The sequence below is a fragment of the uncultured Winogradskyella sp. genome, assembly GCF_947498005.1.
GTDB lineage: Bacteria > Bacteroidota > Bacteroidia > Flavobacteriales > Flavobacteriaceae > Winogradskyella.
Genome location: NZ_CANMIW010000006.1, coordinates 1 through 57,671, shown reverse-complemented (window position 1 = coordinate 57,671; position 57,671 = coordinate 1). Strand labels below are relative to the sequence as shown.

Sequence of the window (57,671 nt, the reverse complement as noted above, 5' to 3'; positions counted from 1 at the left end):
CAGAACATATAACCCGTTCGAGTGAGAACTCTTCCCCTTTGGGGAAGGTGGATGGGGCTCTTTTGTCAATTCTGGAAAAAGTGTCTGATCCTGAAATTCCAGTATTATCTATCATGGATATGGGAGTTGTACGTTCTGCTGTTATCGAAAATAACATCGTAAAAATTGAAATTACACCAACCTATAGTGGTTGTCCAGCAATGGATGTTATTGGAGACGATATAAAAGCAGCATTAAAAATAGCAGGATATGATTCTGAAATCGAATTAATTTTAGCACCAGCTTGGACAACCGATTGGATTACACCAAGAGGAAGAAAAGCCTTAGAAGATTACGGTATAGCAGCACCTTTAAACGCAGAAGCAGATAAAGACGTGTTGCTAAATGGAAAACGATTAGTAAAATGTACTAATTGCGGTTCCAAAAATACAAGATTAGTAAGTCAGTTTGGTTCTACAGCATGCAAAGCACAATTTCAGTGCGACGATTGCCAGGAACCTTTTGATTATTTTAAATGTCTTAAGTAGACAAACAAGAAAATAAGTATGAGTAAAAGCATTCTTTTAAAAATAGAAAATAAAATAGCGTACATCACGCTAAATAGACCAGAAGTATTCAATAGCATTAACAGGGAAATGGCATTTCTGTTTCAAGATACTTTAGATGCTTGCGAAACAAATACAGATGTTAGGGCCATTGTAATTACAGGAGCAGGAAAAGCATTTGGTGCTGGTCAAGATTTAAAAGAAGTTACAGATCCAAATTTAAATCCTGGCTTCAAAAAAATATTAGACGAGCATTACAACCCAATAATTACAAAAATCCGAGCGATTAAAAAACCAATTATCGCAGCAGTAAATGGTGTTGCAGCAGGTGCAGCAGCCAATATAGCTTTGGCTTGTGATATAGTTGTAGCACATGAAAAAGTGAATTTTATTCAAGCATTTAGTTTAATAGGCTTAATTCCAGATAGTGCAGGAACGTATTTTTTACCAAGATTAATTGGATTTCAAAAAGCACAAGCATTAGCCATGTTAGGGGATAAAATTGGAGCTGAAGAAGCAGAGAAAATGGGAATGATTTATAAAATGATTCCTTTAGAAGACTTTGAAGAAGCGGTAAACAAGCTCGCTTTAAAATTAGCAAACATGCCAACTTTAGCATTAGGTAAAATTAAAGAAGCATTCAATGCGTCATTAACCAATACTTTAGAACAACAACTGGCTTTAGAATCTAAATTACAGATAGAAGCAGCAAGTACTAATGATTATGCCGAAGGCGTTGCAGCATTTATAGAGAAAAGAAAACCAAATTTCAAAGGCAACTAAAGTTTTGTCATTCCTGCGTCAGCAGGAATCTATTTTAAAATGAATAAACAAACTCTCATACAATCCCACAACAGAATAAAACCCTTTATTCACAAGACACCTGTCTTAAGTTCAAGCTTAATAAATGAAATGGTAGGTGCTACTATTGTGTTTAAATGTGAAAACTTTCAAAAAATGGGAGCGTTTAAAATGCGAGGCGCAGCAAATGCAATTTTATCATTAACTGAAGAAGAAAGAGCACGAGGCGTAGTAACACATTCTTCAGGAAACTTTGCACAAGCGGTATCTTTAGCAGCGTTAAAATTAGGCGTGAAAGCTTATATCGTAATGCCTGAAAACGCGCCACAAGTCAAAAAAAATGCAGTTAAAACCTATGGTGGAGAAATCATAGAATGCGAATCCACACCACAAGCTAGAGAGGCTACTGCGAATAAAATAAAGGAAGAAAAAGGAGCTTCATTTTTGCATCCATCTAATCAAGATGAGGTCATTTATGGTAATAGCACAGCAGCTATGGAATTACTCGAGGAATATCCAGATTTAGATGTAATTTTAACACCAGTTGGTGGAGGCGGACTCATTGCAGGGACGGCTTTGGCTGCGCATCATTTTTCAAACAATTGCAAAGTAATTGGTGGAGAACCCATGGAAGCTGATGATGCATATCGTTCATTAATTTCAGGTAAAATAGAAACAAACGATAGTTTCCATACAGTGGCAGATGGCTTAAGAACACATTTGGGAGACCGAAATTTCCCGATTATTCAAAAACACGTTGATAAGATAATCCGCGTTGAAGAAGATGAAATTGTAAACGCGATGAAGTTGATTTGGGAGCGCATGAAGATTATTATAGAACCATCGTGTGCGGTGCCTTTTGCAGCAGTTTTAAAAAATAAAGAAGAATTTGCAACTAAAAACGTCGGCATTATCTTGTCTGGTGGAAATGTAGATGTAACAAATCTACCATTTTAGGTTTGTCATCCTGAACTCGTTTCAGGATCTCATAAAAAATAAACAGTTTTGTCATTCCTGCGTAGGCAGGAATCCACAATAAAAGTAAAAAATATGAACATAGGAATAATAGGTTCTGGAACCATGGGAAGTGGTATTGCGCAAGTAGCTGCAACTTCTGGTTGTAAAGTAAAGTTATACGACACCAATCAAGTAGCTTTAGATAAAGCTAAAGCGAGTTTGGAGAAAATACTAAATCGTTTAATCGAAAAAGAAAGAATAGATTTTGAAGAAAAAAATAGAATACAATCTAACATTTCTTATGTCAAAAGTTTAAAAGATTTAGCAGATTCTAATCTAACTATCGAAGCAATTATTGAAAACCTTAACATCAAGAAAAAAGTGTTTTCAGAGCTAGAAAGCTATGTGGCTGAAGATTGCATCATAGCATCAAACACATCAAGTTTATCTATTGCTTCTATCGCAGCTTCATTACAAAAACCAGAGCGTTGCGTCGGAATTCATTTTTTCAATCCTGCACCTTTAATGAAATTGGTGGAAGTTATTCCAGCCATTCAAACCTCAAAAGAAGTTCTTGAGAAATCAATACAAACCATTAAAGACTGGAAAAAAGTAGTGGCTGTTGCCAAAGACACACCAGGGTTTATTGTAAACAGAGTCGCAAGACCTTTTTATGGCGAAGCACTAAGAATTTATGAAGAAGGTATTGCAGATTTTGCAACCATAGACTATAGTTTAAAAAGTTTAGGTGGTTTCAGAATGGGACCATTCGAACTTATGGATTTCATAGGAAACGATGTTAATTACACCGTAACCGAAACCGTTTTTACCGCTTTTTATTTCGACCCAAGATACAAACCAAGCTTTACACAGAAACGATTAAGTGAAGCAGGATATTTAGGGAGAAAATCGGGAAAAGGTTTTTACGATTATGATGAAAACGGTAAACCTGTCATTTCGAACGATAGTGAGAAATCGCATAAAAAAGAGCTCGCAGAAACCATTTTCGACAGAGTATTAGTTATGCTAATAAACGAAGCTGCAGATGCACTATTTTTAAACATCGCATCCGCAGAAGACATAGATAATGCCATGACCAAAGGAGTTAATTATCCAAAAGGATTACTGGCTTGGTCAGACGAAAAAGGAATCGATTGGTGCGTTTCTAAATTAGACGAATTATATAGCGAGTACCACGAAGATAGATATCGTTGTAGTCCTCTATTACGTAAAATGAATAAAGAAAATAAATCGTTTTTTTAATATAACGTCAGTTCGAGTGAAATTGCTTTTTTGCAATTTTGTATCGAGAACAATTAAATATGAAACCAGAACAAATTCCTCATAAAATGCTATCTCAAGATGCCTACAGCACTTGGCTAGGAATAGAAATTCTAGAATGCGAAATAGGTCGCTGTAAAGTAGCAATGACAGTAAGAAAAGAGATGCTAAACAGTATGGGTAAAGCACATGGTGGTATTAGCTATTCTTTAGCAGATACAGCTTTTGGGTTTGCAGCAAATACACATGGTAAATATGCAGTATCAATAGAAACAAGTATTAACCATATTGAGGCTTTAGAAGAAGGTGATTATTTAACCGCAGAATCTGTTATAGAAAACGTAAAAAATAAATTAGGCTTCAATATTATTGAAGTAAAAAGAGGAGATGAATTAGTAGCGCTTTTTAAAGGTGTAGTTTATAGGACAAGTAAATCTTGGGAAGAATAAAATAGAAACGGTTTGTCATTCCGCACTTGATGCGGAATCCATAAAATAATAATTATGAAAAACGCATACATAATAGACGGAATTAGAACACCAATAGGAAACTACAAAGGAACCTTGTCTGCGGTTCGTACAGACGATTTAGGGGCATTAGTAATCTCAGAAGTTGTAAAACGTAATCTAAACATCCCAAAAGAAGCATACGACGATGTTATTATGGGTTGTGCAAATCAAGCAGGAGAAGACAACCGTAATGTAGCTCGTATGTCTTCACTTTTAGCAGGATTACCATTTACCGTTCCTGGAGAAACCGTAAACCGATTGTGTAGTTCAGGTTTATCAGCAATTATTCACGCAAATAGAGCAATAAAAGCAGGCGATGGCGACGTATTTATTTCTGGTGGTGTGGAAAACATGACACGCGGACCCTACGTTATGGCAAAACCTTCATCCGCATTTGGAGGCGATTCTAAACTATACGATTCTACTTTCGGATGGCGATTTATAAATCCGAAAATGCAGAAATTATATGGAACAGACGGTATGGGAATGACTGCCGAAAACCTAGTAGAGAAATATAATATCTCTCGTGAAGACCAAGATAAATTCGCACTTTGGAGTCAGCAAAAGGCAAGCAAAGCACAAGAAAACGGAAGACTAGCAAAAGAAATTGTAACAGTCGAAATTCCACAACGTAAAAAAGACCCTATCCAATTTTTAAAAGATGAGTTTATAAAACCAAGCTCTTCTTTAGAAGTTTTAGGAAAACTAAGAGCAGCCTTTAAAAAAGAAGGTGGAAGCGTAACCGCAGGAAATTCTTCTGGATTAAACGATGGAGCAGCAGCAACCATTATCGCATCCGAAGATGCAGTAAAAAAATACAATCTTAATCCATTGGCAAGAATAGTAAGTTCTGCAGTGGTTGGTGTCGAGCCAAGAATTATGGGGATTGGTCCTGTGCAAGCCTCTAATAAAGCATTAGAAAAAGCTGGTTTAACTATGGATGATATGGATGTCATCGAGTTAAACGAAGCCTTTGCAGCACAAGCTTTGGCGTGCATTCGCGCTTGGGGATTAGCAGATAACGACCCAAGAATTAATCCAAACGGAGGAGCTATTGCTATTGGTCATCCGCTTGGTGTAACAGGTGCAAGAGTTGCCTATTCGGCAGCTTTAGAACTGCAGGAGAAAAATATAAAATATGCTTTAATTACCATGTGTATTGGCGTTGGTCAAGGTTATGCAGCAATAATTGAAAATGTAAATGTGTAATATAGTTTGGGCGTTACCACAAGGGTCGCGCTTTCACTACTCGCTCTTTTTGAGAAAAACAAAAAGGAGCTCAAACAAACCGTTCAATCGCTAACGCAGCAATCCGCTGAGGTTAGTGATTTATTAAAGTTTTGTCATTCCTGCGAATGCAAGAATCTCTTAGTAAAAAGGAAATAAATTTTGGCTAAGAAAGAACATAGCAAGTAAGTGCGTTAGGGATAGAGGCATTTGTTGAAGCTCTTTTTTGTTTTTCACAAAAAAAGCGACTCCCGAAAGCCCGACCTATAGGTAACGCAATAAAAGAATAGAAGTCTAATTTAATAGATACCCACTTTCGTGGGCATTAAGATGAATAAAATACAACACTACGTTCAAGGTTCTTGGACCACAGGAAAAGAAGAAGGAGTGCCAATCTTAGATGCAGTAACTGGTGAAGCATTCACTAGCGTTGCAATCGAAGGATTAGATGTTCCAGAAATTCTAAACTACGGAAGAACCAAAGGAGGAGAAGTTCTAAGAAAAATGACCTTCCAAGAGCGTGGAAATATGCTTAAAAAATTAGCATTATATCTAACTAAAAGAAAAGATGCTTTTTACGATTTAAGCTATAGAACAGGAGCAACTAAAGTAGATAGTTGGATAGATATTGAAGGTGGTTTTGGTAACCTGTTTGCTAATGCATCGTTACGTAAATTATTTCCAAATCAACCCTATCACGTAGAAGGAGATGCTATCGATTTATCTCGTGGCGGACGCTTTATGGCGCATCATATTATGGTGCCTAAAAAAGGCGTTGCTGTACATATTAACGCTTTTAACTTCCCAGTTTGGGGAATGTTAGAAAAATGTGCGGTCAATTGGATGGCAGGAGTTCCTGCTGTGGTGTTACCTGCACCTTCCTCTTCGTATTTAGCAGAAGCCGTTGCAAGAACTATTATTGATTCCGGAATTTTACCAGAAGGTGCTTTGCAAATCATTAACGGAACGGTTAAAAATATTCTAGATACTGTAGAATCTCAAGATGTAGTCACGTTTACAGGTTCTGCACAAACCGGACGATTATTAAAAGCGCATCCAAGATTAATTCAAGAATCGGTACCTTTTACTATGGAAGCCGATTCTTTAAATGCGTCTATTTTAGGAGAAGATGCGGTTCCAGGAACGGCAGAATTCGACTTGTTCATCAAAGAAGTTAGAAAGGAAATGACCGTTAAAGCTGGTCAAAAATGTACAGCCATTAGACGAATTATTGTTCCAGAAAAATTAGTTGACGATGTACAAGCTGCATTAGCAAAACAATTGGATAAAGTAACTATTGGAGACCCAAGATTAAAAGAGGTTAGAATGGGTTCTTTAGTCAGTCATCAACAAGTACAAGCAGTTCGAGATTCGGTAAATGATTTGTCAAAAGAAGCACAAATTGTGTATGGTAATTTAGACGACATAAATACCATTGGAGCAGATGCCAAAAAAGGCGCATTTATTAGTCCGATACTATTACGAGCAGATAACCCATTTCAAAATACAGTCATTCACGAACGTGAAGCATTTGGACCAGTAAGTACCATAATGCCTTATAAAAATTTAGACGAAGCCATTACTTTGGCGCAAATGGGAAAAGGGTCACTAGTGTCTTCCATCGCAACCAACGATGATAAAATTGCGAAAGACTATGTTATAAATGCAGCATCGCATCATGGTAGGATTTTAGTTCTAAATAGAGAAAGTGCGAAGCAAAGTACAGGACATGGTTCGCCATTACCATATTTAGTCCATGGTGGTCCAGGACGTGCTGGTGGAGGTGAGGAAATGGGAGGCATGCGTGGTATTAAGCATTATTTACAACGTACAGCCATTCAAGGTTCGCCAACAACCATTACCGAAATTACAAGAGTTTACCAACAAAATGCAAAATATAAGGAAGCTGAACAGCATCCGTTTCAATACCATTGGGAAGATATTCAACCAGGAATGTCCTTAAAAACCCACAAGCGTACCTTAACAGATACTGATATTCAGAATTTTGCCAATTTAACTTGGGACCACTTCTATGCACATACCGATATTACATCTTTAGACGGAAGTATTTTTGAAAAAAGAACAGCACATGGTTATTTCATTATTTCTGCAGCAGCAGGATTATTTGTGTATCCAAATAAAGGGCCTGTAGCAGCCAATTATGGCTTAGATAGTATCCGATTTTTAAGACCATTATATCATAACGATACTATTTATGTGCGTTTAACGTGTAAAGAAAAAGTAGATCGTGATGTTGCTTCTGCAGAACATCCTAGCGGCATTGTAAAATGGCATGTGGAGGTTTTTGATGCTAATTTTGAAAACCGACCAGAAAGTCAGAAAACAGAAAAAGATAGTCCGTTAGTTGCTGTTGCAACCATTTTAACGATGGTAGAGAAAAAGCAAGAAACTTTTGTGGAAATGACAGAAGAAAAAATTGATGCATGTCTTTCTACATTACAAGAAAATGCAAAACCAAAATGGGGAATCATGACGCCTCAGCATATGATTGAGCATCTAGAATATACCTATAAAATTGCTTCCGGAGAGATTCAAGATTTTGAGATTGCAACACCGGAAAAAGTCTTAGAAAAAGTACATCACAGTTTATATAACTACGATAAATTTCCGAAGAATTCTCAATTTCCGCGGTTAGAGAAAGATACATTCGAGCCTTTAAAGCATACCGATTTAGAAACAGCAATTGAAAAATTTAAAGAGCAACGCAAGAAGTATCTAGAATTTTATAAAGAAAATCCAGAGGCTAAATTGAAAAATTTGGTTTTCGGAGAATTGAATAAATATGAAGCGTATTTATTAGAAAGAAAACACCTTAACCATCATTTTGAACAATTTGAATTAATATAATTTGTCATTCCTGCGAATGCAGGAATCCACAATAGAAGAATAATTTAAAAAATAGATTCCTGCCTTCGCAGGAATGACGGTAAAAAACAAAAATATGAGTGAACCTTATGTTAAGTTAGAAATAATAAACGAAGTAGGATACATAGAGTTTTTCCATCCTGCACACAACTCGTTACCAGGAAATGTATTAGCAAAACTAGCGCAAACCATTACTGATGCAGGAACTAACGACGCAATTAAAGTTGTCGTTCTTAAAAGTGGAGGAGATAGAACCTTTTGCGCAGGAGCAAGTTTTAATGAACTTATCAATATTAATGACGAAGCCACAGGAAAAGTATTCTTTTCTGGATTTGCAAACGTAATTAATGCGATGCGTAAATGTCCAAAATTCATCATTGGTCGCGTACAAGGAAAAACCGTTGGAGGAGGTGTCGGTTTAGCAGCTGCAACCGATTATTGTATGGCGACTAAATTTGCAGCTATTAAGTTAAGTGAGCTTAATATTGGTATTGGGCCATTTGTAGTTGGACCAGCCATTGAACGTAAAATGGGATTAAGCGCCATGTCGCAAATTGCAATAGATGCGAATACATTCTATGCACCAGAATTTGCGAAAGAAAAAGGACTTTTTACACATGTTTTCGATAAAACAGAAGAACTAGATGAAGCTGTGAAAAATACAGCAGAACATTTATGTACTTATAATACTGATGCTATGCTTGAAATGAAAAAAGTCTTTTGGCAAGGTACAGATCATTGGGATGCTTTATTGGCAGAACGCGCAGCGACTAGTGGAAGATTGGTGTTGAGCGATTTTACAAAAGAAAAATTGAAGACTTATAAATAACCAAATCTTGCAAGGTTTCAAAAACCTTGTAGTTGTAATTAGAAAAATATGGCAATTTATTCTTTTAAAGGATACACACCAGTCGTTCACGAATCAAGTTTCGTGCATCCTTTAGCTGCTGTAACAGGAAACGTAATTATCGGTAAAAACTGTTATATAGGTCCAGGAGGAGCTATTCGTGGAGATTGGGGACAAATTATTTTAGAAGATGGAGTTAACGTGCAAGAAAACTGTACAGTGCATATGTTTCCAGGCAAATCAATCACTTTAAAAGAAAGTGCGCATGTTGGACATGGAGCCATAATCCATGGCGCAAATTTAGGACGTAATTGCCTTATTGGTATGAACACGGTAATAATGGATGACGTCGAAGTTGGAGATGAATGTGTCATTGGAGCCATGTCATTCGTCAAAGCTGAAACTAAAATTCCATACAGAAGTTTGGTTGTTGGTAATCCAGCTAAAATCATCCGTGGAGTTACCGATGAAATGATAGCATGGAAAACAAAAGGCACACAATTATATCAGCAATTACCAGCAGATTGCCATGAATCATTAAAAGCAGTAGAACCACTTCGAGGAATTCCTGAAAACATGAAAGTTCAAGATGAGGTATATAAAACGCTTCGGGAAACGTTTAAGAAGTAAATAGTTTAAAACCTGTCAGGTCTTCTGAGAATCACAACACCCGACTCAAATCTATCTCATTAGTTTCTTTACTAGTAGAAAGTGCGATTAAACTCTGAACATTACCCAAATAAGGCAACAATGTCAATTTAGAAATAATAAAAGATTCATAAGCTTCAATGTCTTCCACCACCAATTTTAGCAAGTAGTCAAAATTTCCACTGACTCTATGGCATTCTATTACTTCAGGAAAGTTGTTAATTTCCTTTACAAATTTTTCTAAATAACTTCTGGTGTGACCTTGTAAAGTAATACCAATAAATACGGTCAATTTCAAACCAATTTTTTTGTTATTTAAAACCGCAACATATTTCTCAATATAACCTTCTTTTTCAAGCTTCTTAATTCGTTCAAAAATAGGAGAAGTCGTCATTCCAAGTTCTTCAGCAATACTTTTTGTTGTTCTGTTACTATTTTTCTGAAGAATAGAGAGCAGTTGCGTGTCAATTTTATCGAGCGTATGTGGCATAAGAAAAATTATTTTTTTAGTGTGTCAAATATATCAATTAATAGATGAATATTCTTTTTATTAAAAATTATAAAGAAAATTTTGCTGAATAAATTTATATCTTAAGATTTTAACAACTGAAAATATTCATATTAATTATCTTTATTTCTTTAAAATTGAAAGTTTTGACAGAGTTTGAATTAAAAATGCCTAAAATGGGCGAAAGTATAACTGAAGGCACCATTATAAATTGGTTAATTTCCGAAGGAGATACTTTCCAAGAAGGAGACATCATCCTAGAAGTTGCCACAGATAAAGTAGATAATGAAGTACCTGCACCAGCATCTGGAACATTAGTTAAAACCTTATTTCAAGCTAAAGATGTGGTTCCTGTTGGAGAGGTTATGGCAATTCTTGTAATTTCAGAGGAAATTAAGTCTTCAAATAAGAAGCCTGTCATTTCGAACGAAAGTGAGAAATCTCATAAGCCGAAGACAGCGGTAAAACGACCAAAACCTGTTCCGCAAACTTCAACGTCTTTTTCAACATCAAATACAAATGCCTTCTTTTCGCCATTAGTATTTGAAATAGCAAAAGAACAGCATATCAGTTTTGAAGAATTAGCCAGAATACCTGCAACAGGTCACGAAGGCAGACTACGCAAAAGCGATGTGTTCAACTATATAGAAGACGGCAGACCGTATAAATTCGCGCAACCAGTATCGGAAAAAGATCCAACTGCATATCGTATTCCACAATTACAATTCGATAAAGGCAAAGGTAAAGTCATCGAGATGGACCGTATGCGTCAAATGATTGCCGACCATATGGTGTATTCTAAACACACCTCGCCTCATGTTACCGCTTATGTTGAAGCAGATTTAACTAATATGGTAAACTGGCGAAATGCAAACAAAGTCGCTTTTCAAGAAAAACATGGCGAACGCTTAACCTTTACGCCATTATTTGTAGAAGCAGTAGCAAAAGCAGTAAAAGATTTTCCAAATATTAATGCTTCGGTAGATGGTAATAATATTATTGTAAAAGAAGATATAAATATTGGTATGGCAACTGCATTACCAAGCGGAAACTTAATAGTTCCTGTGGTAAAAAATGCAGATACTAAAAATTTAAAAACTATCGCTAGCAATGTAAATGAATTAGCAGGAAAAGCAAGAGAAAACAAATTAGCTGGAGACGATATTAAAGGCAGCACATTCACGATTTCTAATGTAGGAACCTTTGGTAGTGTTATGGGAACACCAATTATTAACCAACCAGAAGTTGCCATTTTAGCATTAGGGATTATAAAGAAAAGACCAGAAGTTATCGAAACCGAAAATGGAGATGAAATCGCTATTCGTAGCATGATGTATTTATCTTTATCATTCGATCATCGCGTTGTAGATGGCTTTTTAGGAGGGAGTTTTGTTCGCAGAGTAGCCGACTATTTTGAGCAATTTGATGTCAATAGAATAATATAACCCGTTTTGTCATTCCTGCGCAGGCAGGAATCCGCAAAAACCAAATAATTAAAATAGATTCCTGCCTTCGCAGGAATGACAAAGATTATGAAACACAAAATATCAATCACTAAAGTAGAAAAATCAAAAGTCAAAAATATAGACTTTAATAACATTCCACTAGGTACAACATTCACAGACCACATGTTTATATGTGATTATAATAATGGCGTTTGGGAAAACCCAAGAATAGAACCGATGGGAATGATTCCTACGCATCCAGCAGCCATGGCATTACACTATGGACAAGCCATATTCGAAGGCATGAAAGCAACAGTAGATGCAGATGGAAATCCAATGCTCTTCAGACCATCCAAAAATGCTCAAAGATTAAACTTTAGTGCAGATAGAATGGGAATGCCTTCATTTCCAGAAGAATTATTCGAGGAAGGTTTAAAAAAATTAGTTGATATAGAGCGAAATTGGATTCCACCAATGGACGGAAGTGCACTCTATTTAAGACCATTTATGTATGCAGACGAAGCTTTTATTGGAATGCGTGCAGCAACACATTTTAAATTTATCATTATGGCATCACCGGCAGGACCATTTTTTACAAAACGCATAAAATTGTGGGCAGAAAACAAGTATATACGCGCAGCATCAGGTGGAACTGGAGAAGCTAAAGCTGCAGGAAATTACGCAGCAGCCATTCGTCCAACCGAATATGCAAAAGCCAAAGGTTATGATCAAGTACTGTGGTTAGATGCTGTAGAACATAACTATATTCAGGAAGTTGGAACTATGAATATCTTCTTCAAAGTCGATGGAAAATTCATCACACCAAAACGCGATGGTTCAATCCTAGATGGTATTACAAGAATGAGTGTTATTGATATTTTACGAGATAAAGGTTACGAAGTAATAGAAAGAGCAATTACTATTCAAGAAATTCGTGATGCTGCGATTGATGGTAGTTTAGAAGAAGCCTTTGGAACTGGGACAGCAGTAGGTATTGCTTACATTCAAGAAATTGCTATGGGAGAAAAAACTATTCATGTGTCCGACGAAAGTCCAGTTGGTTTAGAAGTGAATAATACGTTAAATGACATTAAAACCGGAAAAACAGAAGATAAATTTGGTTGGATGCTTAAAGTTGAAAAGCAGTTAGCGTAATATGATTTGGGCGTTACCACAAGGGTCGCGCTTTCCGTTATATCTTTTTTGCTTTTAATGGCAAAAAAGGATGCCACATCAATCGCTAACACGGAAGTAACGGTCCAATAGTACATAACGTCACTTCGAGTGATTCCGATTTTTTCATCGGAATTGTATCAAGAAGCTCATCAAAACGTTCTCGATACAAAATTGCAGAAAAAGCAATATCACTTGAACTGACGAGAGATTGTCATTCCTGCGAAGGCAGGAATCCAAAATAAAAAGAACAAAATAGATTCCTGCCTGCGCAGGAATGACAAAATGCAACCGCTTTTGTGGTCATAGATACTGAAATAAATTCAGCATAAAATGAAAAAAGAAACACTAAAAAAAGGATTTTCCAAACTCTGCACAGCGCAAGCTATGGCAGAATTATATGAGGCTAATTTTAAACAGGTTTCAAAATATGTACACGCAACGTCTAGAGGTCATGAAGCTATCCAGATTGCTTTAGGTATGCAGTTATTGCCGCAAGATTATGCATTTCCATATTACAGAGACGATGCGATGTTGTTATCATTTGGTTTAGAACCTTATGATTTAATGTTGCAATTATTAGCAAAAAAAGACGATCCGTTTTCGGCTGGAAGAACCTATTACTCGCATCCAAGTTTAAAGGACGACGATAAACCAAAAATTCCACATCAATCTTCGGCTACAGGAATGCAAGCTATTCCTGCAACTGGAGTTGCAATGGGAATGCAGTATAAAGAATTACAAGGTTTAGCGGATTATAGTTTACAGTCAGATCCTGTTAATTCAAACACAGTGGATACGGCTTTAAAACCAATCACAGTTTGTAGTTTAGGGGATGCTTCAGTAACCGAAGGAGAAATAGCCGAAGCTTTCCAAATGGCAGCATTAAAGCAAATGCCAATCCTATATTTAGTGCAAGATAATGGTTGGGATATTTCGGCAAATGCGGCTGAAACCAGAGCACAGAACGCAGCAGAATATGCAGCAGGTTTTCACGGTTTGGAGGCTATTTCAATTGATGGAGCCAACTTTACAGAAAGTTACGAAGCCTTAGAGAAAGTAATAGAAACTATCCGAACTGAGCGTAGACCATTTTTAGTGCATGCCAAAGTACCATTATTAAATCATCATACGTCTGGTGTAAGAATGGAGTGGTATCGAGACGATTTAGACGAAGCGCGTTCTCGCGATCCTTATCCAGTTATCAAACAACAATTATTAGATGTCGGTTTTTCAGAAAAAGAAATTGGAGACATAGAAAATTCTGCAAAAGCGAAAGTGCAATTAGACTTTGAAAAAGCATTACAAGCTGAAGATCCAAAGCCTGAAGATTTATATACTAACGATTTTGTACCAACACCAATAACCGAAGAAAAAGGAACGCGCTCACCAGAAGGCGCAGATAAAGTTGTAATGGTAGATTGCGCACTATTCGCAGTTGAAGAACTGATGAAAAAGCATAAAGAATGTTTGCTTTACGGACAAGATGTTGGAGGTAGATTAGGTGGTGTTTTTAGAGAAGCAGCTACTTTAGCTCAAAAATTTGGGGACGACAGAGTCTTTAACACACCAATTCAAGAAGCCTTTATTGTAGGTTCAACTGTTGGTATGAGTGCTGCTGGATTAAAACCCATTGTTGAGGTTCAGTTTGCCGATTATATTTGGCCTGGATTAAATCAATTATTTACAGAAGTTAGTAGAAGTTGTTATTTATCTAACGGAAAATGGCCAGTTAGTATGATACTTCGTGTACCAATTGGAGCATATGGAAGTGGTGGTCCTTATCATTCATCTTCAGTTGAAAGTGTGGTTACCAATATCAGAGGCATTAAAATAGCCTATCCAAGTAATGGAGCCGATTTAAAAGGTTTGATGAAAGCTGCGTATTATGATCCAAATCCTGTAGTTATTTTAGAGCATAAAGGTTTGTATTGGTCTAAAGTTCCAGGAACACAAGGCGCAACATCTGTGGAGCCAAGCGAAGATTATGTATTACCTTTTGGTAAAGCTTGGGTTTTACAAGAAATCTGGAAACAAGAAAATGTAGAAACAATAACCATTGTTACGTATGGAATGGGAGTGCATTGGGCTATGAATGCTAGTGAAGAACTAGGTATGCAAGACCAAATTGAAGTGATTGATTTACGAACTTTATTTCCTTTAGATGAAGACACAATTATGAAATCGGTTAGGAAAACAGGTAAGTGTTTAGTGGTAACTGAAGAACCTTCAAATAATAGTTTTGCACGCGCATTATCTGGGAAGATTCAAGAAGAGTGTTTTAAGTTTTTGGATGCTCCAGTTATGACGATTGGTAGTGAAAATATGCCTGCAATTCCTTTAAATTCTACCTTAGAGCATACTATGATTCCTTCAACTGAAAAAGTAAAAGCTAAGATTGAAAAGTTATTCAATTATTAAACTAAAAAAGCCTATCCAAAAGATAGGCTTTATTCTTAAAAAGATTGTAAGGTATATAATTATATAACTTTTACATTAACTGCATTTAATCCCTTTTTTCCTTCGGTTAAATCGAATTCTACATTATCTCCTTCTCTTACTTCATCAACTAAACCAGAAATGTGTACAAAATGCTCTTTGCCGCTTCCTTCTTCTGTTATGAATCCAAAACCTTTAGAGTCATTAAAAAATTTTACTGTACCAGTACTCATATTATAATATATTAAATTAAGTGGTAAATGTAGTCTAATTAATTGATATTCAATTATTTTGAGTCTTAAAATTTATAAAATAAGGTAAGTGCCTAAGCCTTAGTCTATAGAATATTAAATAAGGCATATTTAATGTTTATATATCGTATTCAAAAAGTGATTTTGTAAATTTTTCTGGGTTTTCAGCTAAATGATATCTTGGATCATCAATGGCTTCAACTATTACGTCTTTAAATTTTGGACTCGCTTTGTAAAGCAAAACTTTACAGTCTTGACTTAAATGTTTTAATTTAATGGTCTTGCCAGCAGCTTGATATTTTTCAACTAAAATAAAAATAGCTTCGATAGCAGAGTGGTCTGATATTCGAGCTTCAACAAAATCAATTTCAACTATATCTGGATCATTTTTTATATCAAATTTTTCATTAAAAGAAGTAATACTTCCAAAGAAAAGTGGTCCCCAAATTTCATAAGTTTTTGTACCATCTTCTTTAAATCGTTTTCTGGCTCTAATTTTCTTAGCGTTCTCCCATGCAAATGATAATGCAGATATTATAACACCTACAAATACTGCGATAGCTAAATCAAAGACTACAGTTACAACAGAAACTATTATTAGTACAACGGCATCAGACATTGGTATTTTTTTCATGATACGAAAACTAGACCAGGCAAATGTTTCTATTACCATCATAAACATTACACCTACTAAAGCAGCAATAGGCACTTGTTCAATATATTTATCAGCGAAGAGTATAAAGGTTAATAATGTAATGGCCATCATTACACCAGACAACCTGCCTCGTCCTCCTGCATTAATATTAATTACGGTCTGGCCAATCATTCCGCAACCACCAGTTCCTCCAAACAATCCGCTTAACATGTTACCTGCGCCTTGAGCAACACATTCTTTATTTCCATTACCTCTTGAATCCGTTAATTCATCCACCAGATTCATTGTCATCAATGTTTCAATTAAGCCAACAGATGCTGCTAAAAATGCATAAGGTGCAATGAATTTTAGTGTATCTAAATTAAATGGTAGATGGCTCCAAAGTTCTACGAGGTTTAGTTTACTAGATAATTCATCAAAACCGTTGAGTCCAGCACCTCCACCATCTCTAATAAAATCACCAACATTAATGGATTGCAGTCCTCCAAAAATAGAAATTAGTGTGACAATTAAGATTGCAGTAAGCGCTGCTGGTAGCTTTTTTGTCAATTTAGGTAAGCCCCAAATTATAAACATGGTTAATAAAACAAGACCAATCATGATGTAAAGTTTATTGCCTTGCATAATGGATTTAACGACACCATTATCCTTTACAGAATAAAAACCATTATTTTGAAAGTTGAAAACAACCTTCTTCGTAGTAATATCGTATACTTGGTTATCTGCAATCACAAATACTTCTTTACCAGTATTAATGCTTTTTACCGATTCATTATCTATTGAGAAAATAGCTGTGCCAGAAATTAAATCGTTAACAGTATTGTTTTGTACATTATAGACTAGCTCTTTAGATTCCGTTTTGCGCATGTTTTGCCCAAAAATGTCTTTTGTATTCTCTTTAAACATACCTAGTTGAGCCATGAAGATTACTATGGCTAATCCGTTAACAAAGCCCATCATTACTGGATGAGGAATTAAACGAACAAATTTCCCAAGCTTAAATAAGCCTGCCAATACTTGAATAATTCCCATTAAAACAACAGCAGCTAATAAATAAAAATAACCCATATTTTCTACGGGAGTATCAAATAGGAGGCCTTTGGCGTGGCCTTCTTGTATCATGTGAACAAAAATAACAGCCACAGCGCCTGCTGCTCCAGAAATTAAACCTGGTCTACCTCCAAATAAAGCAGAAATTATACCAATGATAAATGCTCCAAAAAGTGCAACAATAGGACTAATTTGAGCTACGAATGCAAAAGCAACAACTTCTGGGATCATTGCTAATGACACTGTGATACCTGAAAGAATATCATTCTTAGGGTTTTGAGTAAAGTTTTTCATTGTTTTCGACCCGAGTTTCATAATTTATTCTTCTAAAAGGCGGCAAAGATATACGTTTTAGTTTTAATGCCTAATCAAATATGATTTGAAACAAAAAAAGCACTAGCTTTATACTAGTGCTTTAATGCTAAAATTAAATTTCATTATTTTACTTCGGGTGGAAATAGCATGAACATCTCAGATACAAATTCTTTAATTCGAGCGTCTTTTTTATCTGTGTTTTTCACTTCAAGATTTCCTGTTCCTGAGCCTTGCCATATTAACTCCTTCTTTTTAGAATTTAAAATGTCAATAAATAATACACCTTGAGTTGAAACTGAAACTTGATTGTTATTCCAGCCAGAGCGCCAGCCCCAACCACCATAACCGCCCCAACCCCAAGCACCATTGCCCCAAGCATTGTTGTAAACGTCAACACGTTGATTAGATTTAGTAAATATACTGACTAGCATATCTGGATTTTCAGATTTTGTATAGCCTTTTGCTAATAATTCAGCTTCAATAGCTCTTAAAATCCTGCGCTTATCAATGTCATTTATTTCTGCTTTGTCAATACCAGGTTTAAAGAAAGCAAACGTTTTGTAATCGTCAAAATTAGATTCTCTATCATAGTCAGCGGTAACTTTTACTGAGCTACAAGAAGATAGAATTACTAATAAAAGTAAAATAGGAGTGAATTTGAGTAGTTTTTTCATGGTCATTTTATTTAAGTGTTATACTTCATTGAATATAGCATCATCAACACTATTTGGCAATGTAATTTTTAGATTTGGTTCTTTTGCCATTGCCCGTTTTATAGCGAAAATAGCACCGTCATTTCTGGCCCAACTACGTCTAGCGATTCCATTATTAACGTCCCAAAATAACATTTGTTTTAGTCTTTTAGATGCTTCTTTACTTCCATCAAGAACCATACCAAAACCTCCGTTTACAACTTCACCCCAACCAACTCCACCACCATTATGGATGCTTACCCAGGTTGCACCTCTAAAACTATCTCCAATGACGTTTTGAATTGCCATATCTGCGGTAAAACGTGAACCATCATATATATTGCTAGTTTCTCTATACGGAGAATCTGTACCAGAAACATCGTGATGATCTCTACCAAGAATAATATATCCTAAATCTCCTTTTTGTATGGCTTTATTAAAAGCTTCTGCAATTTTAGCGCGACCTTCTGCATCTGCATATAGAATTCGAGCTTGAGAGCCAACGACTAAATTGTTGTCTTGTGCGCCCTCAATCCATTGAATATTATCTGCCATTTGCTGTTGAATCTCTTTTGGAGAATTTTTCATTATGCTTTCTAAAACTTCACATGCAATCTTATCCGTTTTAGCTAGATCTAGAGGGTTACCAGATGCGCAAACCCATCTAAAAGGACCAAAACCATAATCAAAACACATTGGTCCCATAATATCTTGCACGTAGCTCGGGTATTTAAATTCGCGACCAATAGTAGGACTTTCAGACATGATATCTGCGCCAGATCTAGAGGCCTCTAGCAAAAATGCATTACCATAATCGAAGAAATATGTGCCTTTAGCCGTATGCTTGTTAATTGCTTTTGCGTGACGACGAAGTGTTTCTTGAACTTTTTGCTTAAATAGTTCTGGATTGGATGCCATCATTTGATTGGCATCTTCAAAAGAAATACCTACAGGGTAGTAACCACCAGCCCATGGATTGTGCAGTGATGTTTGGTCACTACCTAAGTCTATTAGAATATTAGCTTCATCAAATTTTTCCCATACATCTACAATATTTCCTAGGTAAGCTAACGAGATCGTCTCTTTTTCTGTTTTTGCTTTAATAACTCTGCTAACGAGTTCATTTAAGTCTGTGATTTTTTCATCGATCCATCCTTGGTCTAACCTTACTTGTGCTATTTTTGGATTTACTTCTGCGCACACCGTAATACAACCAGCAATATTTCCAGCTTTAGGTTGTGCACCAGACATGCCGCCTAATCCTGAAGTTACAAATAGACTTCCTTTAGGTTCTTTTTTTATTTTTCTAAACCCGTTTAAAACAGTGATAGTTGTTCCGTGAACAATTCCCTGTGGTCCAATGTACATATAGCTACCAGCAGTCATTTGGCCATATTGAGTAACGCCGAGTGCATTGAATTTTTCCCAATCATCCGGCTTTGAGTAATTAGGGATCATCATACCATTAGTAACAACTACACGAGGAGCTTCTTTATGTGAAGGAAATAGTCCCATTGGATGACCTGAGTACATGACGAGAGTTTGATCGTCATTCATTTCTGCAAGGTACTTTACAGTTAACCTGTATTGCGCCCAGTTTGAGAAAACAGCTCCATTTCCGCCATAGGTAATAAGCTCATGAGGATGTTGGGCTACAGCGTAATCTAAATTATTCTGAATCATAAGTATGATAGCAGCAGCTTGTTTAGATTTTGCAGGATACTCGTCAATTGGTCGTGCATACATTTTGTAATCAGGTCTAAATCTGTACATGTATATCCTTCCGTATGTTTTTAATTCATTTTGAAACTCCTTAATTAAGACCTTATGATGTTTTTTATCGAAATAGCGCAATGCATTTCTTAGTGCTAATTCTTCTTCCTCTTCGGATAAAACGGACTTACGCTTTGGAGCGTGGTTTATGCTTGTGTCGTAAGGTTTCTCGATAGGTAATGTTTCTGGGATACCTTCTAAAATCTGATCTTTAAATGATAATGTAGATGTTTGCATTACTTTTTTTTTAAAGTATTTTTATTGAATCCATAAGGACAATGTCTGCAGCCACTTTCACAACAATAACCACGTTTTAAGTGATATTGTTCTGTAAAGCAACGATAGCCTTCTGGTGTGAGATAGTAGTCTCCATCTTCAATTGGGACATAATTCTTCATATTAAACAAAGATAATGTAATTTGGTGTGATTTTTGAAAGGATAATAGGTGTGATTATTATATCAAAATATCTGGTACCGAGAGGTTATGTTGGGATAACTATTTTTCCTTTTGTGTTGTTAAAATTTGAAGGGTTAAGAGGGAGCAAGACACTTTTAAACCATGAGAAAATACATCTGAAGCAACAAATTGAATTATTGATTGTTCCTTTTTTTATTATTTATGTCATTGAATTTTTGATTAAATTGGTTACATACCGAAATTGGGATTTGGCCTATAAAAATATTTCGTTTGAACGAGAAGCATATGCAAATGAAAAAGACCTTGATTATTTAAAATCAAAGTCTTTTTACAGTTTTGTAAACTATTTTATTGAATAACTATCTTTTTAGAAACAGCGGCTCCATTTTGTAATGAAATTTTCACAAAGTAAGGCCCAGTGCTTAAGTTGTTAGTTGGTAGGCTATAATTTGTGTTGTCAATTTTAAGATTCTGATGAATCAATCTTCCGGTAAGGTCAAATAATTCAAATGATATAATAGAGTTTAAGTTTGATGTGACTTTGATATAATCATTTATTGATCTAATATCTAAATCAGAAATGATTTCTTCATCCTTTATGCTCAAGGCTTGATTTGTAAATCTCAGGATAAATCGATCATTTATTTCCCCTTCTGTTGTTGTAAAGCTATATGGGTTTGCTCTTAAATCATGAATAACATTTAATTGTGTATCTTCTAAGTAAATATTCTCATCAGAGTTTATGAACATTCCGTCTAATTGGTTTATTGAAATTGTTAACGAGCCAGCATTAGAAGTTTTAAATCCTAATGGAATGGTATCTGTGTCAACAAACGGTATGCCTTTAGCTTGTATCGCTAGTTTTTCATCTGCTACTAGTGAGTAGAATTGATCACCACCTTTGTTGATGGAGTAGCCATCGTATAATCTGTCAATGCCATCTGTTGCATCAGTGATATAGCCAACTAAAGTTGATAGTGCTGTATTGTCTTCTCTAACTAAATCTAACCAAATTCTATGCTTTTCTTGGGTGTCTGCACTTCTATAAAAACCATCGTTGGCATAATTACCTCTCATAGTATTGCTAAAAGTAACATTACTGTTTGTAGGTGCTGAATCTAACATTAGTGCAAAGAAACCTTGACCAGATGCGATGTAATCGTTGAAACCAGGAGGTGTAGATCCTAGGCTATTGGCTGCTAAATAATCCGTATCTGAATAATTATATGCATAACCTTCATAAAAAGGAGTGTCAATAGAGCTGCTAACTGGTGTTGAATGTTGCCAAAAATAAAGTGTGCCATCGATAGCAGGATTAGCGTCTACAAAATCTTTTAGAGAAATAGCAGATGGATATGGGTTACCTAGTAAATTCCAGTTATCATCTTCTGATGTTGCTGTGTTAGCTGTACCTGCATAATTGGCACCTGTATAAGTTCCTCTATATATTGGGTAAGATATTTTACCGTTATTTAGTGTGCCATTAAATTCTGCTGTGTTGGTAATTGATGTGCCTGAAAGTCCACGTACAATATAGCCTTTTCCCAACTCCATATCTTCACTTGTGTTTGTCCAGTTTCCGTGATTTCCAGCTGTCCCATTAGCTACAGTCGGAATCCATTCGAAAATAAGACTATTTGACGTGCCAGGAGAAATATCTTCAATATCAAAAACGTCTACGGGAGAAGACCAATAAACATAATCATAATTATTTAGTCCATCAACCTTACGTTGTACTCTTGCTGTTCCAGTATTTTTATTAACATTTACATCTGTTATTTGTATAATACTTGAGCCGTCAGTGAGTTCTAAATCTCCATTTGGGTCAATTTGAATGACATCTTCAATTGTTAGTGACGCATTGGTTTGCTGGGTTAATAATGCATTATCTTCTATGGCCAAATTGTATCCAAAGCCGTCGGTAGAGCTTAACATAATTGGGTCGTTCGCTGTATCTGGGATTGTAATACAATTTGTAATTACAGGTACGCCAACGGGTGTCCAATTGTTTGGGTTTTCCCAGGCTGTACTTTGTGAGCCATTCCAGGTCTTTTTCCCTTCAACAGTTACTGTTGTTGGATCTAACTCTACTAAGGTTGCACCACTACACAAATCATATGTTACTTCTGCGAAATAAGTTGTGGTTTCCGTTGGTTCAACAACTATTATACCATCATTATTTGGATCAATAATTTCATTGGCTGCAGATATTGAGTTTTCATACCATTTTAGTGTAGTGATAGAATTTCCAGATGGTGTAAATCTCCATGCCTCATTTGTTACAGACCAATTGGTATCAGATGAATTTCTATTTGGAGCGGCTAATCCAGTCACAGAGTTTGCTTGAATTGCTACAGATGCGTTACCATTGTTCCAACTGTTAAGTGCTACCTTTTCTTCAATGTATACCTCAATTATATTAGTGTCTTCATAAAGAACAATCATTCCTGTGTATTTCAAAGAGTTGTCAGCATACATTGGCACATCGTTCCACGCAGCAACTAGTGCTCTACAGCCAGTATCTAATGTTATGAGTTGATAACCAATCTCGCCACCAGCACTTGGATCTACATCATGATGTACTCCGAAGATTGATGCTCCATAGTAGCGACCTGATGTATTATTGAATGTTGGTATGTTTTCTGTAAAACTCCATCCCGATGATGTGCCAGCTAATCCATCGTTAAAAGATATCACGCCATTAGAACCAATAACGCATGAATTGTAGGTGTTATCATAAAAACAAAAGTCGAATGGTAAATTTACAACTGGAGACCAAACATCATCGACATTAACACTCACAGGGTTTTCTAAACACCCGAACTGATATGGAGGATTGTAATCAATGGTATTTACGTTATAGTTTGAAGTTTCTCCTAACTGAAGGTAGTTGGCTTCTAAAGTTGTGCTACCAATAGAGCAATTGATGTTAACATCTGAACCGGAAGAACCTAACCCTCCAGCATCTACAGATGGGCAAGCTAAACTCGAAGTTCCTAAGACATTAGTTGCTTCGCAAGGCAGTAATACACATATTGAAAAAGTTCCATTATGTCCTGTACTACTAGATCTACTGTAGACTCTAATGAGATATGTGGTACCCACATTTAAACCAACTAATGTTGTAGTTTCTGATTCGGTTATTCCAGTGCTGTTTTCGCAAATCAATGAAGATCCATTACATCCTCCAACAAAAACTTCAAAAACAATATCGAGTATAGATAATCTATCTACAATAATGGTGTGTTCTGGTCTTTCGGCAACAAAAGAATACCAAACATCATCATTTGCTGTACCTGAACATCCTGATAGTGACTCCGTACCACCAATAGTGGTACCTGTAACAGGATTACATGTTATTTCTGGGTTCAAAGAAATGGCATTTGAGCAATCGTCATTTGGTGGCGGTGGAATTGTTGGTTCTGTAATACATATGTTAAAAGTACCATCATGACCTGTACTACTTGATCTACTATATACTCTAATGTGGTATGTGCTACCGGTAGTTAAACCTAACAATGTTGTAGTTTCATCACCTGTCGTACTAGTGCTGTTTTCGCAGGCTAAAGAAGTTCCATTGCATCCACCAGTAAAGACCTCAAATACGATGTCTAAAATTGATAACCTTTCTACAGTTATAGTATGTTCAGGTCCTGTGGCTACGAAAGAATACCAGACGTCATCATTAGCCGTGCCAGTACATCCAGGTAATGACTGAGTTCCATTAATAGTTGTGCCCGTAATAGGGTTGCAACTGGTGTCTGAAGTTAGCATAATTGCATTAGAACATAGGTCATTAGGAGGTGTACCAGCTATTCCAGTAATAGTTATGTCATCAAAAAAATTATATTCACTGTCATTATTAGCTGTACCATATAGTCGAAATCTTGAGTTATTTGAAAAAGAGTATACGGCATCTGTTAGTGTTGCAGAAAGGGTGTGTTCACTATTAGAGCCTTGAACATTGAAATCTGTGCCAAGAGTAAACGTGTCTACGGTAGACCAGCTAAATCCATTGTAGAACTGAAGTCTAAAGCCTTCTCCATTTTCCATATTAACTGCTTTATGACAAAAAGTTATTGTGACCTCACTGTAACTTTCTAAGTTAATTTCGGGAGAGGTATTTATATTTCTACTGGTGTTGTTACCTCTAGTGTATAGGGAGTAACTATCTGAACAAGACCAACTACTATTATTAAAACGACCTGATCTATTTCCATTGTTTGTCCAAGTCTGGAAGTCAGCGTTTGAGTCATACGTTATTGGTAATTGGGCGTGTGCAAAATTACTGGTTAATAGGAGTAGACCTATCATTAAAATGATACTTGATCTTTTATTAAGTCCATTAGTTTTTTTGATTTGTTTAATGGAAAGAGAATGTAAAGTATTCTTCATAATAAGTAGGGTTTTAGACTAATATTAGTCAACGATAATCATCACTAATTAGCTTAATCTTAATATTAATTTGGATTAATTGTTCAAATAATTCGTCAAGTGTAGTAAAAAAATCACAGAAAAAATAATTTTTTACCGTTAAAACGATTAAAAACACCGATAAACGGTATTTTGTACATTTTTTCTTACTTATATTGTGTGTTTATAATTAAAATGTGTTACTTATCTTTGTTTACAATGGAGAAAGTTAGTATTCAAAATCAAAAAATTTTTATAGATAATTATTCAATTGAAATTATTGTCAAACGAGAAGATTTAATTCATCCTATTATTTCGGGTAATAAATATAGAAAACTGAAGTACAATGTTTCTCAAGCCAAAGCGCTTGAGAAAAATACTTTATTGACTTTTGGTGGTGCGTTTTCTAATCATATTGCGGCCTTAGCTTATGCTGGAAAACTTAATAACTTAAATACCATTGGTGTTATTCGAGGAGAAGAACTAGTTTATAAAGAAAATTTAAACCCAACATTAACTTTGGCTAAATCTTTAGGTATGAAGCTTAAATTTGTAACTAGGGAGGAATATAGGCGGAAAACAAAAGACTCATTTGTTAATACGCTCATTAATGAGTTTGGCGAATTTTATTTAATTCCGGAAGGAGGTACCAACAATTTAGCAATAAAAGGTTGTGAGGAAATTTTAAAGAATGAAGATTTTAGGGCTAATTATGTTTGTTGCGCTGTTGGAACAGGAGGTACAATTTCAGGGATTATTAATTCGTCAAATGCGAATCAGAAAATATTAGGTTTTCCTGCGTTAAAAGGTGATTTTTTAAATCAAGATATTCGTAATTTTGCAAATCAAGATAATTGGGGGTTAATAACTGATTATCATTTTGGTGGTTATGGTAAAATAAAGCCAGAATTAATTTCGTTTATAAATACATTTAAGAGGGATTATAATATTCCGTTAGACCCAATTTACACGGGTAAAATGATGTTTGGTATATTTGATTTAATTGAAAAAGGATATTTTCCTGATGGATCAAAAATTTTAGTGGTCCACACCGGTGGATTGCAAGGCATAATTGGTGTAAACGAGAAATTGAAACTTAAAAATCAGCCTTTAATAGAAGTATAAGTAATGAAATTTAAAACTTTAATATTATTAATTGTTTTGACCGCTATGAGTTGTGGTCCTAAAAAAGGTATTGTAACAAAAAAGAAAACGACTAAGCCGCAAAAAACAGTTGTAGTTAAAGATAAGTCAGCAAAAAAACAAAATGAAGATGTTAAGGAGGAACCTATTGTAAAAGATAAGGGCGCACGTAATTCTGTTGAGGTTTATTTAGATCGTTATTCTGAGATAGCAAAAGATAATATGAGAAATCATAAAATACCGGCGAGCATAACCCTAGCTCAAGGTGTTTTAGAATCTGGTGTAGGTAAAGGTCGTTTGGCAGTTAAGGCTAATAATCACTTCGGAATAAAATGTCATGGGTGGAAAGGCGCAAAAATCTATCATGACGATGATCGATCCCAAGAATGTTTCAGAAAATACAAAAAAGTAGAAATGTCTTATGATGATCATTCTAAATTTTTAACAGGCAGGAAACGTTATGCAAGTCTTTTTAAATTAAAACCGGATGATTATAAAGGTTGGGCAAAAGGTTTGAGGGCTGCAGGTTATGCCACGGATAGGAAATATCCTCAAAAGTTAATTAGTTTAATTGAGCGTTATCAATTATATAAATATGACGCAGAAGTATTAGGGGCTTCAAAATCTAAGAAAAAAAGAAAGTCAACAACAATAATTGAAGGTAGAAAGAAGAAAGAGGTTTTTAAAAAGCATATAGTTTCTCAAGGTGATACCTTGTATTCGCTTTCTAGAAAATATAATACGACTGTTGATGCAATTAAATCTCAGAACAATCTAAAATCAAATGACCTTAAAGTTGGTCAGCAACTAATTATTCCAAATTAATTTATGTTATATCAAAGAAGCAGTGCTTTATTTAAAGAAGCTCAATCTGTAATTCCAGGAGGTGTAAATTCACCGGTAAGAGCGTTTAATGCGGTTGGAGGAACTCCGATCTTTGCTAAATCAGCTAAAGGTGCATATGTATTTGACGAGGATGGCAATCGCTTTATAGATTATATAAATTCTTGGGGACCAATGCTGTTAGGTCATGCGTTTCCGCCTGTTGTGGATGCCGTTATAGACAAGGCAAAGCAAGGGACTTCATTCGGTATGCCAACGGAAATAGAGACAAAAATTGCAGAATTGGCAGTTTCGATGGTTCCAAATATAGATAAAATTCGATTTGTAAACTCAGGTACTGAGGCCTGTATGAGTGCTATTCGATTGGCAAGAGGTTATACTAAAAAAGACAAAATTATAAAGTTTGCTGGCTGCTATCATGGACATAGTGATTCCTTTTTAATTGCAGCTGGTAGTGGCGCTATTACTTTTGGTACTCCCAATAGTCCAGGTGTAACTGAAGGCACAGCTAAAGACACTTTACTAGCAACTTATAATGACATAGAAAATGTAAAGGAATTAATAAATGCAAATAAAGACTCAATTGCAGCGATTATAATTGAACCTGTAGCTGGTAATATGGGTTGTATTCCTCCAGTTGATGGCTTTTTAGAAGGTTTAAGAAAGCTGTGTGATGACAATAACATTTTGTTGATTTTTGATGAGGTAATGACAGGGTTTAGGCTTGCAAAAGGAGGTGTGCAAGAGCTAAAAGGTGTTAAGGCCGATATTGTTTGTTTTGGTAAAGTTGTTGGTGGAGGATTACCAGTTGGTGCGTTCGCATCTAGAAATGAAATAATGAATTATTTAGCTCCTATTGGACCTGTTTATCAAGCAGGGACTTTAAGCGGAAATCCGTTGGCAATGGCTGCTGGTTTGGCAATGTTAAAGGAAATAGATGCTGATAAAGGTTTAATGAATAGGTTAGAAGAAAAGACTAAATATCTGCATAATGGTATTGAGGAAGCATTAAATAAAAATAATGTGATCTTTACGATAAATAGAATTGGTTCTATGATATCGGTTCATTTTTCTGATGAGGCAGTAGTTGATTTTGATTCTGCTGCAAAAGGTAATAATGATACCTTTAAAAAGTTTTTTCACGGTATGTTAAGTCTAGGAATATATATTGCTCCAAGTGCTTTTGAAACTTGGTTTATAACTGACGCTTTAACTTACGAAGATTTAAATGAAACTATTGCTGCTGTTGAGCAGGTTGCAAAAACATTATAAAAAAAAAGCCTCGCAATTGCGAGGCTTTTTTTGATTTATTCATTTTCTGCTACAAACGTTTTGTATCGTTCAAATTGTTCTTCAGATAAAATTGCTTGAACTTTATCATTTAATTGCTGTTCAATTTTAGCATCATCTTCTTCATTGATTGGCTTGTCTGCAACATTAGCTCTATTTTGTCCGTAGACTTTTAATGCTTCGTAAATTTCGTCGCGTTGCTCGTTATTTAGTTTTACGTATTTTCTTAACGCTTCAGTTTTTTTATTAGCTGCAGCGTTTATTTCTTTCATTAATTCTAATTTGCTGTTTTGCGCAACCATAGTTTGGCTACCTAATAACAGTGCAAATGCGAATAAACATAGAGTAATTACTTTTTTCATTATGGACTATTTAATTAAATTGGTCACTAAAGTAACAATTTTATTCAATAAAATAAAAAAGTATCGACTAAGCGATACTTTTTAATGTAATAATATGGGTTTATCTCTTTTCTCTGCGCTTATTTTCGCCTCTTTTTCCTTTTTCACCTCTTTTTTTATGTTTTCTAGGCTTCATTTTTTCAAACTTAGCATATTGTTCTTCAGATAAGATTGATTTCATGTTACGTTTCATTTGTATTTGCTGATCTAATCTTAGATTTTGCATTTTTACAAATTCTTCTTGAGAAGGCCTTTCTCTTTTCTCTCCTTCTTTTAGTTTACGACTATCTTTAAATTTTTGTCTAGTTTCTGCTTCTTCTAAGAAAAGCTTTTGTACTTTTTTTTGTTGAACGTCTGTTAAATCTAATTTTAATGTTAATCGTTTAGATTTTAAATCTGCAATGTCTTTAGGCGTCATGTCTTTTCGCATTTCAGATCTATTTCCTTTTCTCATTTTTTTGTCGCCCTTTTCTTGAGCAAATCCATTTAAGGTTACTAATGCTATGGCAATAATTACTAATTTTTTCATGTTGTTTTATTTTTATGTTATATCTGTTTAGACCTAACTATTTTTAATTCGTTTAATTAATAATTGAGATTTAACAAGAAATTTAACATTTTGCCTTAAGTAATTGCAATGTGGTTCTGTATAGATTTTCTTCTTCAACTTTGCTTTTTAACCATGCGTAAAAACTAATAACAAAAATATCTTCTTTAGCGATAGCAACCCATTTAAAGGAGTTTTCAAGAGTTGTTTTAAATTCAATAGATGTTACGCTTTTAGGATTTACATAGTATTGTTCGGCAAATTTTAAAAAAGTTAGAATTCTAATTTGACCTATCTTTTTTAAGTAGTTAGAATAGCGTCTTTTAAAGCTTTTTAATCTTGAAAAAAACAACTCATCCTCGCTTAATTCTATATAAAGTAATACTTCAGCCACATTTTTTTTTATTACCCAATCCATATTAGCTTTTTCAATATACCATTTATCAGTATGGTAAAACTTAGAAGAAATTGATTTAGCTTTTGTAAAATTGGCCTTCTGAAAGTGAAACATAAAACAGGATAATCGCAAGTCTAAAAGAGATTCTAAATCGTCATGTTTTTTATACATTATGCTTTCTACTAAAGAAATGGCTTTGTCTTGATTATTGTTGTAATTGAGGTTAAGGGCTTCTACCAATGTTTTCTTTAAAATAAAAGATTTGAAATACGTGCGCTTTTTTAGTAGCATAAGCTGTTCCATCTCCTTTATATATAATAATGAAGATTCAAACCTTTTATTTCTAAACAAGGTGTTCGCGATGATGTAAACTGTATGTATTTGATAGAAAAGTTGTTTATCGGTTTCTTTTTTTTGCTTTAACAAGCTGTAACTTTTTAGAACAAAATTTTCAATAGAATAATATTTTGTTGTGACTAATGCAGATATATGAGCTATAGCTAAAATTTGATATAAGGATTTAAATGAAAGTGAAGTATCAATTTTAATGCTGTGTTCTTTAAGGATGGTTTCGAGTTCTAATTCAAAGTTTATAACATTTCCTTGATGTGCTATGTTGTTTAAAACTGATTTTAGTTTAGCGTAAACAATGTTAAGCTGGTCTTCTAATTGATGCTTTTTTTGATTTTCTTTTTGTTTAAGAATTATAGCGTCTAAATCTATTTTAGTGAAACTTGGTGCGTACTGTATTTGTGTATGATAGATTTCGTTAAGCATTGGGAATAGTAAATGCTCATCTGCCAATCGTTCTGCTTTGTTTAAAATTTTATAAGCAATATTGAAGTTGTTTTGAAGGAGAAACGTTCTGGCGGCTAAGATATATTTTACAATCTGCATATCTATAGAGTTCTCATCTTCTAGGTTTTTATTCGCAGTAAAATCTATCAACGATTGAAATAAACGTTTACGCAAAGCATGGTATGCATTGCTGTGATCTACCTTATATATCTGTTGGCAAATTGTTTTTGAGTCGGAATCAATATTTGATAAGAGTTTAAATAATTGAATGTTTTTGGTGTCTTTTCGTTTGTTCTTTTGTTGAAGATAATTAACAAATTTTTGTTGATCTTCATAAGAAAAGGTATCAATTATAGATTTTAATTCTATCATTTAATCGTCATTAATATATACTAAAATTCTTTTAAAATATGTAATTTTTAATAAATATATTAAAATATATCGTCAGGTTATGTTTTATTTTGGTTTTCTGTATCTTTTAATTAGTTCGAGATTTGCGATATAATCATTAAAACAAAACATTATGAATTATCAAACAACAGTCTCATTAAAAGACGAAGAAAAAGTAAAAGCAAAGAAAAACTTAAAAAAGGTATATAATCACAAGCCAACACCTGCATTTATTGGTGCATCTTGGTCTGCGGTACTTATTGGTATGGTTGCATATTGCGTTGGTCTTTGGAATGCAAACATGGAACTCAATGAAAAGGGCTATTATTTTACCATTTTATTATTTGGCTTATTTTCAGTTATTTCAGTTCAAAAAGCAGTACGAGATAAATTAGAAGGCATACAGGTCACAGAGATGTATTTTGGAATCAGTTGGTTTACATCTATAGCGTCAATTGTATTATTAGCCATTGGGCTTTGGAATGCCACTTTAGAGCTAAGTGAAAAAGGGTTTTATGCAATGTCATTTACATTAAGTTTGTTTGCGGCAATTGCTGTTCAAAAAAACACACGTGATGTAGCTTATATAAATACTGAATTAGAAACTAAAGAAAACGAAGATTAGTTTTGATGATAGGTTAGTTAGTAACCCAAAACCTCGTAATAATTCATATTGCGAGGTTTTAAATTTATATTATCATGAAACAAAGACTTACAAATTTTTTAGTAGAGTTTTATAATATAAAACTCACGAGACCAACAACAGACAGAATTAGGATTTGTGAAATTATTGCAGTTTTCATTACAGCCATTTGCAAATTTATATGTGTAGACTTCCTTAATTTCAGGTTGACTTATGTTATTGTAACCATTATATCATGGTCTATATACGTGATTTATCGCTACAGAAAAGATAAGATGGTTCTTAAAGATTGGGGATTTAGAACTGATAATTTTAAACCTGCAATTAAACTTATGTTACCTTTTGCTGTAGTATCTGTTTTAACTTTTTTTATCATAGGATATATTCAAGGTACTATAAATTTAACATGGCATATTTTACCACTTCTATTTACATATCCAATATGGGGAAGTGTACAACAATTTTTAACTATAGGAATTGTTGCAGGTAATCTAAATAGCTTAAAGAAGTTAAGAATTAAAAAAGCTACGATTATTTTTATTACAGCAATTTTGTTCTCTGTCGTTCATTATCCATCTGTTTGGTTAATGATTGGTACTTTTATATTGGCTATTTTTTATGGTTATGTTTATTTAAAAGTTAAGAATTTATATGCGTTAGGATTATTTCATGGTTGGCTTGGTGCATTGTTTTACTACACGGTAGTTAATCAAGATCCATTTGCAGACGTATTTTTGAAATTTTTAAATTAATAAAAACTTAAGAATAAAAAAAGGCTTCAAGTTATCTTGAAGCCTTTTAGTTGTTATATAAAGTTTAATCTTATTTAGGATCTAAAATAAGATTAATACGCTCTATAGCATCAGCTATATGAATTCTACTCATAGAATCGCCACCTCTAGCAGATCTTAATGAACTTCTTAAAGATTTTAATTCAGCTCTAACGACAGCTCTAATATCTGATTGGCTTGTGTTAACAGCAGTAGCTTTTACATAAGGACTACGAGATCTTCCGCTTTGGTTCTCTGCAGTCATTAAATAACCTAATCTATCAATATGAGCACGCTGTAAGTTACGTCTGTAAGTGTCAATTTTCTTACCGCTACGTAGTTCACTCCAAACGCCTAAACGAAGGTCTTTGATCATGTCTGGTAAAGAATAAGCTTTACTATCGTAGGTGTGTGCTTCCGTTAAACGTTGCATTTTACCTAAACTCATAATGTTATTAAGCGTTCTAGATTGTAATGCTCTAACGCGTTCTACAGAACCTGTAAATTCAATTCTATCAAAAATAGATTTGTCAATTAACCAATCAGGTGTATCAAATAAATTCTCTTGTACAAACTTCATAGCTTCCTTTTGGTGAGCTTTTGGTACGGCACTGTAAACAGCACCTTCTTGGTCTGAAGCCTTATAATGTTCATAAACACCACCAATGTTATTAGAAACATGTCCCATATAACGATTGAACTGAGATATTACATGACCATACATTTCATCTAAGTCATCATAACCTTCTCCTGCTTCAGTTGTCCATTCTATTAGGTTTGGCACAATACGCTTAAGGTTTTTAATTCCGTATTCACTTGCTAACATAGCATTATCACCTAAATCTTCGGTTTGTGAACTTGGATCAACTACATCACCAGCTTGTTGGTGTCCAAAACGGTACATTGGGTCACCAGCATGTTCCATAATCCACTGATTCAAAATTGGCTTTTCATCTTCCGCAGACTTATCTAAAATAGGTTTGTAACCCCAAGCAATAGAATATTTGTCATACACTCCAATATCTGGCATTAAAGCAACACCTTCATCACCTGGTTGCGCTATATAATTGAAACGCGCGTAATCCATAATAGATGGTGCTGTGCCATATTTTTTAGTGAATTCTGCGTCACGTAGTTTCTCAACAGGATAGGCAACACTAGATCCCATATTATGAGGTAAACCTAATGTGTGACCAACTTCGTGAGAAGATACAAAACGAATTAAACGTCCCATAACTTCATCTTTAAACTGAGGGCTCTGTGCATCTGGATTTATCGCTGCAGTTTGTACAAAGAACCAACCACGTAATAACGACATTACGTTATGGTACCAGTTGATATCACTTTCTAAAATTTCTCCAGTTCTTGGGTCACTTACGTGAGGACCATTTGCATTAGGAATAGGAGATGCTAAATAACGTACCACAGAGTAACGTGCATCTTCAGGACTCCATTCTGGATCTTCCTCTACAGTTGGTGCATCTTTTGCAATAATTGCATCTTTAAACCCAGCTGCTTCAAAAGCGACTTGCCAATCTTCAATTCCTTGCTTTATGTACTTTCTCCATTTTACAGGTGTAGCTCTATCAATGTAATAGATAATTTGCTTTTTCGGTACAACTAATTCTCCACGTTTAAATTTCTCAATGTCTTCATCTTTAACTTCTAGTCTCCAGCGGTCTAAAAATGTTAATGATTTACTCTTCTGATCTTCTTGTCCGTAATCTGTTTGGCTTCTAGCAAACCATCCAACACGTTCGTCAAAATAGCGACGTTTCATAAGATTCTCTGGTAATAAAATCATTGAGTTATTGATTTCAATAGAAATACTACCAGTACTCCAATTAGAAGGTGGTGCGCCTGCTGCATATGTTTTTACGTGACGTGCTTCAATATTTGTTGGGTAACTTTTTATGTTTTCAATAAAAGATTTATCACTTTCTAAGCGTGTTACCTTGTAAGGTCTTCTTCTGTATTGTGGTAAACCCAATGACTTCACATCTTTTTGAAATAAAGGCGAAGCATCAATTACAGTACTTGTAGAATCTTTACTGAATGCTTTAATAGGAAATGTGTAAAGTACAGGTTCGAAGTTTGAATTTTTTACAGCTTCATTAACCGGAAGTGAATCTGCAGCAACAACATTATAAGACACAACTCTTAATATCACTTTTTTGCCTTTTTTCTCCCAACGTAGTACCTGCTCGTTTTGTTTACCACCACCAAAACCTAATCCAGCTGCAGTTTTAGAAATACGAGTAACCATTAACATTTCTCTGTTAAAAAGAGAATCTGGTATCTCGTAATAATACTTATCATCTACAGTATGTACTGTAAATAAACCTGCATCACTTTTGGCATCTTTAGTAATGACTTTGTTATAAGGTTTTGGATCGTTTTTACCAGGTTTTTTCGCTGGTGGCTTTGCCATTGCAGTGGCACTTTTTGATTTTCCGGCTTTCTTAGCTGTAGAGCAAGAAAATGCAAGAAAAGCTGAAACTACTAAAAGTAGTTTGAGGGATAAATGTTTCAAAATAAGTTGGTTTTTAGAAATTTTTGATGAAAATAAGGTTTTAGCTGAGAATCTTTTAATTTTTTCCTTGATTTTAGTATATTTTTAACGTGATTTTCAAAGGGTATTCATGTATTGTTGAATAAGATCTAAACCTTCAGTATGTCTCATTGTTGTCCCAATGTATGGCATGCTAATACCGTCTAAGTAAAAAGAGACTCTGTAATCCATAAGTACACTCTGATCTATCATGTTAGTGTCTTCTAAAGGAACTTCAAAAGCTAAATTTAGTGTAGATTGATCCTCGCAACTGCCTCCAGGAATATGGCAATGCGCACAGTTAATATCAATATAAGCTCTTGCTCTTATATCTAATGGAAGCGAGGTGTCTTCCCAGTTTGGTAAGCTTCTAACAGCAGAACTACTTGCTACACCTATTAATTGTTGATTTGTTATAAATTCTTCTAACTGATTTACACCATTAATATCAAAGTTCATTGATCTTAGTTTAGGACCAATAGGTAAAATGTTCTCGCTATTAGAGTGGCATGTAAAGCAGTCTGTATCTGCAGGTATTTTATAATTTGAAGTATTACTAGTACCATCCAAATCAATCCAAGTAACAGGCAATTCACCTCCTGTGTTGTCTAAAATGGCATCAGTTTGCTCAGTATTCCATTTATAATTTCCAGTTTCCCAATTGCCGTTAAGTTTAATTAAAATACGTGTTTCAATTATTGTTCTGCCTAAAGACAAATCGCGTTCATCAGCGTTGTAATAAAACGTTTTTGCTATTACTGTGTTATCTGGGAATATTGGTAACCCGTCACCATCAAAAGCCATGCTTGTCCCTTCTGGTAAGGCTATAAGTCTTTGTTTGTGTGCATAGTCTGTAAATAAAGTGGTGTTTAGGTTGTATTCAAAAGCCTTGTCAGTAATATTTAATTCGTCTAAATTACCAAGAAATAAGTTAAGATCAGATAGGTTAGTTTGAAACTGAGCTACAACAATAGGAGATTCTACAGGTGTTATAGAATCATCTTTTTCACAGGAAACGAAACTCAATAGAATAGCAAGAAGCCCAAATAGGGTTTTAAATTGATAAGACATAGATTTAGGTTTGTTGCTAATGTACAAAAAAGAAATAATTATAAAAACCTTGGAGATAGTTTGAAATCTTAATAAAAAAGAAGAACCATATAACAATGGTTCTTCTTTTTTAAAATTAATATGTAATGCAGATTATACCAATTCTACAAATAAGCCATCATCGGTTTTTTCAACTTTAGTTAAACCATGTTTTCCTAAGCCTTTAATGCCTTTATCCCAACCTTTATTGCTTAAACCAGACTGCGATTTTAAGGCTACTAAATCCATTCGTTTTTCAGCTTTTAAAACTTCAAGAATCGCTTTTTCATTATCACTTAAGTCAACCTTTTTCTTTTCTGGTCGCATCTGTGGAAAGAATAACACTTCTTGTATACTTTGGTTATTGGTTAAGAACATAATTAAACGGTCCATACCAATTCCCATTCCAGATGTTGGAGGCATTCCGTATTCTAGTGCACGTAAAAAATCATGATCTATAAATTCGGTAGCTTCGTCATCACCTTTTTGAGCGAGTTTTAATTGATGCTCAAAACGTTCGCGCTGATCAATTGGGTCGTTAAGCTCAGAGTAAGCATTTGCAATTTCTTTACCACAAACCATGAGCTCAAAACGCTCAGTTAATTCTGGGTTTTCTCTATGCTCTTTACATAAAGGACTCATTTCTTTAGGGTAATCTGTAATGAAGCTAGGTTGTATGTAGTTGCCTTCACATTTTTCACCAAAAATTTCATCAATTAATTTCCCTTTACCCATAGTCTCATCAACTTCAATATGCATGGCTTTTGCAGCTGCTCTTATTTCGTCTTCAGACTTATTGTATATATCAAAACCGGTGAATTCTAATATAGAATCGCGCATGGTTATACGCTTATAAGGCGCTTTAAAGTTTATTTTATGTTCTCCAAAGGTAGCTTCAGAAGTTCCGTTTACTGCAAGTGCACAATGTTCTAAAAGTTGCTCACAGAAATCCATCATCCAATTGTAATCTTTGTAAGATACATAGATTTCCATGGCTGTAAATTCTGGATTATGCGTTCTGTCCATACCTTCATTTCTGAAGTTTTTAGAAAACTCATAAACACCATCAAAACCACCAACGATTAATCGTTTAAGGTATAGCTCGTTAGCAATTCTCATGTATAATGGAATGTCTAAACTGTTGTGATGTGTTATAAACGGACGTGCTGCTGCGCCTCCTGGAATAGGTTGTAAAACCGGAGTTTCTACTTCAAAATAACCAGCATCATTAAAAAACTGACGCATGGCATTAAACAATTTTGTACGCTTTACAAATACTTCTTTTACATGCGGATTTACAACTAAATCTGCGTAGCGTTGTCTATAACGTAATTCAGGATCTGTAAAGGCATCATAAGTAACACCATCTTTTTGCTTAGGAATTGGTAAAGGTTTTAGTGCTTTACTAAGCAGTTTAAAATCTTTAACCATCACTGTTTTTTCGCCAACTTGCGTTGTAAAAAGAGTACCTTCAATACCCACAAAATCACCTAGGTCTAATAATTTCTTAAACACATCATTATACAAAGACTTGTCTTCGCCTTCGCAAATTTCATCTCTATTAAAATAAACTTGAATACGACCTTCACTATCTTGTAATTGCGCAAAAGACGCTTTTCCTTGAATGTTAATAGCCATTAAACGACCAGCAATGATAACCTGTTTACCTTCCTCAAAGTCAGATTTTATCTGTTTAGAAGTATGATTTACCGGAAATAAATCCGCTGGATAAGGGTTAATCCCTAAAGCTCTTAGCTTGTCTAACTTTTGGCGTCTTACCAATTCTTGTTCTGAAAGTTGCATTCTTGTTAATTTTTAATGTCTTACTCGTTTTGAAGTAAGCAGATGCAAAATTACAATTTTTACAAAAATTAAAGAGCACCTTTTTAGTTAGATTTTATAACCTTAAGGTTTTCTTTTAAATCAGCGTTGTTGGGAAGTAATTTTATTGCATTATTTAGCACGTCTATTGCCCTTTCTTTGTTACCATTAGTGCTTAGTGAATTTGCTAAAGTCATATGTGTTCTAGGTTCTTCGGGAAACAGTTTGGTGTTTAAAGTGAAAACAGTTATTGCGTCTTCAATTCGGTTGGTACTGTATAATATTCTGCCATAAGTATTAAGCTCATACATGCTACTGACCTTGCCTTTATATGTTTTTAATAATTTTTTCTGTTTTCTATTGAGCCCTTTTTGACCTTTCTGTTCTAAAATGGCATCAACAGAAGCGACAATTTGATAATTAGATATATAATTATTTTCCGTGATAATGTTTTTTATATCTTCTTCAAATGAGTCAATTGGGTGTTCTACAATTCTATTGACTTCTATATTATTCTTGTAAAAAATTATCGTTGGTACTCTGTGAATATTTAAGCCTGCTTCTTCGTGCTGTGGACTTTGTTTGTACATATCTGGCTTTCTGCTAACAGCGATAACGGTTAATTGTTCCATAGGGAAATTACATGCTTCTAAAACCCTATATAATTTAGGAACTTCTTGTTTGCTGTCGCCACACCATGTTCCCATAAAAAGTTGAATGTTGTAGGTTTTTAATTTTGAAGAAATTTTGTCTATTATTTCTGAATTTGGTTCGTAGTTATTGTAGTTTGAAGTAAACCAAGACTTATAATTTTCGCCTTCCAAACCTTTCTTATTGATTTTTCCTAATAAAAAAGGAGTTTCGCCTTCTTCAATGATTTCTGTATTGAGTTGTGCATTTATCTGAAATGTAAATAATGCTATGATTATGATTGTGATGATGTTCGTTTTCATGATGATGATGATGATGATGATGATGATGATGATGATGATGATGATGATGATTTGCTTAAATGCTGTTTTAAAAAAGTAGATTATTCTGAACTCGTTTCGTGATCTAAAAGTAAATTAACATCAATTTATAAGATGCTGAAACGAGCTTAGAATAAAATGAAATGCTAGATTTTAATGTAGACAGCGCTTATTTGGCGGCTACAATGTTCCCTTTTATCTTTAATATTTTGTTGCCACCTTCAGCATTAGATGTTACAGTTATTGTTTTTGTAAAAGCGCCTAATCTTTTTGTGTCGTACTTAATTTCTAATTCGCCTTGGTCGCCTGGTTGAATTGGAGCTTTTGAGTAATTGGGTACTGTGCAGCCACAGCTTGTTTTTACTTTGGTAATAAATAAAGGAGCATCACCAGTGTTTGTAAAAGTGAATAGTCGTTTCCCTTCGGAATTCTGAACAATAGTTCCGTAGTTTATAACCTCTGTTTCAAATTTCATAATAGCGACTTTGCTATCGTATTTATTAAATTCGGTTGGAGCTACGCTAAAAAAGCTTAAAGTAAAAACTAAAAGGAATGCAATGTTTAATGTTTGTTTCATGATAAAATGTTTTTATGATTTCTATGAAAGCAAACATCAAGGATTTAGATGTGTTTTTTGATAAAACTAGGTTGGAAATCGGTACTAGTACTTGGTTGTAATTTTGTAATTACTTGGTAAACAACGACTTTGCGTCATCTCTAGATTGCACATTCAACTTTCTGTAGATATTATTGGTGTGAGTTTTTACAGTGCTAACACTCAGAAAAAGTGATTCTGCAATGTCTTTATTTGTTTTATCCATGAGTAAATGTTCTAAAACCACTTGCTCTTGTTTAGATAATTTAGCTTTTAAATCTTCAATTTTAGATTTATTTTGTTTCCAGTATCGGAATAAGAAAAATCCATTTAATATTAAAGAAAGCGCTAAAAAGGAATATAACAGTACATTTAAGTTAGAATTGGTTTTCCCAGACGAATTTTCAAGCATATATCGATCCGCTTCTAATTCGTTTTTATACTGCTTAGTATATAATGTATTTGGGTAAGATTGTTCTAATCTTGCTTTAAGATTGTCATAGTAATCATTGTTTTTTAAATCTTCAATATAATAACTGTGTAAATCACTACTTCTTTCAGATAAATATGTGAATATATATAGTTCTGCTAAAGGTTCATTTAAAGTTTCGCCATAGGATTGAAGTGTTTTAAACCACTTTTTGTTATTTAATCTTCGGTTGGCTTCACTTCTAAATTCGCCGTACGCAAAACGCATATCGTTTTTTAAAGAATCAATTTTTAAAAACGCATTGGCTTTTGGGTTATTAGATTCTACTTCACAAAATATTTGTTTTCCAAATGAAAAAGGAAGCTTTAAAGTGTCTGTATTTTTTGCAATAAATAACAATGCCTCACTATCACTACAATGCCCATTAAAATGATTGACACCTTGCTTGTCATCAGAGCACCGATCTACGTGGATGCGATAAATTCTATTATCAAAATCTAAAATATTGCCTTTAAACTCAAAATATCCAGTAGAATCCGCAGTGGTTTTTGCGATAATTTGTTCGGAATAAACGCCAGCCATCTTTCTGTAATCATCTACAATTGATAAGTATACAGATTTATCCCATTCTTCAGGGTTTGTATAGCCAGAGAATGAATATTGAGCTTTGCAAACAGAAGAAATAACTATAAAAACGAAAAGAATTTTTATTCGCATAGAACGAAACTACATAATTTTAATGTGATTTCAATATGATGAATTCATAAAAAATGTAACAATTTAATAGAATCAACGTCCTATGTGTGCATCAAATCAAAAAACAAATTATGAGTATCTGGCGTGTTATTTTATCTATTATTTTTCCACCCTTGGCAGTTTTTGACAAAGGTTGTGGCTCCATCTTTATTACATTTTTGCTATGGATTTGCGGTTGGGTTCCTGGTGTTATAGCAGCCTTAATTATTTTGAATAATCCTAAACGATAAGAAACATTCATTTTGGTTACCTTTGTTGTCTACTAATTTAAATTTTCCTGAAAATGAAAAAAGTATTCTTATTACTATCAGTTGTGGCTTTTTTAACGAGCTGTAATGTTACAGAATCTATTATATTCAATGATAATATGGGTGGCGATTATAAATCGTCTTTCGATCTGTCTCCTATGATGCAAATTGCAGGATCTCAAGGGCCAACTAAACCAGAAGCTGAGATGAAAAAAATGGACACAACTATTGTTTTTAATGATTTATTTAAAACTCATAAAGACAGTATTGCCTCGTTGTCTAGTGAGCAAAAGGCTAATTTAGAAAAGTTGAAAGGAATGATTGTTCATGTAAACATGGACGAAGCAAACGAGGTGTTTGAGTTTACTATGATTAAGCCGTTTGAAACTGTAAATGAGTTAAAAACCATTAATGATCAAATGGATGAGGCTATGGGAATAGTGAAGAGTATTAGTAATGAAGAAGGTGCTGCACCAGAGGATCAAATGGAGGAATTAACAAAAACTAAAGAAGTTAATTATTCATTTGTAAATAATACGTTTAGTAGAGTACAACCTGCTTCATTAATTAAAAAAGACGAAGTAACAGAGGAAACTCAAGACATGGATTCTGAAGCAGAAGAGGATGATTTTGGTAAGCAGTTAGAGATGCAATTTGAGGAGATTTTTTCTGCTTCATTTTATACCATAACCTACACATTTCCAAGAAAAGTGAAATCAGTTTCAAACACAAATGCAACAATATCTAGGGACGGAAAAACAGTACATTATAAGGTCGCTTGGAGCGAAATTAATAAAGATGAAACTGTAATGAATTTAGATGTTGTTTTAGAGGATTAAGATTTGAATAAAAACATACAACTTAAAGATCTTGGAACTAAAGATTTTAAGGAAACTTGGGATTACCAAGAGACGCTTTTTAAAGCCATTTTAGATACTAAAATTAAAAATAGAAGGGAAGATGCAGGCTTAGTTACTGATAATCATTTTCTGTTTGTAGAGCATCCGCATGTTTACACTTTAGGTAAGAGTGGTGACTTGTCTAATTTGTTGCTTTCTGAAGCTCAACTTAAAGAAAAGGAAGCTACTTTTTACAAGATTAATAGAGGAGGAGATATTACATATCATGGTCCTGGACAAATTGTGGGTTATCCTATTTTAGATCTCGATAATTTTTTTACCGATATTCATAAGTACTTACGCTTTTTAGAGGAAGTTATAATTCTTACTTTGGCAGAATATGGTTTAAAAACTGAGCGTAGTCCCGGAGAAACTGGTGTTTGGCTAGATGTTGGTACGCCATTTGCTCGTAAAATTTGCGCATTGGGTGTTAGAGCAAGTCGTTGGGTAACGATGCATGGATTTGCGCTTAACGTGAATGCAGATTTAGGTTATTTTGATAATATTATTCCATGTGGTATTCGAGGAAAAGCAGTAACAACTTTAAATAATGAATTAGGTATTGATATTGTTGATGAAGCTGAAGTTAAAGCAAAAATTTTGAAGCACTTTGAAGCGCTTTTTGAAGCTGATTTTGTTTAGTGAATTACGTTTCATCGTTAAAAAACACTTTGTAGTAGTGCATTTTCTTCTCTTCGTCATAACCGCGTTCTAGATATTCTGCCGAAGCATCAGGAGCATCAACATCCAGTTTTATTTGAATGTTGGTGTCTAGTTTTATTTCGGTTTTTATCTTTTGTTTTTGCTTTTTTAATGCAATTTCAGAAACGTCAAACTGGTTTCTAATGAGGACTTTATTGTCGCTTTCATAGGTTTTTTTATAGTCTTCAAATAACTGAATTTTATCTTCCTCTTCAAAGACCTCTTCTTTAAAAGTATCAATATTTACAATTTCATTTTCTTTGAAAAAATCTACTGTTTTTGCCAAGAAATTACTTTGTTCTTGCCCACCATAATTGGGTTGTAAAACTTCTTTTGAAAACTCTCTACAAAGCTCAATACAATTCTTGGTGTGTTGGTTGCTATCATCAGGATATCTAATGTTTAGGAAACTTTTGATCCAGTATTGGGTGTCGTAAGTATTATTATCTACACTAAACACAATTTTACCTTCCATATCAGAGGTATTGAGTATTAAACAACCTTTGTCTACTTTCTTTGCTTGAATCCCTTTTTGAACTAATATGTCATAATTGTTATCTTCTAAATACGTCTGAAAGAATTCTGTTTTATTTTCAATTTTAAAAATGCCTATGGCATCTGTAAAATAGTCTTCGTATTGTACATTTTCAAAATGACAAATAAGGACATCGCCTGTTTTAATTTGTGCAGAATTACTTTGTTCAAATAGGTGTGTGACGATGTGTTTAGAGATATCTACAAAATCAGCATCGTCTTTAAAGAGCTGATCGCTATAAGTGTTAATTTCATTGAGTCCGACGTCGCTGTGATGATGAAAACGATAATTCTCAGCAACACTAACAAATGGTTTAAGAAGATATGGCAGCATTAGATTGTAAGTGGCTTCATCAAAATGAACGATAGCATCTGAAAATGCATTTTTAGTGCCATTAAACTTGTTTCCAACTTTGTGGATAATGCAACTTTTAAGTGAAGCTTTTTGTCTTTTTATCATTTGTAAAATCTTAGACTTAATTAGAGTTTACAATGTTACAAAATGGAGATGTTAAAAATAAGAAAACGTACTAATTAATTTGCGCTGTATTCTCATTCACTGGCTTTATATTTTAATAAACTCTACACGTCTATTTTGTGCTTTACCATCTGCAGTATTATTGTCGTCAACGGGTTGTGTTTCGCCTTTGCCATCTGTTGTTAATCGCTCACTAGATATTTTATAAATGCTAACTAAAGCGTCTTTAACAGCATGAGCTCTATCTTTTGATAGCTTTAAATTGGTGTCGTCTGGCCCATCTGCATCTGTATGGCCAATGATTTTGAGTTTTATGGTTTCATCTTGCATTAAAACTTGCGAAATCTGTCTAACAATTCCTAAAGATTGCGGTTGAATGTTAGATGAGCCAGAATCGAATAAAATACCATTGGTAGAAATTTTACCTTCTGATAATAGTTTTCGTCTTAAATCTACTCCGCCTTCAGCAACTTTTAAGTTTTTAATAAAAACGTGTTCTACATCTTTAAGAGAACTAACGCTAAATTTTAAATAATTTAATACATTGAGTTCTTCTATAAATCTTGGGATATCTACATGTTTAGTCTCGTTTACCCAAAGTCTTAATCGTTTTTTTGTTACAGATATTGCAATGTGTGGTTGGTTTAAAACCTCTTTAGAAATGTCTGCTTTTATATAGCTATTAATGTCTCCACCTGATCTATTGAAATAGTTATGACAGTTAATTTTACCATTAGAATTTTGAACAAAAGGGATAGAAATTTTGGCGTAATGCTCCTTGCCGTTTACAAAATTATCCGAATCACTAATTACTACTGTTAAAGCAGCGAACATTGAGGTGTGTTTTGATAATCCTGAAGTGAGTACATCAAATTCAATTGTATAATCTTCTGGTAGTTGGTTGACGTCCGGAATGTAAAATATGCTGTTGCCATGTATCATTTCAAACCAATTTCCTTCAGCTTTATTAGTTCTAATGACTTCGCCAGAGCCATTAGTGTTCCACTTAGAAGGGAAATCGCCAACAAAATCTTGTGAGAAATCATCAAAGAATAAGGCGTTGTCTCCAGGAACAAAATCATATTTACTATAAATTTCTAATTGATCTGATACGTTAAGGTTTTCAATTTCTTCGTTCTCTTGGGTTTCTTGAGGTTGTTGCTTAGGTTCTTTGTTAGAATCTGTTTGAGGTGCCGTTTCTTCTTCTTCTTCTTCTTCTTCTTCTTCTTCTTCTTGTGATTGTCGTTGACCAAGGAGCAATTCTTTAGCTGTTTTAATGCTGTATTTAAGCGCTTTCTTAGCACGATTAATTTGAAGAGTCGCTTTGGCTTGTTTAACAGCGCCTTTGCCTTCTAAATCACTTAAAATATCTGGTGCACTTTCGCTTAAAACTGTTATTTCTTCTATAGCATCCTCTAAGACATCTAAATCTTCGTCCTCTAGTGGTGTACCTGTGGCTGCATAGGCATCATATTTGTAAACCTTATCATAGAGGTCAAAGGATTCTTTAACGAAACGGTCTACACTATTAATGCCAACTTTACTTTTTGGACGTTTAAGTTTTTTTGTCTGAGCTTCTAAGTTGGGAGTTACAAAACATATTATAATTGAAGTAAGTATAATTTGTTTAAATATAAAAGATTTTCTCATTCTAACTAGTTGATTGTTTGGAGTCTAAAATTAGCAATAAGTAATGGTATTAAAAAATAAATATCATAATGAAAGAGTTTTTAGTGCAGCTTATACACAACAATTGTTTTATCGTCGCTTTGTGTAATAAGTTCTAAACCGTTTTCATTATCGAGTTTCTGAAGTTTTGCAGGAGCAGTACCAAAAACAGGAAAATTAGGAATTGATTTTGCTTGACTATCAAATAGGTAGACTTTCTTAGATTGTAAATCGGTTGTTGTGATGTAGATTTTGTCATTTAAGTAAAAGATTTCTGGGGCTGTATATTCGCCAAAATCTAAATCTATCTTTCTCGATTTAATTTTTAATTGATTTTCACTTAAAGTCACTAAAGTTTTACTAGTTGTGTAAAGTTTGTGTTTATCAGTTAGGTTTAAATTTTTTGATGCTACTTTTCCACGTGTATCTATTTGTACAAGTTGACCTAAGGTGTTGGTTGTAGTAAACTTATTTTGATATAAGAAGATATCATTTTCAGCAAATCTAATTTTATCTTTTACATTAATTCTTTTACTACCTTGTCGGTTTAAAATTTGTAAAGATTCTCCAGCGCCAAAAACGATATAATCTTTTGTCCCAATTCTAAAATGTTTTGGTTGCGTATTTATGTTAGAACCATTGGCTTTATAATCAAAACCTTTTACTTGTTTCCCTTTAGCATCGTACATCAACAAGTTTTTACCTTGTGTAACGAGAAGTCTATAATTTTTTTGTTTATCGTAATCGAAAATTGAGAGTGGTTGTGTGATTTTATCATTAAATTTCATTGGGAAAAGCGATACGTCGTTCCCATTTCTATCTAAAACATAAACTTTATTTTCTGTTGCAAATACAAGCTGTAATCTTCCGTTTTTGTAGATGTCTATTTGTTCAATTTGTCCAAGAATTTTTCCTTGTAATTGTTTTTTCCAAAGGATGTTACCTGAGCTAGAAATTAGATAAAGAGTATTATTAATATCCTGGACAGCAATATCATGTGCTTTGGTTATATGGTTCTTAACAGTTTGTGGTGCATTTAAAATTTCGGCTTCAAGGGCTGTCGTAAATGTTTCGCTCACAGAATTCGAAGCCGCTCGTTTTTTATATTTTTGAATAATTCCATTGATATGTGTGTAGTCATCTTCTTGTACAAATTGTACGGCATTTGCATTATAACCCTTTAAAGTATTTCCCATTATTTGAGAAAGCGCTTTAGAATTTTTAAAAATAAAGACCGAGGATTCGTCACTAAGATTTTCGTTTATTGAAATAAAACTGTCTAGAGTAGATAATGTGTTTTCGTTTAATGCATTTGTTAAAATAGATTCTAAACTTTCTATTGAAGATGTAAATATCACGAAGTTGTCGTAAACCGTAAAAAAATTAGCCTCGTTAAATGAGATGAATGGCTCTAGGATAGAATTAAATACGTCCGTATTTTCAAGTGAGTAAATATCAATATCTCTAAAAGTTTTATTAAATGATTTTTCTTCAATAGATTCTATAATTAAATTAGGGTCAAGAGTGTGTAGTATTAGGGCATTATCTACAAGTGCAATTTCGTTTGTGAAGTTTAGATATGTTGGTATATCTTCATCAATACTGTTTTTTATAGCGTCTAGATTTTGCTTAAACGTTGTGAAATCATCAAAAGAAATACTGGTTAACGAACTTGTGCTTTCTGGTGCTATAAAAATGGTATTTGTTTTTTGAGGAACAGTGGATTTGAAGCTATTTAGATAGTTAATGCTAGAATCTTTAGATTTTAATAATCCGTTATAATTGAGTTTTTTGTTTGTGAAGTTAAAATCTAATAAAGCTAGTTTAGAATTGTTGTCATTCAGAAAATCACTAAACATAAGTTTTGAGTAATCGTCTGTTTTAGATTTGTAGACAACTGAAGCAATTGATTTGGTATCGGCTGTTTCTATCATCTTAGACATCTGTAAATTTTCATTTTCAGAATTTAAAGATTTTAATAGATCTAGATTATTGGAACCTGCAAATGTGTTTCCTATTATTTTATGATAAAATATTGAAGATTCAATTGTTGTTTTTTTAATCTTGGAATCTGCAAGTGATTCTGACACATGATTTTTAATACTATCAGTAACAAATAAGGTGCTATCGTTTTTTGTTAGAACGATGTAGTTAGAATTGATCGAATCAGGAAAAGCTAGAATAACTTGATCTGTTGTATTCAGGTTTCTAAATATTTCAGAAATAGAATTTAGCTTGCTTTTGTAAATACTAGAAAGTATTTCATTATTGCTTAAACTATTGCTAAAGTCACTTAATTCATTAATTAATAGTACTGATTGCGTATTGCTCGGAATAAATTGATAGGGCAGTTTGGTTTTATTATAGTCATTTTGACAACCTAAAAAGAATAATGATAAAAGAACTAAAAAACCAAATTGCTTCATAAATTAAAGATAAAATTAGAATACAAATATAAAAAGTTATAAATCCAATTGGTACTGCTCAGGCAATAATCTAAATGATTTTCTATGATATTTTGTAACGCCATACTTTTTTATGGCAGCTCTATGCGCTTTAGTAGGATAGCCTTTATTTTGTTTCCAATTGTACATTGGGAACTCATTGTGAATTTTTTCCATAAACTCATCTCGGTAAGTTTTGGCCAATACAGAAGCAGCAGCAATACTCAAGTATTTGCTATCGCCTTTAACTATAGTTTCATAAGGAACAGATTTATAAGGTTTAAACTTGTTTCCATCTACAATTATATAATCTGGTTGAATAGTTAACTGGTCAATAGACTCATGCATCGCCTTTATAGAAGCATTTAATATATTAATTGTGTCAATTTCATCTTCAAAGATATGCTTAACAGCGAAGCAAACACTTTCCGTTTCAATAATAGGTTTTAATAGTTGTCTTTTCTTTTCTGAGAGTTGTTTTGAGTCATTTAATATTTTGTTTTTAAATAAATCTGGTAGAATAACTGCAGCGGCAGTAACTGGTCCTGCGAGGCAACCGCGTCCTGCTTCATCAGTTCCGCATTCAAAATCAAAGGAAGAGTATCGTGTTTTTAGACTCAAAATGTTAAAATTTTGAACAAAGTTAAAATTTTAACGCAACCCTTTTACACTTTTTACATCTAAGTAGTGAGTTAACGCTGAAAACGTTGAAAAAATCAAATGAAAATTCGAATTAAGAATCTTCAAAAGCATTAACATTTTTTTGGCAAAAACACTTGTTTATTTAATATTAAATTAAGATGTTTGCAAATAGACTAACTCAAATAATTGTTTTATGAAATTAAAATTAACATGGTTATTAACGCTATTTATGGCGTTCGTGATGCAATTTTCTTTTGCACAAGAGAAAACTGTCACAGGTACAGTTACAACAGCTTCAGATGGTTTACCCCTTCCTGGTGCAAGTGTAATTGTAAAAGGGACCTCTAGAGGTCAACAAACAGATTTTGATGGTAAATTTGCCATTAAGGTTAATCAAGGTGATGTACTGGTAATATCTTATGTAGGTATGGTTGATGCTGAAGTGAAAATCGCAGGTGCTAGCACTTATGATGTAACACTTGAGTCTGATAGTACTTTAGATGAGGTAATAGTTGTGGCTTATGGTACTCAAACAAAAGAGTCTCTTGTAGGTGCAGTTGAACTAGTAGATTCCGAAATCATTTCAAAAACGCAAGCAACTTCAGTAACTGCTGCATTACAAGGTAATGTTACAGGTGTAAGTGTTTTAACATCGGGAGGTGTTCCTGGGGAGAATCCTACAATTAGAATTAGAGGTGTAGGTTCTGTAATTGCTTCTGCTGATCCATTAATTATCGTAGATGGTTCTCCATTTAATGGTAACTTAAACTCTATTAGTCAGGATCAAGTTGAATCTTTAACTGTATTAAAGGATGCATCTTCTACTTCACTTTATGGTTCTCGTGGATCTAATGGTGTTGTTGTTATTACAACAAAATCTGGTAAGAAAGATTCTAAGCCAGTTATTGAATTAAATACTTCTTTTGGTGTTTCTGATAACGCTGTAGATTTTCAAGATGTATTAGGTTCAGAAGAATGGATGAAATATGCTTGGGAGGCTGCTCGTAATAGAGAGCAATATGTAAATGGTCTTTCTGCTAGTGATGCAGCGACTTTTGCTTCTGCTAACTTAATTTCTTCTATAGGATATAATCCTTATGATACTGCTAACCCAGTTGGGACTGACGGTAATATTGTTCCTGGAGCAAATTTATTATGGGATACTGATTGGTTAGACGTTTTAACACGTCCAACTGGTAACAGAACAAACCATGGTTTAAATGTATCTGGTGGTGATGATAAAACAACGTATTTCTTCTCTGTTGATTATTTAAAAGAAGAAGGTAATGTAAAAACTACGGCTTACGAAAGGGTAACAAGTAGATTAAGAGTAGATTCTCAAATTACTGACTGGTTAAAAGTTGGTGGTAATATGTTTTACTCTACATCTAACTCTAACGTTCCAACACAATCTGGATCATCTTTTCAAAGTGCTATTCAATGGGCATATTCAGTATCTTCTATTTACCCAGTGTACAGAAGAGATACAGATGGAGGGTTTATCTTCGATGCTGATGGTGGTTTAATTTTTGATTACGGTCAAAATGTCCAGTCAGTAAATGGTAGTAGACCAGTATTATCTGGTGAAAATGCTTTTGGTGCATTGAGTAACTATGTTGTAAAAAACAGAAGGTATAATACTACGTTGAATGGATATGCTGAAATTGACATAACTAAAGATTTAAAGTTTAAGACGCAATTATCTTATGAGCATTATATTTTCGATGATTACCAGTACTCTAGTATTGAGTTCGGTAATGCAGCAGGTGTAGGTGGTCGTGTTTCTCAAAGTAGAGATTTTACTACTACAATAAATGCAATTCAATCTTTAAACTACTCTAAAGAATTTGGAGATCATACTTTAAGTGCAGATGTACTATATGAAGCTTACCAATTAGAATTTGATGAGTTAAGTGCGCAATCAACAGGGTACTTAGAAGGTGTTACTGTGCAAGATGGTAGTACTGTACCAGAAGGTGTAGGTGGAAATTTAAGTAGAGAAACGCTTAATGGTGTATTGGGTCGTTTGAGATATGATTATGATAATAAGTATTTTGTAGAAGGATCTTACAGAAGAGATGGATCTTCAAGATTTAGCGAGAGTGTAAGATGGGGAGATTTCTTCTCAGTAGGTGGTTCTTGGATCATTAGTAATGAGAAGTTTTTAGAAAACTCTAGTGTAGTTTCTAACTTGAAATTAAGAGGTTCTTATGGAGAGCTAGGTAACAATAGAGGAATTGGATATTTCCCGTCAGTATTTGCATTTACTGCAGGTTGGCCAAACTTAGATAATCCAGGTGTTCTTGTAGGAGGTGCAGTTGATCCTTTCTTAACATGGGAGAAAACAGCTAGTACAAACATCGGTTTAGATTTTGCTTTATTTGATTATAAAATTACTGGTTCTATTGATTATTTCGATAGAGAGTCAATTGACTTACTTTATAATACTCCGCTTCCAGGGTCAACAGGTAATACTTCTGTGACAACGAATGCAGGTTCTGTTGTGAATAATGGTATCGAAGTTACTTTAAATGCGAATATTATTAATAAAGAAGATTTTAACTTATCTGTAGGTGCTAACGCAACTTTTTATAATGATTATGGTGTGATTACTGAAATGCCTGAAGAATTCTTTATAAATGGAACTAAGAGATGGGAAGAAGGTCGTTCAATCTATGATTTTTACATGCGTGAATGGGCTGGTGTTGATCCTGCTGATGGTTATGGTATGTGGTATGTTGATGAAGTTGACGCTGTGTCAGGTGAAGTAACAGGAAGAACTACTACTAAGCAGTATGACGAAGCTACAAGATATTACGCTGATAAAACATCTAGACCAGATGTAGAAGGTGCTTTTAATACTAATATTAGATATAAGAACTGGGACTTTAGAGCTTTAGTTGTATATAGTATTGGTTCTTATGTATACGATAGTGAGTATGCTGGATTAATGTCTGGTTTTAATAACTTTGGTGGTCAAGGTCACGCAGATTTAGCTGATAGATGGCAACAGCCAGGAGACATCACTGATGTTCCTCTTTTAATTCAAAGTAATAACAACTTTGCATCTACTTCAACGAGATTCTTATTCGCTAACGACTTTGCTAGATTAAAATCTTTAACACTAGGTTATAATTTTTCACCTCAGTTAGTGAAAGATATGGGTATTTCTAGCCTAAGATTATATTTACAAGGAGATAACTTGTTTACTGCTCAAAGCCATGAGGGAATCGATCCTGAACAAAGTTTAGCAGGAACTACTGATAGTAGATCTTCATTAAATAAAACGTACAGTTTCGGACTGTCTTTAAAATTTTAATACTATGAAAAAAGGAAATTTAAAAAAATTATTAACGGTTGCATTAATTTTACCGTTGTTTTACGCGTGTAACGAAGACTTCTTAGAGGAGCCTTCACCGCAAGATGCAGTAACAGAAAGTGTAGTTTTCTCTTCAAAAGAAAATGCAATGACACATATGTCAGGTATTTTAAGAAGAACTAGAGCTCAGTATACCAACAATGATTCTGCTGGTGTGAACTCTTTATACTATGCAAGAGCTGTAAAAGGAAATGATGTGGTTCAAGGACCAACATGGTTTTTATTTGACTATGCTCATGAGAATAGAGAGCCAAATTATAGAAGAACTATATTTACTTGGAACTATTGTTATGATATAATCAATAACCTTAACGTTTTCATTAAAGGGGTATCTGATAGTTCAATATCAGCTGCTGATAAAAATGAATTACTAGCTCAAGGTTATGGTTTAAGAGCTTTCTATTACTTTCAGTTAGTTATGGAATTCCAACATACTTATACTTATGATGCTTCATTACCAGCATTACCTATTTATACGGAACCTGCTGTTGAAGGTAAAGCAATGTCTACGGTACAAGAGGTATATGATTTTATCATAAATGATTTAGTAACAGCTCGTGATATTGCTGTTGATGATAGATTAGGTAAATCTTATTTAAATAAAAATGTGATAAATGGAATTTTAGCGCGTGTTTATTTAGTAACTGAAAATTGGTCAGGGGCTGCAACAGCGGCAAGTGCTGCAAGCGTAGGTTACCCATTACAACCTGCTTTATATGGAGCTGGTTTTTCAGATGCTTCAAATCCTGAGTGGATTTGGGCTTACCAACAATCTAGTGATCAGTCTAACTTTTATTGGGGAGCTCCTCATTCTCACGCTGACCACTCTGTTCTTTCTTACCAAGGAACATATTTCAACGAAACTTTTGTAAACAGATTTACTGCTACAGATGTTAGAAATAGATTTATTGGAGGATTCTACGGTGTGCCATCAACGGCTTGGAACTATTGGACAACAGATAAATTTATGTTTGAATTTAGTTCTGATTTTGGTTTAATGCGTTCTGCTGAAATGATGTTAATCGAAGCTGAAGGTTTAGCTAGATCTGGTTCAACTGGATTGGCCCAAGCTAAATTGTTTGAACTTCAGTCTGATAGAGATCCTTCTGCAGTTGCTTCTGGTAATTCAGGTGCTGCTTTAATTGAAGAGATTTTAGTTGAAAGACGTAAAGAATTATATGCTGAATTAGGTGTTGAATGGTTTGATGCTAAACGTTTAAGAAGAGGGATTACTAGAGATGGTAACCACAGAGTGTTTTTCGATGTACCAGCAGATGGTAATGAGTATAGATTAAAAATACCGGAAGCTGAGATAGATGCAAATGATTTCATCGAACCGTCTGTTAATGATGGTAGATAATAAAACACTTAATTAATTTAATTTTAATAACATGAAAAAAATATTTATCCTTACTATATTATCTTCATTTGCATTGTTTTTTACAAGTTGTGAAGAGGAAGCATTTGAGGCTGGAAGTAACAACTTCTTTTCATTTGAAAATTCTCTTAATGGACAGGAGGTTTTAGTTGCGGCAGGTGATGAGTCTACTCAAGAAATCACTGTTTATTCTAATAGAGTTTCAAGTTCTGCTAGAACTATTGATATTGCTGTAGATACGGAATTATCTACGCTACCAGCTAATAGTTACGTTCTTGCTAGTAATACAGTGACTATTCCTGCTAATTCTAATGTAGGTACTACTTCTGTAACGTTTTCAAATATTACTGATGCAGAAGATGGTGCTAGTTTAGTGTTATCAATACCTCAAACGGGTTCTATCTTAGCAGGTGAAGATTTACAAATTGATATTGTATTATTTTGTCCTGATAATTCTATCGCACTAAATATTACAACGGATGATTGGCCAGATGAAACAAGTTGGGAGTTATATGACTTAACTACAGGTCAAGTATTAATTGCTTCAGGAGGACCTTTTGTTAATCCTGATGATGATTTTGCTACATTGACTACTGAATTCTGCTTACCAGCTGGTAACTACGGTGTAATTGTTTATGATGCTTACGGTGATGGTATCAGTGGTGGTGGTTTCACTATTACTTTAGATGGAGTTACTATTGCAAGTGGAATAGTAGGTGCTTCGGCAGATCCTGGAAATATTTCTTCTTCTGGTTCAACAACATTTGTTCTTGATTAAAGAAGGTTAATATAATATATTTAATTAGCCACTTTAAGTATTTACTTAAAGTGGCTTTTATTTTTTAAAACTATGACTATGAAAAAAATACTTGTGTTTGCTGTGTTATGTTTTATAATGCAAATTAGTTTTGCTCAAACTGATACTTATAAGTACGATGATAATTTATCGAAGGAAAATAATGAATTATTAAAACATCTTTTAGAGCAGGAAAATCTTCGAGAATTAAGGATTAATGAATATTTAAGTACTAATCCTGATAAAAAGAGAGCTACCAAATTAAATAATGGTGGTATTATGGCTATTTATGATATTATTAATGGGAAACCAATTTACAAATCAACAGATAATTTAGATGCTGCAAGAGGTACAAAAACAACTTCGCTTAGATCAGGTGGTTCTTTAGGCTTTGATTTTAGCGGGTCAAACATTACAGTTGGTGTTTGGGATGGAGGACCAGCTCAAAGTGCTCACCCTGAATTTATGGACGCAACAAATACGCAGTCTCGTATAAGTATTGTTGATAATGTAACTGTTGATGGTGATACTGGTTTTAGTGATCATGGTACACATGTCACTGGTACAATTTCTGCAAAAGGAGTTAATCCTGCTGCATTAGGCATGGCACCAAATGTATTCGTTAAATCATATAATTGGTCTAATGATACTTCAGAAATGGTACAAGCAGTTAATAATGCAACAAACCCAATTTTATTATCTAATCATTCATATGGCGTACCTGTTGATGCAAACGATGGTAATGGTCCTATTGATTCTTGGATAATGGGATGCTATAACTCTGACGCTTCTAGTTTAGATGCTTTAATTCAAAATAATCCACAATATCTTGTGGTAATGTCTGCTGGTAATTCTGGAACAACTACCTATCCAGATGGAATGGTTGATGGAATGGATAAGTTAACAACTGATAAGAATGCTAAGAATAATTTAGTAATAGCAAATGCTAATCCATCCTTAACACCTTTTACATACGAGATTTCTAATTTAAGTATTAACTCAAGTAGTAGTCAAGGACCAACAGATGACTATAGGATTAAGCCAGATATTGCATCAGATGGTACTAATTTATTTTCTACAGTTCCTACTGATTCTTATTCTACGTTTTCAGGAACATCCATGTCGTCACCCAATACAGCTGGTTCTATAGTGCTTTTACAAGAATATTATAAGCAGTTGAATAATACTTTTATGATGGCATCAACAGCTAAAGGTTTAGTTTGCCATACCGCTACTGATGATACGGCTAATGTTGGGCCAGATCCTATATTTGGATGGGGTTTTTTAAATGTAGAAGAAGCGGCTAACGTAATTACCGATAGTGATGCAAGTGATGCAATTCTTGATGAACTTACTCTAGATGATGGAGATACATATACTTATACTTTTTCTGCTAGTGCAGGTGACGTATTAAAGGCTACAATTTGTTGGACGGATATGCCTGGTGGATCTTTAAATAATCAGTTAAATAATCCATCACCTCGTTTGGTAAACGATCTAGACTTAAGAATCACAAAAGGATCTGAAGTTTATGAGCCATGGAAATTAGATTTTTCTAATGGCACAGATTTTTTAGCAGTTAAAGGAGATAATGTAAGAGATAATGTTGAAATCGTAGAAATTGAAAATGCCACTGCAGGTATTTATACTATAACAGTAAGTCATAAAGGTACGCTACAAGGAAATGAAGGTGGTCCTTTTGATTCTCAAAGCCAAGACTTCGCTTTAATCCTAACTGGTAACAACTTAACATTAAGTACGGATGATAATACAATTTCTAATTCGTTAATGGTATTTCCAAACCCAAGCAAAGGTGAGTTTACTGTAAGTTTTGATACAAAGGCAAATAGTGACGATGTTAAAATTGACATTTATGACATAAGTGGTCGAAAGGTATTTAACAATGTTTATTCTAATAATGCTTCTCGTTTTACAGAAACAATTAGTTTAAATGGAGTTGAGCCGGGAGTATATGTAGCTAATATTAAAAACGGAAATAATACGACTTCACGTAAAATTATTATTGAATAATTATATATTTTATATTGTAATAAAAAGATCAACATTTATTCTTGTTGGTCTTTTTTTATGTTAAGATATTTGTAATATTAAATGACCGTACAATATTTAGTACTTTAGTTGGTTTGAAAATTAGAATTAGACACATGTATATTAGAATTTTGTTTTTATTGATTTTATGTTTTGCATCTAATCCTTTAGTTTCTCAAAGTAAATTGAAGAAAAAAAGTGATGCTAAAAAAGGAGATTCTCAAATAACTGATTCAACTTCATTAAATCGTTCTAAAGAATTAGATAAAGTAGCTACAATAGATATGTATTTGAAGTTTAATAGTAAGTTAGACACAATTCAAGTAGATACAACGTTATCTATTGCCAAAGCATATAAATTTAATTATCTTCAAAAGGATAATTTTGGTCTCATGCAATTTGCAAATATTGGTCAAACTTATAATTCTTTATACTATAAAGATATCAATAATAGTACGGTTCCAATGTTTGGAGCTCAGGCACGTCATAATAATTATTACGATCATGATGATATTGACTATTATGAAGTGCCAACCCCATGGACTAGACTTACTTACAAAACAGGAGTAGAGCAAGGGCAGCTGTTAGATGCTTTTTTTACGGTAAATTTATCAAAACAGTTTAATTTTTCTATTGCATACAAAGGACTGAGATCATTAGGTAATTATCAAAATGCACTTACAAGTTCTGGTAATTTCCGTTTTACTTCAAATTATAAATCAAAAAACGGTAAATACAATGCCAAAGGTTACATAGTATCTCAAGATATTTTTAATCAAGAAAATGGTGGATTAAAGGATGTTGATCTTGAAAGTTTCACAACTGGAGATGAGGAATTTTTAGACCGATCCGTTTTTGATCCTAATTTTGAAGATGCCGACAATTCTTTAAGGGGAAATCGATACTATTTTGAACAATCTTATAGATTATTGAACGTAAAAGATTCAATTCAAAATCATGGATTAGAAGTTTTCAATAACATTAACTTTGAAAAGAAATCATATAGATACACTCAAACAACTGCAGCAAATGACTATTTTGGAGAGTTTTTTACGAGTAGTATTAACGACAAGGTTGCTCTAGAGAATTTTAAGGCCACATTAGGTGCAAAATATAAAAATAAGACTTTAGGAGATTTTATGTTTGCATTGAACTATACGGATATCAATTATGGGTATAATAGTATCGTTTTACTAGTTGATGAGAATATCCCAAATAGAATAAAATCCAGTTTTATAGGAGTAGAGGGAGCATATAATAAGAAGTATAAAGGATTTAATATTTCTGGATCAGGAGGTGTAAATATATCAGATTCATTTGCCGGTAGTTATTTACAAGGTTCAGTTAAACTACATATTAATGATGATATCGGTTTTACTGGTGGTATATCTATTAATTCAAGTTTACCGAACTATAATTATTTGTTATATCAAAGTGATTACGTCAATTATAACTGGTATAATTTTGATAGTTATAATAATGTAAACACTCAACAATTGCAGTTTGCTATTAATTCTAAAAAACTGTTCAATGCAACTTTAGCAATTTCTAATATAGATAATTATACATATTTTAATTTAGAGGATGACACTGATGATCTTAAAATTATAAAACCTAAACAGTATGATAAACCGCTTCAGTATCTAAATTTAAAGTTACAGAGAGAATTTAAGTTTGGTAATTTCGCTCTAGATAATACTTTGATGTATCAAAATGTTGTAAGCGATGATGATGTTTTAAATGTGCCATCGATAATAACAAGGAATACATTGTATTATTCAAACCAAATTTTCAAAAAATCCATGATGCTACAAACAGGTATAACATTAAATTATTTTACTAAGTATAATATGAATGGTTATGATCCTCTATTAGCTGAGTTTTATACACAGAACGAAACTGAATTAGGAGGCTTTCCTCGTCTAGATTTTTTTGTCAATGCAAAGGTTAGGCAAACACGAATATTTTTTAAAGCAGAACATTTTAATTCTTCTTTTACTGGTTATGATTATTTTTCAGCGCCAAATCACCCATATAGAGACTTCATAATTCGATTTGGTTTAGTTTGGGACTTTTTCCTATAAGATAAAAATACTGTCTTATCTTATAATGTAAAAGTTAAAGAGTAGTAAGTATCATTTATATTCTGTTTAACTATTATTTAGAGATCGGTATGTTATACTGC

At 33.8% G+C, this 57,671-nt stretch carries 45 protein-coding genes (1 of these 45 running past the window's edge); 25 read left to right on the top strand and 20 right to left on the bottom strand.

Translation table 11 applies throughout. The features are described from left to right. The 9 genes from paaD to Q0891_RS11760 all read left to right on the top strand — a co-directional run. Window positions 1-527: the 3' portion of a 1,2-phenylacetyl-CoA epoxidase subunit PaaD gene (paaD, locus tag Q0891_RS11800; RefSeq protein ID WP_299101843.1), read on the top strand. The gene continues 10 nt to the left of window position 1, outside the view; only the last 527 of its 537 coding nucleotides appear in the window; its start codon lies off the left edge, out of view; the stop codon is at window positions 525-527. A gap of 18 nt (window positions 528-545) precedes the next feature. Further along, window positions 546-1,328, top strand: coding sequence for an enoyl-CoA hydratase-related protein (locus tag Q0891_RS11795; RefSeq protein ID WP_299101841.1), 783 nt, complete (start codon window positions 546-548; stop codon window positions 1,326-1,328). A 39-nt stretch (window positions 1,329-1,367) separates the two neighbouring features. After that, window positions 1,368-2,303, top strand: coding sequence for a pyridoxal-phosphate dependent enzyme (locus tag Q0891_RS11790; RefSeq protein ID WP_299101840.1), 936 nt, complete (start codon window positions 1,368-1,370; stop codon window positions 2,301-2,303). 93 nt (window positions 2,304-2,396) lie between these two features. Next, window positions 2,397-3,566, top strand: a complete 1,170-nt coding sequence (locus Q0891_RS11785) for a 3-hydroxyacyl-CoA dehydrogenase NAD-binding domain-containing protein (protein ID WP_299101838.1) — start codon at window positions 2,397-2,399, stop codon at window positions 3,564-3,566. 59 nt (window positions 3,567-3,625) lie between these two features. Then, on the top strand, window positions 3,626-4,033 hold the full coding sequence (locus tag Q0891_RS11780) for a hotdog fold thioesterase (RefSeq protein ID WP_299101837.1): 408 nt from the start codon (window positions 3,626-3,628) through the stop codon (window positions 4,031-4,033). Window positions 4,034-4,087: 54 nt separating this feature from the next. Beyond that, window positions 4,088-5,302 carry a 3-oxoadipyl-CoA thiolase gene (pcaF, locus tag Q0891_RS11775; RefSeq protein WP_299101836.1) on the top strand — a complete coding sequence of 405 codons (1,215 nt, stop codon included), beginning with the start codon at window positions 4,088-4,090 and terminating at the stop codon, window positions 5,300-5,302. 348 nt (window positions 5,303-5,650) lie between these two features. Beyond that, window positions 5,651-8,188, top strand: a complete 2,538-nt coding sequence (paaZ, locus tag Q0891_RS11770) for a phenylacetic acid degradation bifunctional protein PaaZ (RefSeq protein WP_299101835.1) — start codon at window positions 5,651-5,653, stop codon at window positions 8,186-8,188. 94 nt (window positions 8,189-8,282) lie between these two features. Continuing rightward, complete coding sequence (locus Q0891_RS11765; protein ID WP_299101834.1) at window positions 8,283-9,035, top strand: enoyl-CoA hydratase/isomerase family protein; 753 nt, start codon at window positions 8,283-8,285, stop codon at window positions 9,033-9,035. A gap of 48 nt (window positions 9,036-9,083) precedes the next feature. Continuing rightward, window positions 9,084-9,683 carry a transferase hexapeptide repeat family protein gene (locus tag Q0891_RS11760; protein ID WP_299101832.1) on the top strand — a complete coding sequence of 200 codons (600 nt, stop codon included), beginning with the start codon at window positions 9,084-9,086 and terminating at the stop codon, window positions 9,681-9,683. 31 nt (window positions 9,684-9,714) lie between these two features. On the opposite strand, the gene Q0891_RS11755 is transcribed toward Q0891_RS11760, so the two are convergent. Next, window positions 9,715-10,191 carry an Lrp/AsnC family transcriptional regulator gene (locus tag Q0891_RS11755; protein ID WP_299101831.1) on the bottom strand — a complete coding sequence of 159 codons (477 nt, stop codon included), beginning with the start codon at window positions 10,189-10,191 and terminating at the stop codon, window positions 9,715-9,717. Window positions 10,192-10,376: 185 nt separating this feature from the next. On the opposite strand from Q0891_RS11755, the gene Q0891_RS11750 reads away from it, so the two are divergent. From Q0891_RS11750 to Q0891_RS11740, 3 genes are all read left to right on the top strand, one after another. After that, entirely contained in the window at window positions 10,377-11,654 is a 1,278-nt protein-coding gene (locus Q0891_RS11750) for a dihydrolipoamide acetyltransferase family protein (RefSeq protein ID WP_299102185.1), read from the top strand. An 87-nt stretch (window positions 11,655-11,741) separates the two neighbouring features. Continuing rightward, window positions 11,742-12,809 (top strand): branched-chain amino acid aminotransferase, encoded by a 1,068-nt coding sequence (locus tag Q0891_RS11745; RefSeq protein WP_299101830.1) that lies wholly within the window; start codon window positions 11,742-11,744, stop codon window positions 12,807-12,809. A gap of 351 nt (window positions 12,810-13,160) precedes the next feature. Further along, the gene (locus Q0891_RS11740; RefSeq protein ID WP_299101829.1) at window positions 13,161-15,248 is read left to right on the top strand and encodes a thiamine pyrophosphate-dependent enzyme; all 2,088 of its coding nucleotides are present in this window, start codon (window positions 13,161-13,163) and stop codon (window positions 15,246-15,248) included. Window positions 15,249-15,307: 59 nt separating this feature from the next. Here Q0891_RS11740 and Q0891_RS11735 read toward each other — a convergent pair whose 3' ends face one another. The 6 genes from Q0891_RS11735 to Q0891_RS11705 form a co-directional block, all read right to left on the bottom strand. Further along, window positions 15,308-15,499 carry a cold-shock protein gene (locus Q0891_RS11735; RefSeq protein WP_299101828.1) on the bottom strand — a complete coding sequence of 64 codons (192 nt, stop codon included), beginning with the start codon at window positions 15,497-15,499 and terminating at the stop codon, window positions 15,308-15,310. A 136-nt stretch (window positions 15,500-15,635) separates the two neighbouring features. Continuing rightward, window positions 15,636-17,516, bottom strand: coding sequence for a SulP family inorganic anion transporter (locus Q0891_RS11730; RefSeq protein ID WP_299101827.1), 1,881 nt, complete (start codon window positions 17,514-17,516; stop codon window positions 15,636-15,638). A gap of 143 nt (window positions 17,517-17,659) precedes the next feature. Further along, on the bottom strand, window positions 17,660-18,211 hold the full coding sequence (locus tag Q0891_RS11725; RefSeq protein ID WP_299101826.1) for a DUF4136 domain-containing protein: 552 nt from the start codon (window positions 18,209-18,211) through the stop codon (window positions 17,660-17,662). An 18-nt stretch (window positions 18,212-18,229) separates the two neighbouring features. Beyond that, window positions 18,230-20,239, bottom strand: coding sequence for a urocanate hydratase (locus tag Q0891_RS11720; RefSeq protein WP_299101825.1), 2,010 nt, complete (start codon window positions 20,237-20,239; stop codon window positions 18,230-18,232). Continuing rightward, complete coding sequence (locus tag Q0891_RS11715) at window positions 20,239-20,400, bottom strand: DUF5522 domain-containing protein (protein WP_173299313.1); 162 nt, start codon at window positions 20,398-20,400, stop codon at window positions 20,239-20,241. The genes Q0891_RS11720 and Q0891_RS11715 overlap by 1 nt, the downstream gene beginning before the upstream one ends. Window positions 20,401-20,769: 369 nt before the next feature. Next, complete coding sequence (locus Q0891_RS11705) at window positions 20,770-24,816, bottom strand: T9SS type A sorting domain-containing protein (protein ID WP_299101823.1); 4,047 nt, start codon at window positions 24,814-24,816, stop codon at window positions 20,770-20,772. 237 nt (window positions 24,817-25,053) lie between these two features. Between Q0891_RS11705 and Q0891_RS11700 the strand changes: the two genes are divergently transcribed. Genes Q0891_RS11700 through hemL form a run of 3 tightly spaced genes read left to right on the top strand, consistent with a single transcriptional unit; the run spans window position 25,054 to window position 28,092 of the window. After that, window positions 25,054-25,959, top strand: a complete 906-nt coding sequence (locus Q0891_RS11700) for a 1-aminocyclopropane-1-carboxylate deaminase/D-cysteine desulfhydrase (protein WP_299101822.1) — start codon at window positions 25,054-25,056, stop codon at window positions 25,957-25,959. A gap of 3 nt (window positions 25,960-25,962) precedes the next feature. Then, entirely contained in the window at window positions 25,963-26,802 is an 840-nt protein-coding gene (locus tag Q0891_RS11695; protein ID WP_299101820.1) for a glucosaminidase domain-containing protein, read from the top strand. A 3-nt stretch (window positions 26,803-26,805) separates the two neighbouring features. Further along, a complete protein-coding gene (gene hemL / locus Q0891_RS11690; protein WP_299101819.1) occupies window positions 26,806-28,092 on the top strand; it encodes a glutamate-1-semialdehyde 2,1-aminomutase in 1,287 nt (428 codons plus the stop codon). A gap of 35 nt (window positions 28,093-28,127) precedes the next feature. On the opposite strand, the gene Q0891_RS11685 is transcribed toward hemL, so the two are convergent. The 3 genes from Q0891_RS11685 to Q0891_RS11675 form a co-directional block, all read right to left on the bottom strand. Beyond that, complete coding sequence (locus Q0891_RS11685; RefSeq protein ID WP_299101818.1) at window positions 28,128-28,472, bottom strand: hypothetical protein; 345 nt, start codon at window positions 28,470-28,472, stop codon at window positions 28,128-28,130. 100 nt (window positions 28,473-28,572) lie between these two features. Then, the gene (locus Q0891_RS11680) at window positions 28,573-29,040 is read right to left on the bottom strand and encodes a hypothetical protein (RefSeq protein WP_299101817.1); all 468 of its coding nucleotides are present in this window, start codon (window positions 29,038-29,040) and stop codon (window positions 28,573-28,575) included. 82 nt (window positions 29,041-29,122) lie between these two features. Next, a complete protein-coding gene (locus Q0891_RS11675; protein WP_299101816.1) occupies window positions 29,123-30,625 on the bottom strand; it encodes a hypothetical protein in 1,503 nt (500 codons plus the stop codon). A gap of 151 nt (window positions 30,626-30,776) precedes the next feature. Between Q0891_RS11675 and yiaA the strand changes: the two genes are divergently transcribed. Both yiaA and Q0891_RS11665 read left to right on the top strand, forming a co-directional pair. Next, a complete protein-coding gene (yiaA, locus tag Q0891_RS11670) occupies window positions 30,777-31,268 on the top strand; it encodes an inner membrane protein YiaA (RefSeq protein WP_299101815.1) in 492 nt (163 codons plus the stop codon). Between the two features lie 74 nt (window positions 31,269-31,342). Then, window positions 31,343-32,038, top strand: coding sequence for a CPBP family intramembrane glutamic endopeptidase (locus Q0891_RS11665; protein ID WP_299101814.1), 696 nt, complete (start codon window positions 31,343-31,345; stop codon window positions 32,036-32,038). A 70-nt stretch (window positions 32,039-32,108) separates the two neighbouring features. Here Q0891_RS11665 and Q0891_RS11660 read toward each other — a convergent pair whose 3' ends face one another. The 6 genes from Q0891_RS11660 to Q0891_RS11635 form a co-directional block, all read right to left on the bottom strand. Further along, window positions 32,109-34,589 carry a zinc-dependent metalloprotease gene (locus Q0891_RS11660; protein WP_299101813.1) on the bottom strand — a complete coding sequence of 827 codons (2,481 nt, stop codon included), beginning with the start codon at window positions 34,587-34,589 and terminating at the stop codon, window positions 32,109-32,111. Between the two features lie 96 nt (window positions 34,590-34,685). Beyond that, window positions 34,686-35,678, bottom strand: coding sequence for a hypothetical protein (locus Q0891_RS11655; protein ID WP_299101811.1), 993 nt, complete (start codon window positions 35,676-35,678; stop codon window positions 34,686-34,688). 132 nt (window positions 35,679-35,810) lie between these two features. Next, window positions 35,811-37,499 carry a lysine--tRNA ligase gene (gene lysS, locus Q0891_RS11650; RefSeq protein ID WP_299101809.1) on the bottom strand — a complete coding sequence of 563 codons (1,689 nt, stop codon included), beginning with the start codon at window positions 37,497-37,499 and terminating at the stop codon, window positions 35,811-35,813. 83 nt (window positions 37,500-37,582) lie between these two features. Further along, entirely contained in the window at window positions 37,583-38,470 is an 888-nt protein-coding gene (locus tag Q0891_RS11645) for a thioredoxin family protein (RefSeq protein WP_299101807.1), read from the bottom strand. Window positions 38,471-38,657: 187 nt separating this feature from the next. Next, entirely contained in the window at window positions 38,658-39,065 is a 408-nt protein-coding gene (locus tag Q0891_RS11640; protein WP_299101805.1) for a DUF1573 domain-containing protein, read from the bottom strand. Between the two features lie 109 nt (window positions 39,066-39,174). Continuing rightward, entirely contained in the window at window positions 39,175-40,230 is a 1,056-nt protein-coding gene (locus Q0891_RS11635) for a LuxR C-terminal-related transcriptional regulator (RefSeq protein WP_299101803.1), read from the bottom strand. Between the two features lie 110 nt (window positions 40,231-40,340). On the opposite strand from Q0891_RS11635, the gene Q0891_RS11630 reads away from it, so the two are divergent. The 3 genes from Q0891_RS11630 to lipB are packed head-to-tail and all read left to right on the top strand — an operon-like array spanning window position 40,341 to window position 42,058. Further along, on the top strand, window positions 40,341-40,499 hold the full coding sequence (locus Q0891_RS11630; RefSeq protein ID WP_173280114.1) for a YqaE/Pmp3 family membrane protein: 159 nt from the start codon (window positions 40,341-40,343) through the stop codon (window positions 40,497-40,499). A 53-nt stretch (window positions 40,500-40,552) separates the two neighbouring features. Next, a complete protein-coding gene (locus Q0891_RS11625; protein ID WP_299101801.1) occupies window positions 40,553-41,356 on the top strand; it encodes a hypothetical protein in 804 nt (267 codons plus the stop codon). Window positions 41,357-41,359: 3 nt separating this feature from the next. After that, on the top strand, window positions 41,360-42,058 hold the full coding sequence (lipB, locus tag Q0891_RS11620; protein WP_299101799.1) for a lipoyl(octanoyl) transferase LipB: 699 nt from the start codon (window positions 41,360-41,362) through the stop codon (window positions 42,056-42,058). A gap of 4 nt (window positions 42,059-42,062) precedes the next feature. Here lipB and Q0891_RS11615 read toward each other — a convergent pair whose 3' ends face one another. From Q0891_RS11615 to Q0891_RS11600, 4 genes are all read right to left on the bottom strand, one after another. Further along, on the bottom strand, window positions 42,063-43,112 hold the full coding sequence (locus Q0891_RS11615) for a nucleoid-associated protein (RefSeq protein ID WP_299101798.1): 1,050 nt from the start codon (window positions 43,110-43,112) through the stop codon (window positions 42,063-42,065). 105 nt (window positions 43,113-43,217) lie between these two features. Then, window positions 43,218-44,780: an OmpA family protein gene (locus tag Q0891_RS11610; RefSeq protein WP_299101796.1), complete on the bottom strand. Its 1,563-nt coding sequence runs from the start codon at window positions 44,778-44,780 to the stop codon at window positions 43,218-43,220. A gap of 80 nt (window positions 44,781-44,860) precedes the next feature. Then, on the bottom strand, window positions 44,861-47,224 hold the full coding sequence (locus Q0891_RS11605; RefSeq protein ID WP_299101794.1) for a ribonuclease HII: 2,364 nt from the start codon (window positions 47,222-47,224) through the stop codon (window positions 44,861-44,863). Between the two features lie 36 nt (window positions 47,225-47,260). Then, on the bottom strand, window positions 47,261-47,863 hold the full coding sequence (locus Q0891_RS11600) for a ribonuclease HII (protein WP_299101792.1): 603 nt from the start codon (window positions 47,861-47,863) through the stop codon (window positions 47,261-47,263). A 214-nt stretch (window positions 47,864-48,077) separates the two neighbouring features. Here Q0891_RS11600 and Q0891_RS11595 point away from each other — a divergent pair, with 214 nt between their 5' ends. The 5 genes from Q0891_RS11595 to Q0891_RS11575 all read left to right on the top strand — a co-directional run bounded on the left by Q0891_RS11595 (window position 48,078) and on the right by Q0891_RS11575 (window position 57,570). Then, on the top strand, window positions 48,078-51,203 hold the full coding sequence (locus Q0891_RS11595) for a TonB-dependent receptor (protein WP_299101790.1): 3,126 nt from the start codon (window positions 48,078-48,080) through the stop codon (window positions 51,201-51,203). 4 nt (window positions 51,204-51,207) lie between these two features. After that, window positions 51,208-52,623: a RagB/SusD family nutrient uptake outer membrane protein gene (locus Q0891_RS11590; RefSeq protein WP_299101788.1), complete on the top strand. Its 1,416-nt coding sequence runs from the start codon at window positions 51,208-51,210 to the stop codon at window positions 52,621-52,623. 31 nt (window positions 52,624-52,654) lie between these two features. Next, a complete protein-coding gene (locus Q0891_RS11585) occupies window positions 52,655-53,419 on the top strand; it encodes a DUF1735 domain-containing protein (protein ID WP_299101786.1) in 765 nt (254 codons plus the stop codon). Between the two features lie 78 nt (window positions 53,420-53,497). After that, entirely contained in the window at window positions 53,498-55,468 is a 1,971-nt protein-coding gene (locus tag Q0891_RS11580; protein WP_299101784.1) for a S8 family serine peptidase, read from the top strand. Window positions 55,469-55,602: 134 nt separating this feature from the next. Next, the gene (locus Q0891_RS11575; protein ID WP_299101781.1) at window positions 55,603-57,570 is read left to right on the top strand and encodes a putative porin; all 1,968 of its coding nucleotides are present in this window, start codon (window positions 55,603-55,605) and stop codon (window positions 57,568-57,570) included. Window positions 57,571-57,671 lie beyond the last annotated feature (101 nt).

Bases quoted from the DNA above. Each gene is read 5' to 3' on its own strand.
- pcaF (WP_299101836.1), top strand. From the start codon at position 4,088: ATGAAAAACGCATACATAATAGACGGAATTAGAACACCAATAGGAAAC.
- Q0891_RS11665 (WP_299101814.1), top strand. From the start codon at position 31,343: ATGAAACAAAGACTTACAAATTTTTTAGTAGAGTTTTATAATATAAAA.
- Q0891_RS11705 (WP_299101823.1), bottom strand. From the start codon at position 24,816: ATGAAGAATACTTTACATTCTCTTTCCATTAAACAAATCAAAAAAACT.
- paaZ (WP_299101835.1), top strand. From the start codon at position 5,651: ATGAATAAAATACAACACTACGTTCAAGGTTCTTGGACCACAGGAAAA.
- Q0891_RS11725 (WP_299101826.1), bottom strand. From the start codon at position 18,211: ATGAAAAAACTACTCAAATTCACTCCTATTTTACTTTTATTAGTAATT.
- lysS (WP_299101809.1), bottom strand. From the start codon at position 37,499: ATGCAACTTTCAGAACAAGAATTGGTAAGACGCCAAAAGTTAGACAAG.
- Q0891_RS11585 (WP_299101786.1), top strand. From the start codon at position 52,655: ATGAAAAAAATATTTATCCTTACTATATTATCTTCATTTGCATTGTTT.
- Q0891_RS11695 (WP_299101820.1), top strand. From the start codon at position 25,963: ATGAAATTTAAAACTTTAATATTATTAATTGTTTTGACCGCTATGAGT.
- Q0891_RS11700 (WP_299101822.1), top strand. From the start codon at position 25,054: ATGGAGAAAGTTAGTATTCAAAATCAAAAAATTTTTATAGATAATTAT.
- Q0891_RS11720 (WP_299101825.1), bottom strand. From the start codon at position 20,239: ATGCAAACATCTACATTATCATTTAAAGATCAGATTTTAGAAGGTATC.
- Q0891_RS11610 (WP_299101796.1), bottom strand. From the start codon at position 44,780: ATGAGAAAATCTTTTATATTTAAACAAATTATACTTACTTCAATTATA.
- Q0891_RS11680 (WP_299101817.1), bottom strand. From the start codon at position 29,040: ATGAAAAAATTAGTAATTATTGCCATAGCATTAGTAACCTTAAATGGA.
- Q0891_RS11730 (WP_299101827.1), bottom strand. From the start codon at position 17,516: ATGAAAAACTTTACTCAAAACCCTAAGAATGATATTCTTTCAGGTATC.
- Q0891_RS11675 (WP_299101816.1), bottom strand. From the start codon at position 30,625: ATGATAGAATTAAAATCTATAATTGATACCTTTTCTTATGAAGATCAA.
- Q0891_RS11715 (WP_173299313.1), bottom strand. From the start codon at position 20,400: ATGAAGAATTATGTCCCAATTGAAGATGGAGACTACTATCTCACACCA.
- Q0891_RS11640 (WP_299101805.1), bottom strand. From the start codon at position 39,065: ATGAAACAAACATTAAACATTGCATTCCTTTTAGTTTTTACTTTAAGC.
- Q0891_RS11795 (WP_299101841.1), top strand. From the start codon at position 546: ATGAGTAAAAGCATTCTTTTAAAAATAGAAAATAAAATAGCGTACATC.
- yiaA (WP_299101815.1), top strand. From the start codon at position 30,777: ATGAATTATCAAACAACAGTCTCATTAAAAGACGAAGAAAAAGTAAAA.
- Q0891_RS11625 (WP_299101801.1), top strand. From the start codon at position 40,553: ATGAAAAAAGTATTCTTATTACTATCAGTTGTGGCTTTTTTAACGAGC.
- Q0891_RS11760 (WP_299101832.1), top strand. From the start codon at position 9,084: ATGGCAATTTATTCTTTTAAAGGATACACACCAGTCGTTCACGAATCA.
- Q0891_RS11790 (WP_299101840.1), top strand. From the start codon at position 1,368: ATGAATAAACAAACTCTCATACAATCCCACAACAGAATAAAACCCTTT.
- Q0891_RS11575 (WP_299101781.1), top strand. From the start codon at position 55,603: ATGTATATTAGAATTTTGTTTTTATTGATTTTATGTTTTGCATCTAAT.
- Q0891_RS11765 (WP_299101834.1), top strand. From the start codon at position 8,283: ATGAGTGAACCTTATGTTAAGTTAGAAATAATAAACGAAGTAGGATAC.
- Q0891_RS11645 (WP_299101807.1), bottom strand. From the start codon at position 38,470: ATGAAAACGAACATCATCACAATCATAATCATAGCATTATTTACATTT.
- Q0891_RS11755 (WP_299101831.1), bottom strand. From the start codon at position 10,191: ATGCCACATACGCTCGATAAAATTGACACGCAACTGCTCTCTATTCTT.
- Q0891_RS11780 (WP_299101837.1), top strand. From the start codon at position 3,626: ATGAAACCAGAACAAATTCCTCATAAAATGCTATCTCAAGATGCCTAC.
- Q0891_RS11590 (WP_299101788.1), top strand. From the start codon at position 51,208: ATGAAAAAAGGAAATTTAAAAAAATTATTAACGGTTGCATTAATTTTA.
- Q0891_RS11655 (WP_299101811.1), bottom strand. From the start codon at position 35,678: ATGTCTTATCAATTTAAAACCCTATTTGGGCTTCTTGCTATTCTATTG.
- Q0891_RS11605 (WP_299101794.1), bottom strand. From the start codon at position 47,224: ATGAAGCAATTTGGTTTTTTAGTTCTTTTATCATTATTCTTTTTAGGT.
- Q0891_RS11595 (WP_299101790.1), top strand. From the start codon at position 48,078: ATGAAATTAAAATTAACATGGTTATTAACGCTATTTATGGCGTTCGTG.
- Q0891_RS11735 (WP_299101828.1), bottom strand. From the start codon at position 15,499: ATGAGTACTGGTACAGTAAAATTTTTTAATGACTCTAAAGGTTTTGGA.
- Q0891_RS11745 (WP_299101830.1), top strand. From the start codon at position 11,742: ATGAAACACAAAATATCAATCACTAAAGTAGAAAAATCAAAAGTCAAA.
- Q0891_RS11785 (WP_299101838.1), top strand. From the start codon at position 2,397: ATGAACATAGGAATAATAGGTTCTGGAACCATGGGAAGTGGTATTGCG.
- hemL (WP_299101819.1), top strand. From the start codon at position 26,806: ATGTTATATCAAAGAAGCAGTGCTTTATTTAAAGAAGCTCAATCTGTA.
- Q0891_RS11685 (WP_299101818.1), bottom strand. From the start codon at position 28,472: ATGAAAAAAGTAATTACTCTATGTTTATTCGCATTTGCACTGTTATTA.
- Q0891_RS11635 (WP_299101803.1), bottom strand. From the start codon at position 40,230: ATGCGAATAAAAATTCTTTTCGTTTTTATAGTTATTTCTTCTGTTTGC.
- Q0891_RS11580 (WP_299101784.1), top strand. From the start codon at position 53,498: ATGAAAAAAATACTTGTGTTTGCTGTGTTATGTTTTATAATGCAAATT.
- Q0891_RS11750 (WP_299102185.1), top strand. From the start codon at position 10,377: ATGCCTAAAATGGGCGAAAGTATAACTGAAGGCACCATTATAAATTGG.
- Q0891_RS11630 (WP_173280114.1), top strand. From the start codon at position 40,341: ATGAGTATCTGGCGTGTTATTTTATCTATTATTTTTCCACCCTTGGCA.
- Q0891_RS11615 (WP_299101798.1), bottom strand. From the start codon at position 43,112: ATGATAAAAAGACAAAAAGCTTCACTTAAAAGTTGCATTATCCACAAA.
- Q0891_RS11740 (WP_299101829.1), top strand. From the start codon at position 13,161: ATGAAAAAAGAAACACTAAAAAAAGGATTTTCCAAACTCTGCACAGCG.